We start from the raw sequence: 56,439 nt of genomic DNA, 5'->3' as shown, positions 1-56,439 counted from the left end.
GCTCACCGTGACGGGGAGTGAGTGAGGATGGGGGCGCGCTGGCCGGCCCTGGTGGGCGTGGTGGTGGCGCTCATTATTCACGTCGCCGTCGTCATGGTGCTGTTGTGGCACGAACCCGAGACCGGTGCCCAAGCGCCCGGCACTGGAGGTATTAAGGTCGGCCTGGGACAGACCGGCGGGACGCCGCCGGGCGCGGAGGCCGTGGAGCCCGAGAATGCCGAGGCGGATTCGGCGCGTGAGCCAGTGGAGTCCGTCGAGCCGGCCGTCACGAAGCCAGAAGACGCCCGGACTGAAGCCGTCAAAGCGGAGCCGGTCGCGCCGGTGGCCGCGGACGCCGACGACCCGCAGATCGCCGTGGCGGTGGACGAGCGCACAGGCGCAGAACCGGTGAAGCCAGCTTCGGCCGAGACAGCACCCACTGAAACAACCGAAACAGCTACCACAGCACCGGCCGAAACTGCTTCCGACGAGGCTCCCGAGGAAGTAGTCAGCGATCAGGTCGGGGAGTCGGGCAGTGGTGACCAATCCGGCCAGCAGGTTGGCGAGGGCACGGATCGAGAAGACGACAGCGGTGCCGGCGGCGATCCGGGAGCAAAGGCCGATTACACGGACCGCATCCAGGCCCACCTCGCGCGCCACAAGGAATATCCCCGCCGCGCTCGACAACAGCGTCACGAGGGCACGACTCAGGTGACCTTTACGTTCAACCGTGCCGGCGAGATCCTGGATTACCGGATCGGTGCCAACTCCGATCATCCGATCCTCGACCGCGCGACCCGGCGGATGATGGAGCGCGCCAACCCGCTCCCGGCGATGCCGGATGCCGTCCCCGGCGAGCAGATGACGCTTACCGTGCCGGTGGCCTACCGCCTGCGTTAAGCGGCTACTCCCGCTCCTCCAGCCCCATCGCCCAGAAGTCGATCTCGAGCCGAGTGGCGTCACGAAAGACGGTGACGAGCTCGTCGAACCGCTCCGGTGTGGCCCCGGCCAGCCGGGCGTCGATCCACTCCCGTTCGGCCGTCATGGCGGCCCGGAATTCCTCGCTCTCGTACATGCCAATCCAGGCGTCAAAGGGGTTGGCCTCGCCGCGCACGGTGGTCGGGCGCTGGTTGATCCAGTCGGCAACCTCGCCATAGCCGATCACGCACGGTGCCAGCGCCACATGCAGGTCGAGCAGGTCACCGCGATGGCCGGTGTCGAGCACGTAGCGGGTATAGGCGAGGGTAGCTCGCGCCTCTGGCAGTGCCTCGAGTTCGGTCTCGCTGATACCCCACTCCCGGCAATAATCCACGTGCAGGCCCAGCTCGAGATCGACAATGGCCTTCAATCCCTCGTGGGCCTGGCGCAGATCCGCGAGCGACCGGCTCTTGTAGGCGGCCAGCGCATACGCCCGGGCGAAGTGAATCAGGAACAGGTAGTCCTGTTTCAGGTTCAACCGTCACCTTCCGCACGATAGCCTGAATCTTCCAGCATCGATCAGTGTCTTTATTGCAATGAATCTGCGCACCAAGTCCCGTACGACATCGGCTCTTCTCACCGTGGCATTCGGTCCCCTCGGGCTTTTCTACTCGAGCGCGGGTGGGGCGCTACTACTGATAGTGATCGCACTGAGCACGGTGGGAACCGGGATTATTCCGTTTATCTGCTGGGGTGCGTCCATTTACTGGGGTGATCACACCGTTCGGCGCCATAACGAATCCGTCGCCGCCCTGCTGGGACGGCCTCCCGACGAGGACTAGAGAGATGCTGAATAGGAAATTCAATCAGTTACTGTTCATTTATGTGCTGATGGTTCCGGTGTGGCTCAGTTTCTATCCGCGCGACGGGAATCCATGGAGCACTTGGGTCGGCGAGGTGCTGGTTGTCAACCTTACGGCTTTGCTGGTCGGACTGGTGGTCGGGCACGTCCCTGGGGGGATCCATCGCCTTTCCTTTGGGGAGTGGCCGGACTGGCAGATCTGGATGTGCGCCCCGTTCACGTTCTTTTTCATCCTGCTGTATTACATCGGCTATCTCGTGGAATAGGCGAAGGTCAGGCGGCCAAACGGAATCGCTTGGCCATCGGCACCGGGTTTCCTACAGTGCAGGACATCTACCCATCAGGAGTCGCCGGCCCGTGAAACCGATTGTCCGATCCGTCTTCCACCCGCCCAGCCATACCTTTTCGTACGTGGTGTGGGATCCGGTCAGTCGCCGGGCGGCGATTATCGATCCGGCCCTCGACTTCGATCCGCAGTCGGGCCGCAGCGGGACGGAAACGGCGCAGCAATTGGTGGAAATCGTCCGGGCCGAGGGGCTCACCGTCGACTGGCTGCTCGAGACCCATGCCCACGCCGATCACATCACGGCAATGCCGTTCCTCCAGGGAGTGTTCAACGCGCCCACCGCCATTGGCGAGCGGATCACCGAGGTGCAGACGCGCTTTGCGTGGCTCTTCAACCTCGGTGACGACTTCCGTGTCGATGGCAGCCAGTTCGACCAGCGCTTTGCGGACGGGCAGACCTTCACTATTGGTGAGCTGCCGGTGCAGGTCTTCCACACGCCGGGGCACACCAGCGACCACATCACCTATGTCATCGGTGATGCGGTGTTTGTCGGTGACACGCTGTTCATGCCCGATGCCGGTACCGCCCGCTGTGACTTCCCGGCGGGTTCCGCGCGTGAGCTCTACCGCTCGATCCACCGGCTGTTCGATGCCCTACCGGACAGCCACCGACTGTTCGTCCTGCATGATTACGGCACCGACGAGCGCGGCCCCGAGTGCCTGACGACGATCGGTGAGCAGCGGGCCGGCAATATCCACTTGGGCAATGGCGTCAGCGAGGATGATTACGTCGCCATGCGCGAGGCCCGCGACGCCACGCTGCCGATGCCCGTGCTCATCCTGCCCGCCGTGCAGGTGAATATCCGCGCCGGTCACTTCCCGCCGGCGGAGGCCAACGGACTGCGCTATCTGAAGATTCCGGTGGATGAGTTCGGGGCGCACTGGAGCCCGCCGTCAGCGTAACTGACTGTCCTTGCTGCCGCGGCGGTTATAGGCCGATTGCGGGCCCTGTGCCTGGTCCTGGATCTCCTGGCACTGCACGCAGAGCCGAACCCCGGGCAGGGCGTTACGACGCCCTTCGGGGATCACGGCGTCGCATTCCTCGCAGCGCGTCCGGCTGACGCCGTGGGGCAGGGCGTCCTGCGCGCGCCGGACCGCATCACCGACGGCGCCCTCGATCTCGTCCTGCGCGGCATCTTCGCTGCCAAATCCTTTCGCCATGTAGATCTTTTTAGACTATTGTCTCCCGCGATGGCAAGCGCTCACGGGATCGTTACGGTGATGGTGTTCATGTTGGTAGGGGCTTTATTGCTCGCCTCACCGGCGGCTGCATTGGACTGCCGGGTCAATGAAAGCGGACTGGTCGAGGTGGCGGAATCAGCGCAGCGATTCGACACGCTGCGAACCCTCCATGTCGCGATCGAGGGGGAATCCGTCATCGCCCGGGGCTACCGCGGCGTGTCGCCCGATGCCGCGACCAATGTCAAATCCGCGTCCAAAACGCTGATCGCCGCCGTGGTCGGAGCGGCGATCGAGCGGGGTGTGCTCTCGGGCGTCGACGCCCGGGTTGCCGATCTGTTGCCCGATGCTTTGCCACCGCAACCGGACCCGCGCCTCGACGACCTGAGCGTTGCCCATCTGCTGGCCATGCAGGCGGGGCTCGAGCGTACCTCCGGCGAGAACTACGGCGCCTGGGTCGCCAGCAATAACTGGGTGGAATCGGTGCTCGATCAACCCATGTCGGGCCGCCCGGGCGGCGAGATGCGTTACTCGACCGGCAATACCCATCTGCTCTCGGCCATTCTCGAGCGCCGCACCGGCGACGCGAGCTATACGCTGGCCAACCGCTGGCTGGCGCCGGCCGGTGTCGAGGTCGTGGACTGGATCACCGATCCGCAGGGCATTGCCTTTGGCGGTAACCAGGTGGCCATGCGACCGGTGGCGCTGCTGGCACTGGGTGAGCTCTATCGACGCGACGGCGTGACGGCGTCGGGCCAGCGCCTCCTTCCCGGGGGCTGGGTCGATGCGAGCTGGCAGATCCGGGGGCGCTCACGATGGACCAACGATGGCTATGGCTATGGCTGGTTTATCCGCGATTTCGCCGGCCATGAGGGCTACTACGGCTGGGGTTACGGGGGGCAGATGCTCTACGTGATCCCCAGTCTCTCGATGACCGTGGTCATGACCTCCGACCCCGACCATCCGTCGGGCCGGACGGGCTACCGGGATCAGTTACATGCGCTGACCGATCGGCTGGCACGCACGGCGTGTCGTGGGAATTGATGGGTTTGTTCAAGTTCGGCGAAAAGGATCGCGACGGCCGGCAAAAGCGCATCGAGCACACCGGGCGCTACCTGCGGGCGAGCCGCACCGGAGGCGTGGCGCTGCGGGCGCATGTCAAGGCCGCGGGCATCAACCTGACCGGCAACACGAGCCAGGGAGTGCGGGTATCCACCCGGCTGGCGAAGAACACGCAGATCGCCATGCAGAATGGCCGCTTCGTCCTCCGCGGGCGGTATGGCTCGGATGCCGCACGTTTCAACCTGTCGAAAAGCGGTGTCAGCGTCTCCTCGAAAACCGGGATCGGTACGGTCAACTGGATCCGTCCCGGTCGTTCATCGGCCAAGTTTGCCGGTGTGCAACTGCGCGGGCAGAAGGCGGCCGCCATCAACGGGGTCTACCTGGTGCTTGCCGGGATCGGCTGGAGCGCGAAGCTCCTGGGGCGGGGGGTTGCCGTGGTGGTGCAGTGGGGCGTGGGTCGCTGGCAGCAGGCGCAGCAGGCCCGGGAGCGTATTGCGTTCGAGATGACGGAGATCGCGCCGGCGGGTGAGCGGGTCCTTGCCGCACAGGACGTCGACCCGACGCGCGAACCGCTCCGCGATCTCTTCGCGGCACTCATTGCGCTGACCGCCGTGATGGGGCGGGGTGAATCGACCCTCGACCCGGCGATGGCCTCAGCCACCGTCCCGGATGACCCGTTCACACCATCGCTGCTGGCAGACGTGAATGTCGCCGCCCGGTCACTGCAGGACTGGCTGGGGGACAGCCGGGACAGTGACGATCCGGCGCCGATTCTGGGCGTTCTCCATCAGATCGCCCGCGCCTTTGCCGATCGGGTGGATGACACGATGCGGACCGAGGCGGTGTTCGCCATTGACGACGCCTGCCTTGCGCTGGGCGAGCGGACGATCCTGCAGGATGCGATGCTCGATGTGCTGGTCGAGTCGCTGGGAGTGGAGCTGACGGTGGCGGGGGAGTCATGACGACGACGAATCAGCCGGGGGGCCTGGTGGCCGCCGTGGCCCTCCATGAGCAAGTGCTGCGCCGGCCCGATCCCGATGCGTCCGCCGCGCGACTGCATCCCGGCCGGCTGGCGGCGCCGACGCGATGGATGCCCGATCTGCTGCCGATCAGGCCCTATCAATCGGTCGATCCCGTCCGGCTTGGCCTGGGTGGTTACGACGACTTCCACGCCATTCCCGACGCCGCCCTCGATACCGCCATCGAGCAGGTGGTCGATGCCGAGGGGCCGGTGCATTTCGACGTGCTCGCGGATCGGCTGCTTGATGCCGCGGGCGTCGGCCGCCTCGGCTCGCGGATTCGGGCGCGCATCGAGGAACGCCTCGAAGCGCTCTCGGCGACGCCGTCGCTGCAGTGGCAGGCAGGCCGCGTGGCGCGGCCGGAGCAGGCCCTGAAACCGTCGTACCGGGACTGGCGGGCCGCGCCGGAGAAAACGCGCCAACTGGAGTACGTGAGCGATGACGAGCTGATGCTGGCACTATTCCGCGTCGTACTCGATGGCGATGCCGATGATCGCGAGACGGCGATGAACGCGGGCATTCATGCCATCGGGTTTACCCGGCTCACCGGCAACGCCCGCGAGCGGCTGCAGCCCCGGGTACAGGCCCTGCTCGACACCGGCTGGCTGGTGGCGCAGGGCGAGGGGTTGCAGGTCGGGGCCGTCCCCTAGGAGGGCGAACCGACTTCGGTGTCCAGCATCTCCCGCAGTGCGGCGATATGCGCCGGGCCGATCTCGCAGCAGCCGCCGACGAGCGTCGCGCCGGCGTTGATCCAGTCCCGGACATGGACCGCGTAGGCCGTGGGGGTGAGCTCCTCGCGTGCGGTCAGGGCGTCCACGGTGCCCCCGGGCTGGAGGTTGGCGGCCGCGGTAAACCCGTTGGCATAACCGCCAAACGGCACGCCGAGACCGCTTAGATCCGACATGGCCTTCGTCACGGCCTCGGGGAAAGAGCAGTTGGCCATTACCGCCTCGGCGCCCGCGTCGATCACGGCCCGGGCGGCATCGATCAGGGGTTCGCCGGAGCGCAGTTGATGGCCATTCTCGTCATCCACCGTGAAGGCCACCCAGACCGGCAGGCCACTCTCCCTCGCCGCCCGGGTGGCCGCGACGGCCTCGCGGGTCAGCGACATGGTCTCGACGATGAAAAGATCAATCCCGCTCGCCTGCACGGATACGATCCGCCGGTAGTCATCGAGGCATGTCGCATCATCCGGCGCGACATCCGCGTGATAGCTCGCGACCAGCGGCGGCAGGCAGCCGGCGACGCGCGCCGACCGGCCGGCTTCGTCCCGGGCCCGGTGGGCCGCGTCCAGTGCCGCGGCATGGAGTGATTCGAACCAGTCGGGCTGCCCGTCGCGCTCCAGGCGCGGCGGCGTGGCGGCGTAGGTGTTGGCGGTAATGACCTCGGCCCCCGCGTCAATGAAATCGCGATGCGCCGCGGTCACGAGCTCGGGCTCATCGAGCATGACCTGCGTCGACCAGAGCGGCGAGGCGGGCTTCTGGCTGCGCCGGCGGAGTTCCTGGCCCATGCCGCCATCGAGGAGGGTGATTGTGGTGTTCTTCAACGGCCTGTTTCCCTATCCGGAAGTTTTAATTTCGACGGTAGTGTGTGGGTGCGGAAGTGGGAGAGCAATACCGGTGCCGGTGGCCTATAATTGCCGGCAAACGGGAGGTGATAGTGAACAGTAGTAGTAACAGGAACATGACTCGGGCAGGGATCGGTGGCGCACTGGTTGTCGTGATCGCCATCGGCGGTTATGCGGCGCTCTCCGCGGCCGCACAGTCCAGTGCCGAGGCGGCGTTCGGCAACTTCCAGTCGAGTATCGAGGCGGTGAATGCCGGCGTTGATGTCTCCGCGGCCGCCATCGACGGCCAGCCCCTCTCGCAGAGCGCCGTTTTAAGCGATGTCGCGATCAGCAACGATCGGACCGATTCCCGGCTCTCGATCGGTTCCCTCACCCTCACGCCCGGCGAGGAGCGGGTGAAGTCGCTCCGGGCGCGGGATATCACCATCGCCTCCGCCGCGCTGGACCAGGACGTGACCATCGATCGGTTCGAGGTGAACGATCTCTCGTACGCGGATGCCGAGTTCCTCGTCACGCTTGCCTCTGGCAAGGCTGAACGGACGGCGATCGAGGAGCGGATTACCGGACTCACCACCGGGCCGATGAAGCTCACCGGAATGACGATCGACGAGGATGACGCACGGCTCGAGGTCGGCACGCTGTCGCTCGAGTCGATTGATGCGGGAATCGTCTATGCGCTTCGCGCCACGGACGGCGAGCTTCGCATCAAGGGCCCTGGCGGCGGCGACTTCGAGGGGCAGAGCGTCGCGCTGGACTCAGCCGAGATGGGAGCGGTCAGCCTCCCGGCGATTGCCGGCATTACGGCCGAACTCCCCGACGATATCGACATGTCGGCCGCGGCTGACTGGTCGGTCGAGGGGCTGACCTATACCAATGGCGAGGTGATTGCGGGCCTGGCCCGGGCCGGTGTCGACGACCTGGAAGTCGAAGGTCGCCGGATCACGCGCATGGCCGTGAGCATGGAGGACCTCCACCTGCTGAAACCCGACAACCGGCCGCTGAACGAGCTCGGTCCCGGCTACGCCGCGATTTTCCGGGCATTCGACTCGAATCGCGTCAGCCTGGACTCGAGCCTGTCCGCTGAAAGCGATTTCGAGGCCGGTGATCTCGAAATGCTCATGGCGCTCGAGATGGGGGATGCCGGCGGGATCGAGATCGATGCAGCGCTGACGGGGGTTCCCTTCGAGACGCTCGAGGACATGGAGGCCGCCGATAACCAGGCAATGACGCGGATGCTCGGGACGTTGCAGCGAAGCGTTGGCATCCGTCACTTCTCGCTCCAGTACACCGATGACGGGGCGCTCGACATGATCGCCGATCGGATGGGCGGTCGGGAGGTCCTGTCCATGCAGGCCCAGGGTGCGCTCAATGTGGCGGGCGGGTTCATGAACCGTTCCGATGCGCGATTGATTCGTGACGAGGTTGCCGATTTCCTCGATGGCGGCGAGCGGCTCTACGTCGGGTTCTCACCCGAACAGCCGGTGGGGGTAACGGAGCTGCAGCGCGTCCCCTTCGTCAACGCGCCGCTCACCGAGACGCTCGGCATGAAGATCGAGGGCGAGTGACGCGGATGTACTGCGTTATGCCAGTGCCCAGCACAGGCTGGGTGGTAGCTGCGCCCGCAGCATCTCGATAATCGCCTCGCGCTGCAGCGGCTTGAGGTGGGTAATCCAGACCCGCTCCGGCTGAACGTCGAGCGCCCCGAGCAATCGGGTCAACCGGTCGGGGGTCAAATGGCGGGCCTGCTCGGCGAGCCGGTCATGCGCGTTGCTGAGCCCGCACTCGATGTAGAGATCCGTCAGCGGCGCGAGCCGATTCAGTGCATCGATACTGACGTCACTCAGCCCGGTATCGCCGCAGATGGCGGTCCGGGTGTCGGTGTCGTCGATGCAAAAGCCGCAGGTGGGGACGGTGTGGGCCACCGGAAAGGGGGTAACCGTCAGTCTTGAATCACCCTCGCCAGCGAGGCTGAGCGGCTGCCACGGCGTGAGGGGGTGAAAGCGCAGAACGCCGGCACGGGCGCTGGGCAGGCGACTGAAATCGGGCCAGATGTCGTTATTGAAGACATGGGCCCTGAGGGACTGGATGGTCTCGGGCAACGCGTGGACATTCAGCGCACGGCCGGTCGTGGTCAGCGTATCGAACAGTGCGTCGATCAGCAGGGGCAGGCCGGCGATGTGGTCGGCATGCGCATGCGTGAGCAGGACATCGCTCAGCGAGTCGAGCTGTGCCCGCTCGAGCCGCTGGCTGCCCGTTCCGGCGTCGATCAGGGTGGCGGGGGCGATGTGGAAGGCCGTGGTCCCGTTGCCGGATTCGAGACCCCCGCTGCTCCCCAGTGTCTGTATGTGCATGGCTTTATGAGTTGGGGAAAGTCGGCCCGGAATGCGGGGCGTCATTCCTCTGTTCCTGCTGCCCGAGTGTGTTGAATAGCAGATCAATCATCTCGTCGCTACGGGTCTTGAGCGACTGCCAGGTCTCGGCATCCGGTACGGTGCCGGCGGTAACAAGCAGCTCGGCTTCGGCGAACAGCGACTGGTGAATCGACCTGATGCGGTTCAGTGCGGTGCGGCGCTGACGGTTGGTGACAGTCAGTGCCGCCTCGGAGATCGGAATGATACTGGCCGCCAGCCATTGGCCGAGACGGCGCTCATCCGGCTCAAGCGTGGGTGGCGGACCCTGATGATAAACGGCCTGTTCGAGTTCGTGGATCCACTGGCGGTGATCGACCATCGCGAACAGGGCCGGGAGATCGTCGCGGTCGACGGGCTGACTGGATTGCCATTGTGCCGGCGGTGCCCAGGAATCGATCCATGACGGCAGGGCCTCGGGGGGCATGGGGCGGGCAATGCCGTACCCCTGGGCGAACTGGCAGCCAAGCGCCAGGAGCATCGTGCCGTGTTCCAGCGTCTCGACACCCTCCGCGATCATATGCCGCGAGAAGGCGCTGGCAAGACCCTGGACGGCGTTGAGAATCGCCAGATCGTTGGCATCGTCGAGCATGTTGCGCACAAAGCTCTGATCGATTTTCAACACCGGTGCCGGGAGGCGCTTGAGATAATTGAGTGTCGAATAGCCGGTCCCGAAGTCATCCAGTTCGAACCCGATCCCGAGCTCCCCGCAGGCAACGATGACCGCACGGACACGATCGATATCATCGAGTGCGCTGCTCTCGAGCACTTCCAGTTCGAGATCGTTCGGCTCCATCTCCGGATGGCGATGCAGGCAGTCCTCGAGTTTGGTGACGAAGTCGGGCTGAGCGATCTGGTGACCATCGACATTGATACTGACCGGGACCTCATACCCCTGCCGGCGCCAGGCGACGATCTGGCTGGCCACGGTTTCCAGCACCCAGTCGCCCACCTCCACCGCCGCCGCGGTCCGCTCGAGCGCGGGCAGGAAATCGCCGGGTGTCAGAAGCCCTCGCACCGGATGCTGCCAGCGGAGCAGTGCCTCGGCACCGATCACCCGACCCGAGCGCATGTCGACCTTGGGCTGGTAGTGGAGTAGCAGCTGCCCGGCGGCCAGCGCCTGCCGGACCGCATCAATCGTCTCGTGCTGACCGCGAATGGCATGGTCATGATCCGGGTCGAACGTGACGTAGCGATTCTTTCCCGAGCGCTTGGCAACATACATGGCCTGATCGGCCTGGCGGACCAGCTGCTCGGACTCCAGGCGCTCTGTCTGCGGGTAGAACGTCACGCCGATGCTGGCGGTCATCGCCAGCCGATATCCCCTCGATTCGGTGTATCGAGTCACGGTCTCGTGGAGATTGTTGATGACCCTGTCACCGTCCGCACGATTCCTGAGTCCATCAAGAACGACGACGAATTCATCGCCCCCCACCCGGGCGAGGATGTCGCTCTCGCGCAGGTTCTGGCGCAGACGCCTTGCAATACCGGTCAGCGCCCAGTCCCCGCGAGTGTAGCCATGCCGGTCGTTGATCGTCTTGAACCCGTCCAGATCGATATAGGCGACCGCGATCAGGTGCGACGAACGATTGAGTCGCATCATGGCCTGCTCCAGCCGGTCATTGAGCAGGAAGCGATTGGGTAGGCCGGTCAGCGTATCGAAGTAGGCCATGCGCTCGAGCCGCTCGGCCCCACGGATCCGCTCGGTAATGTCCTGGTAGCGCCAGAGATGGCCGGGGGGCTCGCCGGTCCCGCGCGGGATGGGTACGTAGTCGCGTTGCAGTATGCGGCCGTCCATTGTCTCCAGTCTTTCCGCGAGCGCCGGCACACAGTGGGCGACGTCTTCCTCGATGGTTGTGGCAAAGCCCTCGGGGTCGGTGAACAGAGGTTTTATCGCCTGCGCCGCATCCCGGCAGTCGCTGCCCACGATCGCATCAGGCCGCTCGGGGATCCGTAGCAGATCGATAAGCGCCTGGTTCGCAAGCCGCACCCGTCGGTTGCTGTCCTCGAAAAGAACGCCATCGGGCATGTTTTCAATGAGTGAGCGTAACTCGCCCTCGGTCTGTCGCAGGGCGCGGTCGGTGGCCTTGCGCTCGGAGATGTCGGTCACGGTGGTGACCTTGTAGCGACGACCATCGGCCATGACGACGCGGCCGGCGGTTACCATGATGTCGCGCACGGCCCCGTCCTTGCGGACGACCTGCCACTCACCGGCGCTCTCGTCGCCACCGGCGAGGAACTCGTCGTGCATGCGCCCGGCGGTCTCGCGCAGACCCTCCGGCAGGACGGTAGTGAAGGGCCGCCCGATCAGCTCCTCGCGTGTATACCCGTAGGTGGTGCAATAGGCGTCATTGACCCGCACGAAGCATCGATTTTCATCGGTCACGCAGATTCCGATGTCGGCCGATTCGTAGATCGCCTCGAAAAAGGCGTTTGTGGTCGCGGTGTCCATGCGCGCCCCTTGGATCAGAGTCGCCGTGTCAATTCATTGTCGCAAGGCTCATTGCCGGCGACGGCCGCCACATTCGCCAGTGTGACCTCGGCAATCTGCGTCATGGCCTCCTCGGTGAAGAAGCCCTGGTGGCCGGTAATGAGCACGTTCGGGAAGGTGAGCAGCCGCGAGAGCATGTCGTCCGCCAGGATCTCGTCGGAGAGATCGCGAAAGAAGATATCGCTTTCCTGTTCATAGACATCGAGCGCCAGGTGACCGACCTTGCGGGATTTCAGCGCCTCGATGACCGCCTCGGTGTCGATCAGCCCGCCACGGCTGGTATTCACCAGCATCACCCCGTCTTTCATGCGCGCAATCGATGTGGCGTTGATCATGTAGTGATTGGCGTCGGTGAGCGGGCAGTGCAGGCTGATGATGTCGGACTGGGCGTAGAGGTCGTCGAGCTCGACGTAACGACCGCCCAGCGCCTCGAAGGCCGGATTCTCGTAGACGTCGAACCCCAGCAGCTGCACGCCCAGTCCCGATAGGACCCTTGCGGTGGCGACACCGATGCGACCGGTCCCGACCAGCCCGACGGTGCGGCCGTTGAGATTGAACCCGAGCAGCCCCTTGAGGTTGAAATCACCCTCGCGAACGCGGGCGTAGGCACGATGCGTATTACGGTTGAGGGTCAGGATCAGTGCCAGGGTGTGCTCGGCAACCGCCTCGGGGGAGTAAGCCGGTACGGTGACCACCGACAACCCCAGGCGCTTGGCCTCGGGGACATCGACATTGTTGAAACCGGCGCAGCGCATCGCGACTATCCGGACTCCCGCGTCCGCCAGCGCCTGCAGGCAGGGTGCGTCGAGCGTGTCGTTGACGAAGGCGCAGATAACCTCGGCGCCGTTGGCCAGCCGGGCGGTATCGGCGTTGAGTGGCGATTCCGTGAATGCCAGCTCGAATCCGTGGTTCTCGTTCCCCCGCTCCATGAATTCACGGTCGTATTTCTGTGCGCTGAAAAAGTAGATGCGCATATTCGATTTCGTTCCCCGCTGGGTGCAATTCGTAGTGCAGTATAAAGAATGTAGAGGACGGTTAAAGCATGGTTACGACCGGTTGACCGCCAGCCTTGTCGCGGTCAACCGGTTTCTGTTTGGCTGAAGTAGCACAACATCAAAGGGCGACAGACCATGGCGGCCGCGGATGAGCGCTGGGATTTCTGGATTGACCGTGGCGGTACCTTTACCGATGTGATCGGCCGTGCCCCGGATGGCGTGCTGCACCCACTCAAGCTGCTGTCGGAGAACGCCGAGGCCTACGACGATGCCGCCATCGAGGGCATCCGGCAGCTGCTCGACGCCGATGCCGCCACGCCCGACCCCGACCGGATCGGCACCGTTCGCATGGGGACGACGGTGGCGACTAACGGTCTGCTGGAGCGCAAGGGCGATCGTACTGCGCTGCTGACCACGTCCGGCTTCCGTGATGCGCTTCGCCTCGCCTACCAGGCGCGGCCGGATATCTTCGCCAAGGAAATCATCCTGCCCGAGATGCTCTATGAACGCGTCATCGGGGTCGAGGAACGTCTCTTTGCCGATGGCACGGTAGCGACGCCGCTCGATACCGCGAGCCTCGATGCCGATCTCGAGGCGTTGCGGGAGGACGGGATTGATGCCGTCGCGATCGTCCTGATGCATGCCTGGTGCAACCCCGAGCACGAGGCGATGCTGGCCGATCACGTTCGCGCGCGGGGGTTTGGCCAGGTATCGGTAAGTCACGAGGTCTCGCCGCTGATCAAGCTGGTGGGACGGGGTGACACCACGGTCGTCGATGCCTATCTCTCCCCCATCCTGCGCCGGTACGTGGCGCGGGTGAAAGATGCCCTCGGTGCGACGGCGGCCGGTGAACCCGGTCCGACGCTACAGTTCATGATGTCGTCGGGCGGGCTGACGGCGGCCGAGCGATTCCAGGGCAGGGACGCGATCCTCTCGGGTCCGGCGGGCGGCGTGGTCGGCATGGCACGCAGTGCCGAGGTGGCGGGTTTCGAGGAGGTCATCGGCTTCGATATGGGCGGTACCTCGACCGATGTCGCGCATTTCGCCGGCGATTACGAACGCGCGCTCGACACCGAGGTGGCGGGTGTTCGAATGCGGGCGCCGATGATGCGCGTGCACACGGTCGCGGCCGGGGGAGGCTCGATACTGCATGCCGAGCCGGGGCGTTTTCGTGTCGGCCCCGACAGCGCCGGTGCCGATCCCGGCCCGGCCTGTTACCGCCGCGGCGGCCCGCTGACCGTGACCGATGCCAATGTCATGCTCGGCACGCTCAATCCCGAACTCTTCCCGGCGATCTTCGGCCCCGATCAGGACCGGCCTCTCGACCGCGACACCGTGGTTGAGGCGTTCCGGGCAATCGCCGCCGAGACCGGCGAGGGTCGCTCGCCGGAGGCGGTCGCCGAGGGGTTCATCCACATCGCGATCGAGAATATGGCCGGTGCCATCAAGAAGATCAGTGTGCAGCGCGGCTATGACGTGACGCGCTACCTGCTCAATTCCTTCGGGGGCGCGGGCGGGCAGCACGCCTGTCGAGTGGCGGACGCGCTCGGCATGCAATCGATCCTCGTCCACCCGCTCTCCGGGCTGCTGTCGGCCTACGGGATCGGGCTCAGCCAGGTCTTCACGACACGCCAGCGAGCGCTCGAGATCCCGCTGGAGGAGGGCAGCCGTGCCGGGATCGATACGGCGATGGAGCGCCTCGGCCGCGAGGTTCGGGACGAGATGCGCGCCCAGGGGGTTGCCGATGACGCGATCGCAACGCGCGCCACTCTGCACCTGAAATACGAGGGCACGGATACGGCCCTGCCCGTCGCCTTTGACGGTCACAATCTTGCAGCCGCCCGGGTCGACTTCGAGGCCGCGCACGAGGCGCAGTTCGGGTTTGTGAGCCCCGAAAAGCGCCTGATGATCGAGGCGGTTGAAATGGAGGCGGGCGAGGCCGATGGCGGCGCCGTCCCGGAGATACCCTGGGCCGTGAGTCGCGTGCAGGCGGAGAGCGATCGCCGTGTATCGGTCTTCTCCGGTGGTGACTGGCGGGAGGCGGACGTGTTCCACCGTGAGCGCCTCGCGCCGGGCCACCGGGTGCGCGGTCCGGCCCTGATCATCGAGCCCAATCAGACCATTGTCGTGGAACCGGGCTGGGAGGCGGCCATTACCTCCCACGACCATGTGCTGCTAACCCGTCACGCGGCAATGCGTCGCGATCGGGCGATCGGGGCGCAGAAGGCCGATCCGGTGTTGCTGGAGGTGTTCAACAATCTGTTCATGAACATCGCCGAACAGATGGGCGTCGCCCTGCAGAACACCGCGCAATCGGTGAACATCAAGGAACGGCTGGATTTCTCCTGCGCGGTCTTCAATGCCTCGGGGGCGCTGGTCGCCAATGCACCGCACATGCCGGTGCACCTCGGGTCGATGGAAAAATCCGTGGAGACCGTGATTCGGTCAAATGCGGGCGATGTGAACCCCGGCGATGTGTTCGCGCTGAACGCGCCCTATAACGGCGGGACGCACCTGCCCGACATCACCGTAGTAACGCCGGTCTTTGACGCGGCCGGCGAGGCGATCCTTTTCTGGGTCGCCTCGCGCGGGCATCACGCCGATGTCGGTGGCACCGCGCCGGGCTCGATGACGCCACTGGCGACGAGCGTCGACGAAGAGGGCGTGCTGATCGATAACGTCCGTGTCGTGGCGCGTGGCCAATTTCGTGAAGACGCGCTACGCACGCTGCTCACCGATCACCCCTACCCTTGCCGCAACCCGGATCAGAACATCGCCGATCTGAGGGCGCAGGTAGCCGCCAATGCACGCGGTATCGCCGAGTTGCGCCACATGGTCGCGGAATACGGGCTCGATGCGGTGCAGGCATACATGGTGCATGTCCAGGAGAACGCCGCCGAGTCGGTCCGCCGCCTGATCGGCGGGTTGAGCGATTGCGAATACGAATACCCGACCGATACCGGCCAGACAATCCGTGTCAGGATCAGCGTCGATCACGACGCCCGCGAGGCGCTGATCGATTTCACCGGCACCAGCGATGCGCGCGCCAACAACTTCAACGCGCCCGAGCCCGTCACCCGGGCCGCGGTGCTCTACGTGTTCCGCGTGATGGTTGAGGCGCCGATCCCGATGAACGCGGGCTGTCTCGAACCGCTGCGAATCCACATCCCCGAGGGCTGCATGCTCGCACCGGCCTACCCGCGCGCCGTGGTGGCGGGCAATGTCGAGACCTCGCAGCATGTCACCAGCGCGCTGTTCGGGGCGCTCGGGGCGATGGCCAACTCGCAGGGCACGATGAACAACCTGACCTTCGGCAACGACACCTACCAGTATTACGAGACGATCTGCTCGGGCTCACCCGCGGGCCGGATGAATTCGGGACGCGGGTTTAACGGCACGGACGGCGTGCACGTGCACATGACCAATTCCCGCCTGACCGATCCCGAGGTGCTGGAGCTTCGCTTTCCGGTGTTGCTGGAGGACTTCTCGCTGGTTGCCGGCTCGGGCGGCCGCGGAGCCTTTCATGCCGGCGACGGCACGCATCGCCGGCTGCGATTCCTCGAGGCCATGGACTGCGCCATCCTCTCCTCGCACCGCGACCGGCCGCCGCTGGGTATCGCCGGGGGTAGCGCCGGGCGTTCGGGTCGGACACTCGTCCGCCGCAACGACGGCCGCGACGAGGTGCTGGCGGCCTGCGCCCAGACCCGCATCGAAGCGGGCGAGGCGATTACCGTCATCACACCCACGGCGGGTGGCTATGGCGAAGCGAACGGTTCTACCCGAGGCTGACGTCCAGGAAGAGCATCAGCACCAGTCCGACGGACAGGCCCAGTGTTGCCTTGTCCTGATGGCCACGGCGATGCGTCTCGGGAATGATCTCGTGGCTGATGACATAGAGCATGGCGCCGGCGGCAAACGCCAGCCCCCACGGGAGCAGCGGTTCCGACACGGTAATAATGCCGGCACCCAGCATGCCTCCGACGGGTTCGACCATGCCGGTCAGTGCGGCAATCGTCCAGGAGCGGCGGCGTGAATAGCCCTCGCCGAGCAGTGAGACGGCAACCGCCAGTCCCTCCGGCATATTCTGCAGTCCGATGCCGATGGCAAGCGGCAGACCGCCATTGATGCCGCCTGAGCCGAACCCGACGCCGACTGCAAGACCTTCCGGGAAGTTGTGGATGGTGATCGCGATGATGAACAGCCATACCCGGCGCAGTGACACCGACTCGGGGCCTTCGCGACCGGTGCGGAAATGCTCGTGGGGCAGGCGGTTATTGAGCAGCGCAACGGCACCCATTCCGAGGAGGATCGCGATACACACGATCCCGGCGGGTGTCACGGCGTTTCCGTAACGGATCTCGGCGGCATCAAGCGCCGGGACAATCAGCGAGAAAAACGAGGCCGAGAGCATGACGCCGGCGGCGAAACCCAGGGACAGATCACGGATGGCTCGGGACGGCACGCGCCCGAACAGGACAGGTGTCGCGCCGACCGCGGTCATTGAACCGGCAATCAGGCTGCCGATCAGGCCCAGCATGATGGGGGAGGAGACAGTCATCGCAATTCCGTCAGCAGTATTGCGTATGGACGATACCACGAGTCGCCGGGTTGCAGATGTCAATCACACGGTTTGACTGGATCGACCGACAAGCGCAGCGTTGATGGGATTAAACTGGAACTCATTCGGAACAGAGAACGACAGCCATGACCAACACCAAAGCCTACGCCGCCACCGCACCCGACTCCGGTCTCGCGCCGCACGGTATCGACCGCCGCGAACTGAGGGCGGATGACGTCGCCATCGAGATCGATTATTGCGGCGTCTGCCATACCGACATCCACTTCGCGCACAACGACTGGGGAGTCACCCAGTATCCGCTGGTGCCGGGCCACGAGATCGTGGGCCGCGTGACAGCCGTCGGCGATCAGGTCGGTAACTACCAGGCGGGTGACCGTGTCGGCGTCGGTTGCATGGTCGATGCCTGCCGCGAATGCGAGGCCTGCCAGGACGGGCTGGAGCAGTACTGCCTCAACGGGATGACAGCCACTTATAACGGCCAGGACCGCCACGACGGGTCCATCACAATGGGTGGTTATTCCGAGAAGGTCGTAGTCAGCGAACGCTTCGTGGTGCGTATCCCCGAGAAACTGGAAATGGCCGCCGCCGCGCCGCTGCTCTGCGCCGGCATCACCACCTACTCACCGCTGCGTCACTACGGCGTAAAGGCCGGCCATAAGGTCGGTGTGATCGGCATGGGTGGCCTCGGGCACATGGGCGTTAAGTTCGCGCGGGCCATGGGGGCGGAAGTCACCATCTTTACCCGGTCCGAAAACAAGGTCGCCGAGGCGAAAAATCAGGGCGCCCATCACGTGATTATCTCTACCGATGATCAGCAGATGGCGGACGCGGCCGAGACGTTCGATTTCATGCTCGATACCGTGCCGGTGCAGCACGACCTGAACCCCTACCTTGCCTGCCTCAAGTATGACGGCACCCATATCCTCGTGGGTCTGCTGGAGCCCGTGGATCCGACCCTGAACGCGGGCAACCTGGTGCTGAAGCGCCGCGTGCTGGCGGGCTCACTGATCGGTGGCATGCCCGAAACCCAGGAGGTGCTGGACTTCTGCGCCGAACACGACGTGCGTTGCGACATCGAGATGCTGGACATCAACAACATCAACGATGCCTACGAGAAGGTGCAGAAGAGCCAGGTGAAGTACCGCTACGTGATCGACATGGCGACCCTGAAAAACGCCGCCTGAATTTAGACTCAACCCAGCAGCCGGCGCTGGAGATTCACGAGAATCCGGTCCGCCAGCAGATGGGCACGATCCGTCATCGGACCGGAAAAAAGCTCATCCAGCGTCTGGTGGAAATGCTCGCTCCAGCGCTCGAAATGCTCCGGCCTGAGCGGACCTTTTGCGTGGACCGCTTCGTGTTTCGCCACCATGTTGCGGGTATAGCACCCCTTCTCGCCGAGGAGCATCTTGCGCCAGTACGCCTCGATCGTCGGCAAGTGGTCCTCGATCCGGATCCCTGCGGTCTCCATGAAGACCGGGCGCATCAGTGGGTCGTTGAGCAGGCGCTCGTAGAAGCCCTCCACCAGGGCGTGGATGGCCTCCGGGCTGTCCAGGTCAGGCTTTGAGGTCATGCTGTGGGCTTTGTCCTCGAGTCTCTCTTGTTTTCCCGTTGGCGAGCCCCCAAATCAATCGATAGCGGCGGTAGCAGCCGCCCGCTTCCATACGCGGATTCTCTCAAGGGAGTAATTGATGACCCCACGGATTCTGATTGTTTTGACCTCGCACGATCAACTTGGAGACACCGGTCGCCAGACCGGCTTCTGGCTTGAAGAGCTTGCGGCCCCTTATTACACGCTCAAGGACGAAGGCGCGACTCTGACGCTGGCCTCTCCGCAAGGCGGACAGCCGCCGGTTGATCCGGCGAGTGATGCGGAGGAGAGCCACACGGACGCGACGCGGCGCTTCGAGATCGATACGGACGCGCAGGCCGCGCTGGCCACGACGCATCGACTCAGCGATATGAGCGCTGACGACTTTGATGCCGTGTTCTATCCCGGTGGCCATGGCCCGCTCTGGGACCTCGCCGAAGATGCCGACTCGATCCGTCTGATCGAGACCTTTATCGCGCAGGGCAAACCGGTGGCGACCGTCTGCCACGCGCCGATTGTGCTGGTGGGCGTGAAGACCGATGACAATGAGCCGCTGGTCAAGGGACGCGAGGTGACGGGCTTCACCAATGGCGAAGAGGACGCGGTCGGGCTGACCGATGTGGTGCCTCATCGTGTGGAGGACGCGCTCCAGGCCTGCGGCGGCATCTACTCGAAGGCTGATGACTTCACGTCCTACGTGCGTGTCGACGGCCAGCTGATCACCGGCCAGAACCCGCCATCCTCGGCAGCCACCGCCGACGCTCTCCTGGAGTGGCTCAGGAAGCATTAAGTCGGGCTTTTCCTGAACATCAGTCAAAGGATAACCCGATGGCCGTCCGACGCGCCGTCAGCCCTCAGCGGCATCAAGGCCGATGCCAAGACCCGCGGCATCGATGCCGGCCAGGACACAGGCCTGGTCGTTGCCGGGGCTATCGCCGCTGGCACCCACGGCACCGATGATTTCCCGCTTCCCGTCGAGGACCAGGACACCGCCGGGAACGGGGACGAATCGACCTTCGGAGGCAGCGGCGACGCCAGTCACGAAAGCGTCTCGGCCTTGAGTGCGTTCCCCGACCGTAGAGCTCGAGACGCCGAATCCCAGGGCAGCACCGGCTTTGCCCTGGGCGATCTGGAGCCTCAGTACGCCGGAGCCATCCTCGCTATCGGCGGAAACGAGATGCCCGCCGTCATCGAGCACCACCACCGTCAGGGGCTCAAGTTCTTGCCGTCTCGCCTCCGCCAGGGCGGCGCTAATGATCTGGCGTGCTTGCTTGAGCGGCAGATGGGTCGTGCGTCGAAATACCTCGGTGGCCATGCTTTTTCTCCAGGTTTTCAGGATTGATCGATCTCGCAAAAAACGGAAGCCGAATATAACTCAACTTTTTCTTTGAGTGCGCATTTGCGATTGTAAATCCAGTGACAAGTTAACTGCCCACATGTGTGCACACACGTGAGTCATGTCGAATTCTCAATGTCACGATCTTGATGCCATGAGAGTTGCTCGTCGCCCTTGGGCGTACACCGGGGTGCTCCAGGCCGACCTCCGCGGCCAGCCGCCGGCTCCGACCAGGCGAGGGCATCGCTCGGCTGGACGTCGTCAACCTCCATCATTGAAGCCTAATCAAAGGATAACCCGATGGCCGTGATCCTGTTCCTGTCATCGATCGCCCGAACAATCAAAACCACCGAGCCCAGGCGGACCCGGTCCCCTGGCTCGGGACGCTTTAGTCGGGACTGTAGATACGCCCCCACCGAGGTGGTCTCCACTTTGGTTGCGGTTGGCGGCAGTTTGACCCCGTAGACATCGATGAGCGCCTTCATCGGGGCGTCGGTGGCGATGGCGAAGTCGCCGAAAAACTTCCGCGCCGATACCTCCTGCCGGGGACTGCCGGCGAACAGGTGATCCAGCGCCGCGGCGTACTGGGGCGACATGAATATGTAGATGTAGTCATCGGGCTGCAAATAGCCGGCCTTGCGAAAATGCATGGATCGGCCGTCTCTGAGCACCAGCGCCGGACGGGCCCAGCGCGGCAGGCGCGCCCCGCCAACAATGGGGCTCTCGGGCATTACGTGATAGACAACCAGTTCATGATGCGCGGTGCCGGGCAGTTCCAGTTCGATTTTCTCCACCGGCCCCAGGCGTCTGGGCACGATCAACCCCAGTCGCTGCGCTACGGGCTTGATGGTCCACCCCTGCACCAGCAGCGAGGTGAGCACCATGATGAAGGCGACGTTGAAAAACCGCTGGGCATTCTCGATCCCTCCGAGAAAGGGCAGGATCGCCAGCAGAATGGACACCGCCCCGCGCAACCCCACCCAGCCAATGAACGCCGTCTCTTTGGGCGAGAAACGAAAGGGCAGCAGGCAGATCCCCACGGCAATCGGCCGTGCGACGAACATCAGGAAAAGCGCAAGGCCCATTGCGGGCAGTATCACCGCGGGAAAGTCCGAGGGTGTGGCGAGCAGGCCCAGCACCAGAAACATCAGGATCTGGGCAAGCCAGGTGGTGCCATCCTGAAAGCGCCGGAGTGCCGTTCGATGGGGGACAGCGTGGTTACCCGCCACCAGGCCGGCGACGTATACCGCCACGAAGCCACTGCCGCCGAACTGGCTCGCCGCGCCGAACAGCAGCAGTGCGGCTGCGAGCACAAGAATGGGATAGAGCGCGGCCTCGAGGTCGATGGTGTTCATCAGCCGCACCAGTAACCATCCGCCGACGAGGCCGACGCCGATCCCGCCTCCCATCTGCAACCCGAAGCCCGTCAACACCTCAAAGGTGAGCTCTCCCAGGGCGGATTGTGCGCGGATCAACTCCACCAGCGCGGTCACCAGGAAAATCGCGATCGGGTCGTTGGAGCCCGACTCCACGCTCAGTGTCGCCCGCACGCGCTCTCTCAGCGTAATCCCGCCCACGCGCAGCAGGTAGAACACCGCCGCGGCGTCAGTGGAGCTGACAATCGCCCCCAGTAACAGGGCATGGGTCCAGGGCAGACCAAACAGGACGTGTGCAGCAACGCCGACAAAGCCGGTGGTGATCAGGACCCCGAGGGTGGCCAGGGTCAGCGCCGGCGCCGCCGCCTTTTTGAAGTAGCGGAGTTTGGTCCCGAAGCCTGCGTCAAACAGGATGATGGCAAGCGCCATGCTGCCAATCAGGTAGGCCCCGGACCAGTCGTTATAGACGACCCCCAGTCCGTCCTCACCGGCGATCAGGCCAATCGCCAGGAAAAACAGCAAGAGCGGCGCGCCAATACGAAAGGCCAGCACACTGGTCAGCACCGACACGAGCACAAGGCTCGAACCGATCAGAACCAGGGGAGGTAGCCATTCAAGCATGGTGATTTCGTCCAGTCATAATGAAAACTCGATGATAACCTCAACGACGAACGACTGGACGGATGGAGCGTGTTTATGCACCAGATGATCGCCATTGCAACCTACACGCTGGCCTTACCCCTCTGGGCTGGTACCTGGTGGTGGATCGGTGGCTTCCGAATGCAGCGGCAGGATCCGATGCTGTGGCTCCCCAACGGCCTCTGCCTGCTGTTCCTGCTGATCAATCTCGCGCTGGTGACCGTTTTCGGTGAAGTGGGTGCGGTGGCTTACGAAGAAGGCCGGATCGCCTTTATCCAGGACCGCGCCATGATCGTGGTTCAGGCCACGGCGAGCGTGCTGATCGTCGCGGTGCTGGTCTACGGCCTGACGATACGCAAAGTCCCCGTGGAGTTTATCCGCTATCTCCTCTATGCCTTCATCTTTCTACTGGGCGTAATGGCGCCGATTATCTGGATCCCCATCGAAAAGCCCGGGTTTTTCTTTGTGTTACGCCATGTTCAGACCGTCGCGTTGATTTTCAGTCTGTTCCTCTGCGTTGCCGGTATCATCGTTTTGCTGCGCGACATCATGGCGGCCGGCGGCGTGGACATTGATCTGTCGCGTGATAAAAATCGGATGATGTAGTGCGCTCTCCAAGGGCTTTCCACCTCTTTGGCAAACGCGCAGCTTAGGCACGGATGACAGCTCTCTAGCGAGCGATTGAAACTGAGCACCACTCAATTTTCCCCTTTGCGCGCATTTGCGGTTGTAAATACAGTGACAAGCTAACCGCCCACATGTGTGCACATAGGTGGGTCACGTCGGTTTCTCAATGTCACGCGCTCGAGGCCATGAGAGTTGTTCGTCGCATTCGGGCGCTAATCAGGGCACTGCAGGCCGGCGGTTACTCGGGCTTCCGAGCGCTCTGCGAGACGGGCTGCGCTCAGGAAGCCGGTTGCTAGGCGCACTTGCGACGCAAGCACGAAGATCGACAACAACGCCGCCTATCGGGCGCTACGTACCGTGCCGCAGGGACGCAGGAACTACCTCTTCGCCGGCTCCGACCGGGGCGGGGAAAGCGTGGCGTTTATCTGCAGCCTCATCGGTACCGCCCGGCTGAACGGCGTCTCGTGGGCCGTGGCGGCGATACCTACCCCCTCAGCAAGTGCGGGGCTTTGGTTCGATGCTCGGCGCTCTAGCGCGGCTACCTGTTCCTGGTCATGTTCCTGATCGTCGTCGCCATGGTTCACCTCCAGTCTGCAAGTTACCGAGGTTTCCACTGGGGATGGGAAAGATCACATCCACGGCAAACGGATATTGACATAGCGCCTGGTCACCTGAGAATCTGCTTATCTTTACATACGCATATACATATATACGGGTAACGCTGACATTTGAGACGTGCTTTTGAGCGCTTTCAGACATAACCCGACCCAACAGCCTGTTGTTGCTGGAGCAGGAGGGGCGTCGGGGTGAGTGGCACCCGGGACACGCTCCGGGCCGTGCTGGCTTCCCGGGACCTGGGCGGGCTTACCGAGAAATTGATGGAGGTTAAGCGTGAGCAAGACTGATAATTCCCCGGATATCAAGGAGGGCATGGGCCTCTTTGAGCGCTACCTGTCGGTGTGGGTGGCGCTGGCGATCGTGACCGGCATTGCCGTGGGCCAGTTCGCGCCCGTGGTGCCCGAGCTGCTGTCGCGTTTCGAGTACGCACAGGTGTCAATCCCGGTCGCGATCCTGATCTGGGCCATGATCTTCCCGATGATGGTGCAGGTGGATTTCGATTCCATCGCGGGCGTACGTCGCCAGCCCAAGGGGTTGATTATCACCACGACGGTGAACTGGTTGATCAAGCCTTTCACGATGTTCGCCATTGCGTGGTTCTTCCTGGTCGTGCTCTTCGAACCACTGATCGAGGCGGGCCTGGCCCGTGAGTACCTGGCCGGCGCGATTCTGCTAGGGGCAGCCCCTTGTACCGCCATGGTCTTCGTCTGGAGCTACCTCACGCGGGGGGACGCCGCCTACACCCTGGTGCAGGTATCACTCAACGATCTCATCATGCTGTTCGCGTTCGCGCCGATCGTGATGTTCCTGCTGGGGCTCTCGGATATGACCGTTCCCTGGGAGACGATCGGGCTGTCGGTCTTTCTCTACATCGTGATTCCGCTGACCGCCGGCTACGCCACGCGCCGCTACGTAATCGCCAGCAAGGGCATCGATTACTTCGACAACGTCTTCATGAAGCGGTTGGGCCCGGTGACACCCGTTGGCCTGATCCTGACGCTGGTGCTGCTGTTCGCATTCCAGGGCGAGGTCATCCTGCAAAACCCGCTGCACATCGTCCTGATCGCGGTGCCGCTGATTGTTCAGACCTTCCTGATCTTTGCGATCGCCTACGGCTGGGCCAAGGCCTGGAGCGTGCCCCACAGCGTGGCGGCCCCGGGCGCGATGGTCGGCGCCAGCAACTTCTTCGAGCTGGCCGTGGCGGCAGCGATCTCGCTATTCGGGATGCAGTCCGGGGCGGCGCTGGCCACCGTGGTCGGCGTCCTGGTCGAGGTGCCATTAATGCTGGGGCTGGTCTGGATCGCCAATCAGACGCGCGGGTATTTCCCGGAAGCGCAGGCGAGTAGCTAAGGAGAGAGTGATGTTTAAGCACGCACTGATCGGAATCGATTTTTCACCGGCCTGGCCCTGTGTTCGCCGGCGGGTCGAGGCATTACGGGATTCGGGGCTGGAACGCGCAACACTGGTGTATGTACTGAGCAGCCGCTATCCAGCAGTGCCCGAGGAAAGCCACCGGGCCTGGTACGAGCAGCGCCTGACGGAGGAGGCCGAACAGCTCGGGGCATCGGGTCTGGATGTGGACTGGCAGATCCGAACCGGCGAGCCCGGGGGGGAGCTGGTCGCGGCCGCTGATGATACCGGCGCTGATCTGCTGCTGATCGGCAGCCGGGGCCAGAGCCGCTTCCATGAGTTTTTCCTCGGCAGTATCGCGCTTGACACCGCTCGACTGGCAGGACTGCCGCTATGGCTGGAGCCCGTGGGCGAGGAATGCCTGGCAAGCGATCGAACCGTTCTCCTGGCGACGGATGGTTCAACAGCCGCGAAGTCCGCGGAGGCGGTTTTCGCCGATCTGGCCGGGCAGGCGCAGAGGGCGCTGGCCGTCACGGTGCTCGATGACGCCGGGAGCGAGAGCAGTGCCGTCGCCGAGGCGAAGTCTCATCTGGCGGAGCTCTCCGAAGGCATTGCATCGCTTGAGACCCGTGTCGCGGAGGGTGATCCGCGTCGCGCGCTGACCGAGATAGCCAATGCGGAAAACGTGGACCTCCTCGTGCTTGGCAAGCGGGGGCGCAATCCTTTGCAGCAGCTGCTTCTGGGGAGTGTGGCCGAGGCGGCCTGCCGCGGGCTGGATGTGCCCGTTTTGCTGGTGCCTGAAGAGGGCAATTGATTAAAACCGACGCGAAGAATAGAGGATATGGAAATGACGACAGTCACCGTTTATGACCCACCCATGTGTTGCTCAACCGGCGTTTGTGGCGCCGACGTCGACCAACAGGTAATAACGTTTGCCGCCGACCTGGACTGGCTGCAGAGCCAGGGCGTGACCGTGCGGCGGATCAACCTGAGCCAGGAGCCCGCAGAGTTCACGATCAATGAGCAAGTGAACGCGTTAATACAGGCCTCCGGAAGCGATGGTCTACCGGCGATCCTGGTGGATGGTGAGATGGTTTCCAGGGCGCGCTTTCCCTCACGCGAGGAGCTGGCTGCCTGGAGCAGTCTGGCATTTGAGGATCAGGATAGCGCCGCATCAGCCTCGCCGTGCTGCTCATCAAACACGAAAAGCTCCTGCTGCTAAGGATGACGGAAATGTTCGATAATCTACCTAAGTTCGTATTCTTCACCGGCAAAGGGGGCGTTGGTAAAACCTCACTGGCCTGCGCTACGTCCGTTAACCTTGCGGACGCGGGGCAGAAAGTGTTGCTGGTGAGTACCGATCCGGCATCCAATGTCGGCCAGGTGTTCGATACCCGCATTGGTAATCACATCAAGCCGATTCCCGATGTTGCTGGGCTTGAAGCACTGGAAATCGATCCTGAAGCGGCGGCGGAAGAGTATCGTGAACGGATCCTCGGTCCCGTACGGGAACGTCTGCCAGAGGAGGCTGTTGCCAGCATCCAGGAACAGCTCTCGGGGGCCTGCACCACCGAGATCGCCGCGTTTGACAAGTTCACTGCCATGCTCACGGACGAGGCACTGATCGGGCGCTACGACCATATTGTTTTCGACACCGCGCCCACCGGCCATACCATACGGCTGCTGAAGTTACCTGGTGCCTGGACCGGGTTCCTGGAAACCGGGGGTGACGCCTCCTGCCTCGGGCCCCTGGCTGGGCTGGAGCAGCAACGCGAGCGCTACGCGGCCGCCGTCGACAGCCTTTCTGACGAGTACCTGACCCGTCTCATCCTGGTGGCCCGCCCCCGGACAAGTTCAATGGCGGAAGCCGCGCGAACCCACCGGGAGCTGGCCGATATCGGCATACGCAATCAGCATCTCGCCATTAACGGCATGATGCCGGCTGAGGGTTCAGACGATGCTCTGGCCGCCAGTATGATTGAGCGTGAGCGCACCGCCGTGGAAGAAGTCGATTCAGATCTCGCGGGTTTACCGCAAAGCCACTTCTACCTGCGCCCTGAAAACCTGGTGGGGCTGGATGCCCTGCGGCGAATGAATCAGCCGGTTGAAACCATGCGCTCCGGGACACCCCGGCGTGCTCTGGATAATTTGCCCCCCCTTTCCCGCCTGGTTGATGACATTGAGGCCGATGGTAAGGGCCTGGTGATGACCATGGGCAAAGGCGGGGTTGGCAAGACCACGATCGCAGTAGCCGCTGCCGTAGAGCTGGCCGCCCGTGGCCACGAGGTATTGCTGACCACAACCGACCCGGCTGCTCACCTGACTGAAACCCTTGCGGGCGATGTCGACAACCTGACCGTCAGTCGCATTGATCCCGAGGTGGAAACCCAGACTTATCGCGATCACATCATGGCGACCCGTGGTGCCAGCCTCGATGCGGAGGGCCGCAAGATGCTGGAGGAAGATCTGCGCTCACCCTGCACCGAGGAAATCGCGGTGTTCCAGGCTTTCTCCAGAACCATCCGCGAAGCCGGGCATAAATTCGTGATCATGGATACGGCCCCGACCGGTCATACACTGTTGCTGCTGGATGCAACCGGCTCGTACCACCGGGACATCATGCGTCATGCCGGAGAGACGAGCGCAAACATGGTGACACCGATGATGCGTCTGCAGGATCCGAAGCAGACCAAAGTGCTGATCGTGACCCTGCCGGAAACCACACCGGTGCTGGAAGCCGCGCGCCTACAGGACGATCTGAAAAGAGCGGAAATCACGCCTTACGCCTGGGTGGTCAACGCCAGCCTGGCAGCCACCGAGACCAGCCATCCACTGCTGGTTGCACGGGCTGCAACAGAGGCATCGGAAATAACCCGGGTCGAAACAACCCTGAGTTCCCGATACGCGGTTGTTCCGATGCTCGCTGAAGACCCGATCGGAGCCGCAAAGTTGCGTGCGCTTGTCGGGCATCAGGAGGAATTGGTGTGAGGACTGCAACGGCGGACATGCCCGAAACGCCCCTTGTCAGTGGCGACTGGTTGGCCGCACGACTGGACGCGCCGGGGCTGGTGATCGTCGATGCCCGTAAGGGCGACGGTTATGCCGAGGCGCACATCCCCGGCGCGCGGCAACTCATGCTTACTCCGCTGTTGCACCAATCCGGTCGGGTGATAGACCCCGAGGATTTCGCAGCGGAAATGGCCCGGCTTGGTGTCGGGCCGGACACGCTGGTGGTGGCTTATGACGACGGTAACAACCTGTTCGGTGCGCGGCTGTGGTGGGTTCTACGCTACTACGGCCACGACAACGCGGTTGTTCTGGATGGCGGTTGGGACAACTGGATATCGACAGGGCTGCCCAGGACCGACGAAGCCCCGCCGGCTCCGGAACCGGGGGCGTTCAAAGCATATCCAAACCCGGAATACCTTGCCGAAACGGCGGATGTGCGCGCCGCGATAGACGACCCGGATCGGCAGATTGTCGACGTGCGCGGGGATGCGGAGTGGCTGCGTGCCACACCAACCGAAGCCTCTATGGCCGGGCACATTCCTGGCGCCCTGCATATGGTCTGGACCGACTGCCTTGATCCCGCCACCCGCCGCTTCCGGTCTGCAGATGAGTTGCGCGCGCACTTCACGCTGCTCGGGTTACGGCCGGAGGCTGAAATCATTACCTATTGCCAGGGTGGCATTCGCGCCGCGCATACCGTTCTGGCACTAACGATCGCGGGCTTTGTACACGTGCAAAACTACGAGGGATCGTGGGCCGAATGGAGCCGGGTGCAGATGCCTGCAACCGTCGAACGCGCAAGCCCGGTGCACCCCGCCGGGCAGAATCCCGGCGGCGTCGATCAGTCTGTTTGAGACCAGCGGCAACGGCGGTAGTGATGAGCACAGAAAAATCCAGTGTCGCTTTTTTTGACCCCGACAAAAAGACGCATCAGTTCGCGGCGGATTTACTGGCAAAAGCTGATATAAAGATTGGTGGGTCTCGACCGTGGGATATTCGTTTCAATGCACACGGCGTACCCGAGGCAGCCATGGCTCAGGGTAACCTTGGTTTCGGTGAGGCCTACATGAATGGCGCCTGGGAAGTAGATGAGCTGGACGAATTCTTTTATAAACTGCTCAGCGGCAAAATTCCCGACCAGATCAAGCCGACTAAAATCCTCCCCCATATCCTCAAAACCAAGTATCTGAATCGGCAAACTGAAAAACGTGCCTGGGAGGTTGGCAAGAGCCATTACGATCTGGGAAACAGATTCTACGGCGCCATGCTCGACTCCCGCATGACCTACACCTGCGGATACTGGAAAGATGCAAGTAATCTGGAGGAGGCGCAGCTCGCCAAGCTGGATCTGATCTGCCGCAAGCTGCAGTTGCAGCCTGGCATGCGCCTGCTGGACATCGGATGCGGCTGGGGCAGCCTTATGGCTTATGCGGCCGAGCATTACGGGGTAGAGGCGGTAGGCATGACCATTTCAAAAGAACAGGTGGAGTGGGCCACAGCGAAGTACCCTCATCTCAAGCTGGATTTTCGCCTGACGGATTACCGGGAAATAGATGAAAAATTTGATCGTATCGTCAGCGTTGGCATGTTCGAGCATGTTGGATCGAAAAACCATCGTACCTTTATGGAGGTCGCCCACCGTTGCCTGAACCCGGGTGGGCTTTTCTTACTGCATACCATTGGCAGGAATCTGCGCAATTCCTACCCTGACCCGTGGATTGACAAGTATATTTTCCCGAACGGTGAATTGCCCTCGCTTGGCCAGATTGGTGATGCGGTGGACGAGCTGTTCGTGGTGGAAGATTTGCATAACTTCGGTGCCGACTATGATAAAACGCTATTGGCGTGGTGCCGGAACTTTGAAGCGGCCTGGCCTGAATTTCAGGCTGAGCTTGGCGAGCGCTTCTACCGAATGTGGCGTTATTATCTACTTTCCTGTGCCGGCGCTTTTCGTGCTCGTAATATTCAACTCTGGCAGTGGGTGTTGGCAAAAGATGGTGTGAAAGGGGGGTATACAAGAGTGACCTGAACCAGCCTTAGTGTCGGATGCCACGGCAAAACGCACGTCAGTACCCCACATCCAGGCCCTGTCTCCTCAGTCAGCTCGTCCATTGCCTCCTGGCTAACGCGTTCGCGTTCTGCCTTGTAGGCCAGCAGGTTTTGGTCAAAGCAGCGTATGGACCCATTGGGTCTTCAACCCTTTGGCAAATCCGCCCAATGCCGCTATACTTTCGCCCCTGACGACAGGCGCGTAGCTCAGTAGGTTAGAGCACCACCTTGACATGGTGGGGGTCGGTGGTTCGAATCCACTCGCGCCTACCACATCCTGTCCCCTGATCAATGCAAGTGGCCTCTGGTATGGGTCACCACTGTGGAGCCTTGAATGCCCCTTATCACCCTTCCCGATGGCAGTCAGCGCGACTACGCCACTCCGTTATCCGTTCTCGAAGTCGCACAGGATATTGGCGCCGGCCTTGCAAAGGCGACGGTCGCCGGCCGCGTTAATGGCACGCTGGTCGATGCCTGTGATCCGATCGATACCGACGCCGATCTGCAGATCATTACGCCAAAAGATCCGGAAGGTCTCGAAATTATCCGCCACTCGTGCTGCCACCTGCTCGGTCAGGCGGTCAAGCAGCTCTATCCAGAGGCACAGATGGCGATCGGCCCGGTGGTGGAGGGCGGTTTCTATTACGACATCCGCTACGACGCCGGCTTCCACCCGGAAGATCTGGAGCAAATCGAGCAGCGCATGGCGGCGCTGATCGACCAGGAATACGATGTGGTCAAGCGCGTGACACCGCGCTACGAGGCGCTTCAGCTGTTCCGCGAGCGCGGCGAGAACTACAAGGTCGAGCTGGTCGAGAACCTGACCGACGTCGATTCGATGGCGCTCTACCATCACCAGGAATACGTGGATATGTGCCTCGGCCCGCATGTGCCCAACACGCGGTTCCTGAAGGCGTTCAAGCTCACCAAGCTGGCGGGGGCCTACTGGCGCGCCGACGCCAACAACGAGATGCTGCAGCGTATCTACGGGACGGCATTCGGCGATCGCAAGGCCCTGAAGGCGCATCTCAAACTCCTCGAGGAGGCGCAGAAGCGCGATCACCGTCGTATCGCACGCAGCCAGGACCTCTTCCACATCCAGGAAGAATCCCCGGGCATGGTGTTCTGGCATCCCAACGGCTGGCGTATCTACACGACGCTGCAGGACTATCTGCGTGGGCGCCTGTCGGCGCATGGCTACCAGGAGATCCGGACGCCCGAGCTGGTGGACCGCAGCCTATGGGAGCGTTCCGGTCACTGGGAGAAGTTCCGCGAGGACATGTTCACGACGCACTCGGAGCACCGCGACTACGCGGTCAAGCCCATGAACTGCCCCTGCCATGTCCAGGTATACAACCAGGGGCTGAAGAGCTATCGCGATCTGCCACTTCGCCTGTCGGAGTTCGGCAACTGTCATCGCAACGAGCCGTCCGGCACGCTTCACGGGCTGATGCGCGTGCGCAATTTCACGCAGGACGATGCCCATATCTTCTGTACCGAGGACCAGCTCCAGGACGAGGTGTCGGCTTTTCTGGATCTGGCATTCAGCGTCTATCACGACTTCGGTTTCGACGAGGTCCAGGTCGCACTGTCTACACGGCCGGAGAAGCGCGTCGGCGAGGACGCCCTCTGGGATCGGGCCGAATCGGCGCTCGAACACGCGCTCCAGGCGAAAGATATGGCGTTCACCGTCAACCCGGGGGAGGGCGCCTTCTACGGGCCCAAGATCGAGCTCGCCATGCGCGACTGCCTCAACCGGGTCTGGCAGTGCGGGACCATGCAGGTGGACTTCTCCATGCCGGGCCGGCTCGATGCGGAATACGTCGCTGAAAGCGGCGATCGGGAAGTGCCGGTGATGCTCCACCGCGCGATCTTCGGATCGTTCGAGCGGTTCATCGGCGTCCTCACCGAGCACTACGGGGGCGACTGGCCGGTCTGGCTCGTGCCGACCCAGGTCGAGGTCGTCAACATCACCGATCGCCACGCGGATTACGCCCGATCGATTCAGAAGTCCCTGACTGAAAGGGGATTCCGGGCGGAGTGTGACTTGAGGAACGAGAAGATCGGCTTTAAGATCCGTGAGCATACGATTCGTCGAGTGCCGTATATGGCAGTCGTCGGTGACAAGGAGCGGGAATCGGGACAGGTTGCGGTCCGTACACGGATCGGTGAGGATCTCGGTTCCATGCCGCTGGAGACGTTCATGGAGCGTCTCAATCAGGATGTTGCCCGTCTGGGCCGAACGCTTGTGGAGGATTAAGCATCGCTATACGCAGAAAGCCGGGGGCGCGTCGCCAGCAGCCCGGCGCCGGTGAGAACCGGCGGATCAACGAGGATATTCAGGTCCCCCGTGTCCGGATGATCGACGAAAACGGCGAACAGGTCGGTATCGTCGGTACCGACGAGGCTGTCAGTCGGGCGCAGGGCGTGAGTCTGGACCTGGTCGAACTGGACCCGAACGCCGACCCGCCCGTCTGCCGGGTGATGGACTTCGGCAAGTGGAAGTTCGAGCAGTCCAAGAAACAACAGGCTGCCAAGAAGAAGCAGAAGCAGATCGAGGTCAAGGAAGTAAAATTCCGGCCCGGGACGGACGTGGGCGATTACGACGTCAAGCTGCGTAATCTCAAGCGATTCCTCGAGGAAGGCGACAAGGTAAAGGTTACACTGCGCTTCCGGGGCCGGGAGATGGCTCACCAGGAGCTGGGTCTCGAGCTGTTGCAGCGGGTCGAGAAAGATCTGGAAGACGATGCCACCGTTGATCAGCGGCCCAAGATGGAAGGCCGGTTGATGGTGATGACGATGTCTCCCCGCAAGGGGAAATAGCGGAGGTTTCGGCCTCCGTCGGGTGAGCGCCCGGTTCGCCGGGTGTTCTTTTTTGTGGCAACGGAGAAGCGGTTCATGCCGAAGATGAAGACGAACCGTGGCGCCGCCAAGCGCTTCCGCAAGACCGCGAGCGGTCGTTACAAGCGGGCGCATGCCTTCCACAACCACATCCTGACCAAAAAGGATGCGAAGCGGAAGGTGGAGTTGCGAGCGACCACACTGGTTGCAAAGCGGGATACGCCGATGATTCGGCGGCTACTTCCCTACAGCTGATTTAAACTGAACAGAGAGGATTCTGAAGATGGCCAGAGTAAAGCGTGGCGTCACTGCACGCCGCCGCCACAAGAAGGTCCTCGGCAAGGCGAAGGGTTACTACGGCGCACGTCACAAGACGTTCAAGGTAGCTAACCAGGCGGTCATTAAGGCCGGCCAGTACGCCTACCGGGATCGCCGGGTTCGCAAGCGCGAGTTCCGCGCGTTGTGGATCCAGCGCATCAACGCCGCGGCCCGTATCAACGGGCTGTCCTACAGCCGGCTCATGAACGGTCTCAAGCAGGCCGAGATTGAGGTGGACCGCAAGATGCTCGCCGATATGGCGGTGCATGATGCCGCCGGCTTCAGCGCGATTGCCGAGCGCGCGAAGGCGGCGCTGGCGTAAACGTCCCGGCAAGGGACGGCCAGCAGGGGAAGGCCGTTGTCTTCCCCTTTTTTTTGTCTGCAACGGGAATAACCATGAGTGACGCGCTCCAGTCATTGACCGAGCGGGCCGAGCAGGCCGTCGACGACGCCAGTAGCGTCGCCGAGCTGGATGCGGTCCGCGTTGCCTACCTGGGCAAGAAAGGCCAGATTACCGAACAGCTGAAGTCGCTGGGTCGACTGCCCGCGTCGGAGCGCCCGGCGGCCGGGCAGGCGATCAACGCCGCCAAGCAGCGGGTCGCCGAGCGGATCGAGGCGCGCCGTACCGAGCTGGAGGCGGCGGAGCTTGACGCCTCCCTGGAGGCGGATCGTGTGGATGTGACACTGCCCGGTCGCGGCGAGCCGCCGGGCGGGCTGCATCCCATCACCCGGACGCTCGAGCGCATCGAATCGATGTTCCGCGGCGTTGGCTTCGCGGTAGCGGAAGGCCCCGAAGTGGAGGACGATTACCACAACTTCGAGGCCCTCAACATCCCCGCCGATCACCCGGCGCGGGCGATGCATGACACCTTCTACTTCGATGCCCGGCACCTCCTGCGCACCCATACCTCGCCGGTCCAGATCCGCGTCATGGAGGCGGAGGGTGCGCCGGTGCGAGTGATCGCCCCGGGCCGTGTCTATCGCTGCGATTCGGATCTGACCCACACGCCGATGTTCCACCAGGTCGAGGGTCTGCTGGTGGACGAGGGCGTCACCTTCGGCGACCTCAAGGCGGTGCTCGAGGATTTCGTGCGGCGCTTTTTCGAGGCCGATCTGGCGCTGCGCTTCCGGCCCTCCTACTTCCCGTTCACCGAGCCCTCGGCCGAGGTGGATGTCGAGTGCATGTTCTGCCACGGCGAGGGTTGTCGGGTCTGCAGCGGCAGCGGTTGGCTCGAGATCCTGGGTTGCGGCATGGTCCACCCGGCGGTCTTCGAATCGGCGGGCATCGATGCCGAGCGCTACACCGGCTACGCCTTCGGCATGGGCGTCGAGCGGCTGGCGATGCTGCGCTACGGCGTCAACGACCTGAGAATCTTTTTCGAGAACGATCTGCGCTTTTTGCGCCAGTTTCGCTAGGAGCGCTGCATGAGAATCAGCGAACGTTGGTTGCGTGAATGGGTGGCCCTGCCGGCGTCGACCCGCGAGTTGGCGGAACGCCTGACCATGGCCGGTCTCGAGGTGGATTCGGTGGAAACCGCCGCGCCCGCCTTCAGCGACGTAGTGGTCGGTGAGGTAACGCTCTGCGAGCCCCACCCGGACGCCGAGCGCCTCAAGGTCTGCACGGTGGAAGATGGCAGTGGCGAACCGAAGGCCGTCGTCTGCGGTGCGCCCAATGCCGTAACGGGGCTGAAGGCGCCCTTCGCCCGTGTCGGTGCGCGCCTGCCTGGCGACATGAAAATCAAGGCGACGAAACTGCGGGGCGTCAAGTCCTGGGGCATGCTCTGCTCGGCGAAGGAGCTGGGGTTCTCCGAGGAGAGCGCCGGACTGATGCCGCTGCCGGCGGATGCGCCCGTGGGCGAGGACCTGCGCGAGTGGCTGGATCTGGATGATGCGGTGATCGAGGTCGAGCTCACGCCCAATCGCAGTGACTGCCTGAGCATGGCCGGCGTCGCCCGGGAGGTGGGCGTACTGACGGGGCATCCGGTAACGGCGCCGGACGCCGATCCGGTGGATGCGGTGCATGATGTCACCCGGCCGGTCCGTCTCGAGCAGCCGACCGACTGCCCGCGCTACTGTGGGCGCGTCATTCGCGGGATCGACCCCGATGCTGCGACGCCGGTCTGGCTGGCAGAGCGCCTGCGGCGAGCCGGTATCCGTCCGCTGAGCCTGACGGTGGATATCACCAATTACCTGATGCTCGAACTCGGTCAGCCCATGCACGCCTTCGATCTCGAGGCCCTCGACGGCGGTATCCGGGTGCGTCACGCGCGTCAGGGGGAGTCGATCACGCTGTTGAACGGCGAGTCCGTGACCCTGGCGGCGGGGACCCTGGTCATTGCCGACGATGATCGGCCCGTCGCCATCGCCGGCGTCATGGGCGGACAGGACACGGCCGTCAGCGCGGGCACCACCGATCTGTTTCTCGAGGCGGCGTTCTTCGCCCCGTCCGCCATCGCCGGTCGTGCCCGCGAGTACGGACTGCATACCGATTCCTCGCACCGCTTCGAGCGCGGGGTCGACCCGCAGCGCTGTCGCGATGCCATCGAGCGCGCGACCGCACTGATCCTCGCCCATGCCGGCGGTGAGCCGGGGCCCGTCATCGAGGCGGTGGACCCCGATCACCTGCCCGCGACCCGCGCCGTCAGCGTCCGCCCGGCGCGCGCGAACGCACTGCTCGGAACGGCGATTGAGCCGTCCGCGATGGAGGAGACGCTGACCCGCCTTGGCATGCCGCCGAGGGCCGACGGTGATACCTGGTGGGTCGAGGCGCCGAGCTGGCGTTTCGACATCGCCCGCGAGGTCGATCTGATCGAGGAGATCGCGCGGATCCATGGCTATGATCGACTCCCCTCAACGCGTACGGCCCTGCCGGCGTCGATCCCTGCACAGTCCGAATCGAGTGTAGCGCTGGGCCGGTTGCGATCGCTGCTGGTGGACCGGGGCTACCACGAGGCGATTACCTACAGCTTCGTACCCGCGGATCTGCAGGCAAGGCTCGACCCCGAACACCCGCCACTGGCCCTCGCCAATCCGCTCTCGAGCGATATGGACGTGATGCGAAGCTCCCTCTGGCCGGGTCTGATCCGGGCGGTGGTGCACAATCGCAACCGCCAGATGCCGCGTGTCCGGTTGTTCGAGGCGGGTCTGCGCTTCCGCGGCGCCCTCGGGGCGCTCGAGCAGACGCCGGTCATTGCCGGTGTGTTGACCGGTCCGGCAACGCCCAAACACTGGGATCATTCCGATCGCCCGGTGGATTTTTTCGATATCAAAGGCGATGTCGAAGGGTTGCTTGCGCTGACGGGGCCGGCGCACGCCTGCCGGTTCGAGTCGGCGGCGCATCCGGCCCTCCATCCGGGGCAGTCGGCGCGTATCGTCAGTGGCGAGCGTACCATTGGCTGGGTGGGTGCATTGCATCCGGAGCAGGCCCGGGCGATGGATCTGGACGGGGCCGTCTATCTGTTCGAACTCGAGCAATCGGTCTTCCATCACCGCTCGCTACCCGCGTTCAAACCCCTTTCCCGGTATCCGTCCATCCGGCGTGATCTCGCCATTGTCGTCGCGGAGTCGGTCTCCGCGGATGCGGTGCGCGACTGCATTACCGCTGCCGCGGGGCGGGTGCTCGATTCCGTTGCCCTGTTTGACGTCTACCGGGGCAAAGGTGTCAGCGACGGGTGTAAAAGCCTCGCTATGGGATTGATATTGCAGGATAATTCCCGCACGCTAACAGATGATGAGATCGATGCGGTGCAGCAGGCCGTCGTCCGTTCGCTGCACGAGACACTGAACGCGGAATTGAGGGAGTAGGGCAGGCATGGCGCTGACCAAGGCCGACATGGCCGAGCGGCTTTTCGAGGAGGTAGGCTTGAACAAGCGCGAGGCCAAAGAACTGGTCGAGAGCTTTTTCGAGGAGATTCGCCAGGCCCTCGAGGCAGGCACGCCGGTGAAGCTCTCGGGGTTCGGCAACTTCGATCTGCGTGACAAGAGCGAGCGTCCCGGTCGAAACCCGAAGACGGGCGAGGAGATCCCGATCTCTGCGCGTCGCGTCGTCACATTCCGGCCGGGGCAGAAGCTCAAGGCCCGGGTAGAGGCCTATGCCGGACACGAGCAGTAGCGAGGCGCTGCCGCCGATCCCGGCGAAGCGCTATTTCACGATCGGTGAGGTCAGCGAGCTCTGTGCGGTCAAGCCGCATGTGCTGCGTTACTGGGAGCAGGAGTTCAGTCAGCTCAGTCCGGTTAAACGACGCGGCAATCGTCGCTACTATCAGCGCCAGGACGTCATCCTGATCCGCCAGATCCGCGGCCTGCTGTACCTGCAGGGGTTTACCATCGGCGGCGCCCGGCAACAGCTCTCGGGCGAGTCGGCCCGCGATGACAGCAATCAGCGCCAACAGGTGGTTCGGCAGATCCGCACCGAGCTCGAGACACTGCTGAGTGAACTCAAGCGCTGAGGCCACTGGGCGGTGGTGGCTGGCCCGCAGGCGGAAGCTGTTGTATCATTTCAATCAGTCGGGGCGTAGCGCAGCCTGGTAGCGCATCTGCATGGGGTGCAGAGGGTCGCAGGTTCAAATCCTGCCGTCCCGACCATCATCAAGATATCCAGTGACTCCGCTACTTTCCCGCTCCTGCCGATCGTCCGATTTCCCTGAAATCAATGAAGCACTGATCGTCCGTGTTATACACTCATCGGAAATTAGTGCTGATATCCGCAATGCGGATGAGGGAAGGATGTCGCGATGACGAATGATGTGGTGGTGGATCGGCTCAACGAGGGGCCGTTGATTTGTGCCGAAGGCTTTCTGTTCGAGCTCGAACGACGCGGTTACCTTTCCGCTGGCGAGTTCGTTCCCGAAGTGGCGCTGCTTCGACCGGATGCGCTCGAGACGTTGCACCGCGACTTCCAGCATGCCGGCTCGGATATCGTCCAGGCATTCACCTATAACGGTCATCGCGAGAAAATGCGCGTGATCGGCAAAGAGGACAAGCTCGAGCCGCTCAACCGCTCCGCACTCCAGATCGCCCGCCGCGTTGCGAACGAGCAGCCGGGTAACCTGATGGCCGGTAACATCTCCAACAGCAATATCTGGGATCCGGACGATCCGCAGGTGCAGGACGAAGTCCGCACCATGTTCGATGAGATGGTGCGCTGGTCGGTCGAAGAGGGCGCCGATCTGATTATCGCCGAGACCTATTATTACGCCGGCGAGGCGCGTGCGGCCCTCGACGTGATCCGTGACCACGGGCTGCCAGCGGTGATCACGCTCGCGCCCATGGCCGAAAACCGGATGATGGACGGCCCCGGGATCGTCGAGACCTGCCTCGACCTCGAGCAGGCCGGTGCCAGCGTGGTGGGCATGAACTGCTTCCGCGGTCCGGATACGATGCTGCCCTGGATCAAGGCGATCCGCGAGGCGGTGAGCTGCCATGTGGCGGCGTTGCCCGTGACCTACCGCACCACCGAGGAAGAGCCCACCTTCTTCAGTCTGACCGAGTCGTCGTCCTGCAGCTGTCCTTCTCCCCATGGCCGGCCTTTCCCGACCGCACTCGATCCGTTCTACTGCAACCGCTATGAAATGGGTGCCTTCGCCCATGCCGCCCACGAGATGGGCGTGAATTACCTCGGCGTGTGTTGCGGTGCCTCACCCATGCATATCCGCGAGGTGGCCATGGCGGTGGGACGGACGCCGGTGGCGGCGCGATTCGCCGAGCGGATGGAAAACCATTTCATGTACGGCGCCCACGACCGGCTCCCCGAGCACATACGAGCGCTGGGCGATAAGGCCTAGTGTCGGGCACCCTGTCCCTCGCGCCGGTCGTGGCCAGCGCGGCCAGCGGTGTGGTGATGCTCGGCGGTATGGCAATGCTCTACCGCGATCACGTCCGACGGGGGCTGCTGGGCGCGACGCGTCGGCAGCTCGTTCTGGGCGGTATCCTGGGCGTTGCCGTCCTCCTGGTTTTGCATCAGCCGCTGGAGGCGGCTCCCGGTCTACTGCTCAATGCAGCGATCCTGTTCACGGGTCTGGCCGGGCTGCTTGCCGGTGGATGGGGCGCTATCGCCGCCCTCGCCATTGTGTTACCCGCACGGCTGCTGACGGATGTCGAGTCACTCGTCCCCGGTGCGACGACAATGGCTTTTATTGCCGCGCCTGGCGCGGGCCTGCTTGCGGGCTGGATCCGGCCCCGTGTAGCACTGACCTCGCCCTGGAGCGAGGTCCTGTCCGGTGTTCTCCTGTCTCTACCTTTGCTTGCAGTGGTGGGCTTCGGGGCGACGCCCCGGGAGGTTGCGCTCGCCGAGACCGTACCGCTCATCTTTGCGATCAATATGGCGGGCGCAGTCTTCGTCGGCTGGCTGGGAATGGATGTCGAGGAGACGACCCGCGCCCTCGAGGAACACCGTCACAACCTGGCGCTGGATCCACTGACCGGGCTCAAGAACCGGGACGCACTGGAGGCGGATATCGATGCCGAGGTTGGTGCGGCTCCGGCGGTCAGGCCCGCCTTTGCGCTGGTCTGCCTCGATATCGACAACCTCAAATACATCAACAACGCACTCGGGTTTGCGGTGGGGGACGCGGTGCTTTGCTCCATCGCGCAGCGTCTCTCGATGCAGTGCCGTACCGGCGAGACGCTGTACCGGTTAACCGGTGACAAATTCGCCGTGCTCGTGGCCTCCGGGTCGACAGAGCATCTGATGCAGCGCGGCGAGGCGTTTCTCGACGCACTTCGCCGGGTCCATCCGATTGATGACTACGATCTGTTGGTGACAGCCAGCGTCGGCATCGTCGTTGCGCCATCCCATGGTCGAACCCGGGCGGCACTGCTGGAGAACGCGGACATCGGCGTCGACCAGGCTAAAGCAGAGGGCCGCAACCGTGTCATGTGCTTCAGCCGGGAGATGCGTGCCGCGCTTGAGCGAAAGCTCACTTTGACCCAGGCGTTGCAGCACGCGCTGGTCGATGGTGATGAGCTCCGAATTGTGTTCCAGCCCAGATTGAGCGCTCGCGATGGCTGCGTCTGCGGCGCCGAGGTCCTGCTGCGCTGGCGACACCCGTCGCTCGGTGATATCAGCCCCGCGGAATTTATCCCGCTCGCCGAGCGTGCGGGTCTTGTCTGTACGCTCGATCGCCTGGTGTTTGATCGCGCTGGTCGCCAGCTGGCCGAGTGGCAGCGGCGCGGTTGCCGCCTCGATCTCTCCATCAATGTCTCGGCGCTTAGCCTGATTGCCGGACACGCCGCCCAGGACATGCTCGAGCGACTGGATCGGCACGGTGTCGACAAGCGCAGTGTCGAAATCGAGGTGACCGAGACCGAAAACATCGGCGATTCAAAGACCGTCCACGCCAATCTCCGGCAGTTCCGGGCAGCGGGGATCAGAGTGGCGCTGGATGATTTCGGGACGGGGCACTCATCACTGCGCTACGTGCAGGCGCTTCCGCTGTCCACGCTCAAGATCGATCGCTGTTTTGTCGCCGATATCGACAACGCGGATGGCAAAGCGGTGTCGATCCTCGCGTCATCCATTGCACTCGCCCGGGCACTGGACCTGGTGATCGTGGCGGAGGGTGTCGAAACGGAGCGCCAGCGAGAGTGGCTGATTGAATACAACTGCGATCAGCTCCAGGGCTTTCTGCTTGGTCGACCGATCGAGGCGGATGGATTTGAGCGTCACTATCTACCGGACAGGGGCCGTCAAGCCTGATGGTGGTGCGCCAGCGTCCTTTGCTCTTTCTGCCACTGGCTTTGTTGCTGCTGTGCGTCGGCCCTATCCCGGCCGCCCATGCAGCGGATACTGCCCTGACGCTGGGGGTGCTTGAATATCGCGACGAAGCGACTGTCCGACAGCAATGGTCGTCGGTCATTGATCGACTGAACGACTCCCTGCCAGAGCGGTTCCGGCTTCGGCTGCTGGTGCTTCCTCCTGATCGAGGGCCGGAGGCGATTCGGCGAGAGGAGGTGGATCTGGTCCTCGCGAACCCCGCCCATTACGCAACGCTCCATGAGACATCGGTGCTCGGCTCTCCGATCGCGACACTGGTGCGCGGCATCGATCGTCACGGCGCAGCGCGCGCGGGTGGCGTGCTGATTCGCCGGGCCGAGTCCTCCGACCTGCGTACCCGGGAATCCCTCCGCGATCGGCGCGTCGCCATTATGGGTGGCGATCATTCGGGCGGGTATCTACCCAACGCCTGGGCACTCCAGCAGCGGGGAATCGACCTCGACGCCATCGATTTCGTCCGTACGCCGCAGAGCCAGGGAGAAGTCGTGGATGCAGTCCTCGACGGCCGCGCCGATGCGGGGTTTATCCGGACAGGGGTCCTCGAATCGCTGGTGGATGCGGGACGGATAGACCCGGGGCAGATACGGGTCATCGAACCCGTTGTCTATCCGATGTTTCCCCACGTGGCCTCAACCCGGCTGCTCCCCGAGTGGCCTGTCGCGGCGCGCCGAGGGCTCTCGCAGGCGGCGCGGAAGGCGGTGGCGGCCGCGCTCTACTCGCTGGATCCCGCTGATCCGGATGCCGGTATCCAGGGATTTGCGCTGCCGGCGGATTACGGCGTTGTCCGCACGCTCATGCAGGATCTGCGCATACCGCCGTTCGATGAGAAACCGGCCTTTAACCTCGGCGATGTATGGGACCGCTACTGGTTAAGCGTGGTGATTATTACAGGGCTTGCGGGTCTGGTGCTGGTTCTGCTCGGGCTGATCGGTCTTTTCTATTATCGTCAGCGTCGTCTGAACCGACGCTTGAACTGGCTCTTTAGCCGGCTGCAGGGAGTCGTTGCTGGCACACGGGCAGGGACCTGGGAGTGGCATGTCCCCTCCGGTCGCACCCATTTCAATGAGCGCTGGGCGGAAATGCTCGGGCACTCCCTGGCGGAACTCGAGCCCACCAGCATTGATACCTGGAACGAGCGGGTCCACCCCGACGACCTTGTACTGGCGCGGCACCAGATGCAGCGGCATTTCGCGGGTGAAATCGATTTCTTCGAGGTCGTGATCCGCATGTGGCATCGCGACGGGCACTGGATCTGGGTCTACGATCGCGGTCAGGTCCGAACATGGACTGCCGATGGCGAGCCCGAGTGGGTTAGCGGTACGCATATCGATGATACGGCCCGGCATCGGCTGACCGAGGCGGAACGCGAGCTCTACGAGCAGTTTCGCGAGTTCACTCCCAATGTCCCCGGCGTACTCTTCCAGTTCCGTATCGACGAGAACGGCCAGTACGTCTTCCCGTTTGTTTCGGAGCGGGTTGACGAGGTCGTGGGTTGCTCCGCCGAAGAGGCGATAGCCAATCCCGCCAGCATACTCGACAAATCCGGATCGGCTTATGGCGGAGAACTGGACCGGGCGATCCAGCGCTCTGCCAACGAGCTATCGCAGTTCGACTTTACCTATCCCATCGATCATCCGGTCAAGGGTGAGCGCTGGCTCCATGCACGCTCGACGCCGGCGCGGGACGCCAATGGCGGAGTGACCTGGCATGGCTATCTCGAGGATGTGACGGAGGTGCGAGAGGCCAATGGCCGCCTGGAACAGGCCGCCGAGGTGTTCAACGCCACCGAGGACGGGATTATCATCACCGATGAAGAGCATCGCATCGTCGAGGTGAATCGTGCCTCAAACGTCATGCTGGGCTACTCGAGCACCGAATTGGAGGGACAGCTGGCTGGCAACCTGTTCCCGCCGACCGAGCGTGACGCAGTGTTTCCGCTCATTATCGAAACCCTCGACCATGGTGGGGGCGTGTGGCGGGGCGATGTTCGCCTCCGCTCGCGGGAAGGCGACGATCTGGATGTCGAGGTATACGCAACCACGCTTAATAACAAATCATTTCAGACAGTGCGGCATGTCGCTGTATTACATGACATTAGCGAACGGATTCTCTACGAACAGCGACTCAAGCGTCTCGCCAATTTCGACCTGCTCACCGGGTTGCCGAACCGACGCCTCCTGAGCGATCGGCTGGGCCAGGCCTCCGCGCAGGCACAACGCTCGGGCGAAACCTTCGCGGTCTGCATGCTCGATCTGGATCGTTTCAAACCGGTGAATGATACCTACGGACATCAGGCGGGCGACCAGGTACTGGCTCGTCTCGGTGAACGCCTTGAAGAAACACTCCGGGACGAGGACACCGTCGCCCGCTTCGGCGGCGACGAGTTCCTGATCCTGGTGCGCGACTACAAGGCCGACCACCGCGTCTTCGAGCGTATACTGGAGGCAGTCAGCCGAGCAATCTATGTTGAGGCGGCCGACATCACGGTCGAGGTAGGGGGCAGCCTGGGGGTTGCCGTGTTTGATGCGACGGCCCCGGTGGACGGGGACCAGCTCATACGACGGGCCGATCAGGCGGTCTACCGCGCCAAATCCCTGGGAGGGCAGCGCACGGTCATGTACAGCGATCTGGAGGAAAACAGTGGATCACTTGCATAACCCGACCCTGGCCGATCCGGATACGGCACTCCCCGATGACGCGTCTCTGACGTCATGGATTATCGGGCGTTTGTATGACTCGGTGCTCATAACGACGACGGACCTCGACCCGCCGGGTCCGCTGATTGTCTATGCCAACGAGGCCTTCTGCCGAAAAACGGGCTATTCGTGCGCGGAGCTGATCGGTCAGAGTCCGCGGATTCTGCAGGGACCGGCAACAAATCGGGCCGTCATTGATCGGCTGAGAGAGAACCTTAAGGCCGGTGAGACGTTCGAGGGGGAAACGGTTAATTACCGTAAAAACGGCGAGCCGTATTTCGTCCGCTGGAATATCCGGCCTTTCTACAGTGACCGGACCAATCGGCATTACTATGTCTCGATCCAGCGTGAGACGACCCGTGAGGTTGAAGCCAACCAGATCAACGACCGCATCGTCGAGAGCGTCGCCGAGGGCATCATCGCCATCGATGCCAACGGCTATATCCGTTTGCTGAATCCGGCCGCGCGCAGACTCCTCGACCTGTCGGCGGAACGGAACTGGCTGAGTGTTCACTGGCGGGAACTGTTCGCGTCGAGACAGGATTCGACCGAGTCGGCATTCGCGCGACCGATCGAGCGGGTTATCCAGAGCGGCGAGCCGTTGTCGAGTCACCGCGGCCGGTGGCCACGCAGCGATGGCGGAACGATCGATATCGAGATATCGGCAACACCGATGACCGTTGCCGAGGGTAGCGATCATGGCTGTGTCGTCATCGTTCGTGACAATACGGTGCAACGCCGTTTCGAGCGGCGTCTGTGGAATGCGGCGAATCGGGATATGCTCACCGATGCCTACAACCGTCGATTCGGTGAGGAGATACTGACCCGCGAAATCGGGCTTGCCGAACAGGAGGGCGTGCCGCTCTCGCTCATCTACTTCGATATCGATCACTTCAAGCCGATCAATGATCGATACGGCCACGGCGTGGGCGACAGGATCCTCAAGGCGCTCGCCGACTGCGTCGTCCAGCGGCTGCGCCAGAGCGACTATTTCGTTCGCTGGGGGGGCGAGGAGTTCCTTATCATCCTGCCCGGAACGGAGCAGCGGAGCGCCGGAAAGGTGGCTGAAGCGCTACGCGAGCGCATCGCCGGCATGGATTTCGAACATGGGCCCGGCGGGATCACCGTATCGGCGGGCGTCGGTCAGTACAAACCGCATGAAGACCTGAGAGTCTGGATCAACCGTGTCGACGAGGCCCTCTACGCGGCCAAGGGGGCTGGCCGCAACCGTGTGCACACAGCCGAATGACCCTGGCGGCTGTCCACCACCCCGACTACAGCTTCGATCTCCCGGCCAACCATCCCTTTCCCATGGCGAAGTTCCGGGTGCTGCGTCGCCAGCTTGCAGCGTTTGATCATCGGATCCGCTGGCATCAGCCCGGCATGGCTAATCGATCCGCTCTGGAGAGCGTCCACACCGGCGCATACCTGGACGCGTTGCTAGCCGGGGAACTCGATCATGCAGCACAGCGCCGCAGCGGGTTCCCCTGGTCGCAGGCGCTGATCCGGCGAATCCGGCTCGAGACCGGTGGCACACTGCTCGCCGCGAGGCTGGCCCTGGCCGAGGGTATTGCCCTCAATGCCGCCGGCGGGACGCATCACGCCCATGCGGACTACGCGAGCGGCTACTGCCTGCTCAATGATCTGGCGGTCACCGCGAAAATCCTGTTGTCCGAGCGGCGCGTCCGGCGCGTACTCATCATCGATCTCGACGTCCACCAGGGCGATGGAACGGTGCGGCTTCTGGCGGATGAGCCGGATGCGGTGACGTTGTCCATCCATGCGGCGCGTAATTTCCCGGCGCGCAAGGCGGCCGGCGACGAAGATATCGAACTCGAGAGCGGCCTGACCGATGCGGCCTATCTCGAGGTGCTGTCGAGCCGTCTGCCGCCCGTCATCGATCGCGTGCAACCCGACCTGGTGATCTATGACGCGGGGGTGGATGTCCATACGGCGGATCGCCTTGGTCATCTCGATCTCACGGATGACGGGCTGTACCGGCGTGATCGTTATGTCATCGATACGGTCCGCGCTCGGGGGATTCCGCTGGCCGGTGTGATCGGGGGCGGCTATGACCGCGATCTGGAGGCGCTTTGCCGTCGCCATGGCCAGTTGTTTGTCGCCGCACTCGATGCTGTCGGAAAATAACCGGATGACTTCGCTATTCACCTATCCCCGCGCCATCATGCTGCTCGTTGCCATCGTGGCCCTTGCCACGGGCATGGCACCGCCGGCCTGGCTCCCCGCTGGTACCGCATGGACCACCGCGCTCGCCTTCGTCACCATCGGCCTGTACGCCACCGGGTTGATCGCCGAGGCCATTACCTCGCTGGTCTTTTTCCTCGGGGCGATGCTCCTCGCGGTCGCCCCGGCCGATGTGGTTTTCTCCGGGTTCTCCTCGACCGCCTTCTGGATCATCTTCGGTGGGTTGATCCTCGGCATGTCGATCCGGCACACCGGGCTGGGCCAGGCCATCGCGGATCGGCTGCTGATGCGCCTGCCGGGCCGCTACAGCGGACTGATCGCCGCGACCGTGGGCGCCGGCCTGCTGCTCGCCTTTCTGATGCCCGGCGCCATGGGCCGAATGGTGCTGATCGTGCCGATCGCGGTCGCCGTGGCGGATCGGGCCGGTTTCGACGAGGGATCCAACGGTCGCATCGCCGTGGTGCTGGCGGCGATCTTCGGGACGCACCTGGGGTCGTTCGCCATCCTCCCGTCCAACACGCCCAACGTGGTCTGGTCCGGGGCGATGGAGTCGATGCACGGAATCGATATCGGTTACATCGACTACCTGTGGTGGCATTTCCCGGTGCTGGGCCTGGTGCGCTCGGCGCTGCTGGTCGTGGTGCTCGTCTATGCCTTCCCGGATCGTCCGGGCATCCGCTCCGAGGCGCGGGACGCGCCCGCGCCACTCGACCGGGATCAACGCCAGACCGCGCTGGTGCTCCTGGTGGCGCTCGGATTCTGGGCAACCGACGCCCTGCACGGGATCGGGCCCGCCTGGGTCGCCCTGGGCGCGGCGCTCTACTGTCTTTTCAACGCCTCCCGCCTCGTGCCGGCAAAGCCCTTCGCGGCGCTGGATATGGGGCCTTTGCTGTTGCTCGCGGGCATCCTCGGCGTCGGATCGGTGATCGCCCACGCCGGCATCGGCGAGGCCGCGTTTACCCAGCTCCTGCCGATACTTCCGCTCGAGCCCGCCGCGAACGCGATCAACTATGCGGTCATCAGTATCGGCGGTACCGCTCTGGCGGTTTTAACGGCGATGCCGGGGGTGCCGGCCATTGGCGTGCCGCTGGGTGAGACCCTCGCGAATGCAACCGGCTGGTCGGTACAGTCGGTATTGACCATCCTCGCCGCGTCGTATTCCACCTATCTTCTGCCCTACCAGGCACCGCCCATTCTGATTGGTGCGCAGCTCGGCCAGGTCCCCTGGGGCGCGCTGACCCGTTTTACGCTGGGGTTCGCGGTACTCAGCATTGTGCTGGTCTTCCCGCTGCACTACCTCTGGTTGCAATGGATCGGTGTGCTGACCGGTTAATGCCTGAAAAGATCGGGTATCGTGCCCATTATTCGCTTGTTGTTGGGAATGCTGCGGCGCGACAATTGTCACTTAATCAGGCATTTTCGGTATATCGCGGAGTATTTGGTGGAGCAGCAGTTTTTCTTGATTGCCGACGAGCTCGGCTGGACCCTTGGTCGGCAGATTGAGGAGCTCGACGAGTTCGTGCGCGCCTATGGCGCCGGGGGACGAATGAACGCCGAGCTGGCCGAGATCGGGCTGTCGCTGCAACAGCCCCTGCACCGTGAGTCACTCCGCGACGCCATGCTCCGCTTTATTGAACGGCTCGGCGCACAGGGCGCCTTCTCGCACTACCTCTACGGCCGGCTGCGCGAGGGCCGTGAGGCCCGTCGGGCGGCCCTTGCGGCGGAGCGCGAGCGGGTAGCAGCGGAAACCGCCGTGGTTACCGATAGCGGCGATGCGAATCCGCTGACACGGATGCTGCGCCGCGTGCTGCCGCGCCGCGCGAGCCCGACGACGAAGACGAAGGCTTCATCGAGTGATGAGTAGCGCAGCGGGTACGATCCGCGTCGGAGTGCTCCTCTGCGACGACCTCCACGAGGAGCTCGCCACCGACTGGGCATCCTATTTCTCGCTCTTCGAGAATCTGCTGACGGATGATCGGCAGGACATCGAGGCCGTCGGGTTTCGGGTCCACGCCGGTGAGTGGCCGGAGACACCCGCGTCGGCGGATGCCTGGGTGGTCACCGGCAGTCGGGCGAGTGTCCACGAGGCGCCGGAGTGGGTGGCACCGCTGAAGGCCTTCGTGCGATCGATTGACGAACGCGAACAGCCGCTGATCGGTGTCTGCTTCGGCCATCAGCTGATCCAGGCCGCACTGGGTGGCGAGACCCGTCGGTCGTCGATGGGCTGGCATCTCGGGACCTATGCGGTCGAGTGCGAGGTGGCGTTTGCGGGGCGGGAGGCAGGTGACCCGCTCGCTCTCCTCGCCGTCCACCAGGACCAGGTCGTCGCGCCGGCCCCCGGCTTCGAGCGCCTGGCAACCAGTGCGCAGTGCCCGTGGTATGCCATGCGCCGGGGCCGGACATTGACGATCCAGGGGCATCCCGAGTTCGATCAGGCGTTTTTCGCGGCGATCATGGAGCGCGTCCGCCCCCGGGCGGGCGACGCCGAGGTCGATGCGGCACTCGAGACGCTGCCAGCGCAGGATGACACGCCGGCGGTCCGGGCCTACATGCGCGAGTGGGTCAGATAGACCGACAGGCCGTAGAGTGCCGGTGCCGGATGGGTCATCGCATGCACCGGGATCGATTCGAGGTAGTCGCGAAATCGTCCCTTGGCGGTAAAGCGCCGGCAGAACAGCCCCCAGTCGAAGGCGTCACTGAGTAACGGAATCAGGCCTCCGCCCAGGTAAAGGCCACCCCGCGCCCCGGTCGCGAGCGCCAGATCGCCGGCGGCACTGCCAAGCGCCGCGGTCATCATCTCGATGACCTCACCACACACCGAATCGCCCTCCAGCGCCGCCTGCGCAATCGCCTCGGCACCGGTACGACGCGGCGTGGTGCCGTCGATGTCATGGAGCGCCGCATAGACCGTTTCGATGCCGATGCCGGAGGCCAGCCGCTCGGCGCTGCAATGACCGAATCGTGCCTGTATCCGCTCGACGAGAGCCCACTCCCGGGCCGTGCGCGGGGCGAAGCTGATATGCCCGCCCTCGGTGGCGAAGACCTGCCAATCCGTCGATCCGGGGGTGACCAGCGCACTGCCCAGTCCCGTACCCGGTCCCAGCGCCAGTCGGGGCGCCATCGGATCCGGCCGGCCGGGGTGGATGGTCTGCAGGTGGTCATCGCCGATCTGCGTGGTTGCCCACCCCTGTGCGACCCAGTCATTCACGAACTCGACGCGGTCGAGGCCGAGGGCATCGGCGGTGCCGGCGCGCGAGAATCGCCAACCGGCATTGGTGAGCTCGATCGGATCGCGGTCGACCGGGCTGGCGACGGCACACAGGGCGGACCGCGGGCGATGGCCGCCACCCAGTTCCTCGAGGGCGCTGGCCAGGAACTCGGCGAGTCCGTCGAAATCACGCGTCCGGCGCTTGAACACGGGGTCCGGCGCGCTGCCGGGGCGGGTCACGATCGCGGCCCGGGCGTTGGTGCCGCCGATATCGGCGACGAGGACCGGCGCGGCGTCAGGGCGCGTAGAAGACATTCACCGCCACCTGGCGCTGATTGAGCAACGCATAGACCGGCGAGGCCTGCGCGTCCTGGCGCTCGATTGCGGTCTCCAGCGCCGCCCACTTCGCGCTGCCGTTGATCAGCAACGCGACCCAGCGACTCGACAGCAGGGTTGCCAGCGTCAGTGACAGGCGCTCGTACGGCGGGTCGGCGGCCCGCGTGAGGACGCAGGGCGCCTCGGTGGCAGGGTCGAGCCCGCGCGCCAGCGCCGCATCACCGGGGAAGAGCGAAGCGATATGGCCGTCATCGCCCATCCCGACGACCACGGCATCGAACGGGCGGGGGAGGAGCCCGAGTGCCGCCCCGCAGGCGGCCTCGACGGCCCGATCCCCGACCGCGTCGTGATAGAGCAGGGGGAAATGCGCGGCAGCGGCCCGGTCCCGAAGCAGGTGCTCGCGGATCAGTCGGGCATTGCTCTGGCGGTCCTCCGGCGGCACCCGACGTTCGTCGGTCAGACCGACATACACCTGTTGCCAGGGCACATCGAGTCCGCACAGGGCGTCGAACAGCGGGATCGGCGTACGCCCGCCGGGCACGAGCAGGCTGGCCCGGCCGCGGGCGCGAGCACCGTAGGTGATGATCTCGCTGATTCGTGTCGCGAGCGCCGAGGCGGCCCGGTCGGCCCTGGTGAATCGCTGGGCGTTGTCAAGCGCGCGGGCGGCGGGTTCAGGTCTCTTCATGCCAGTTGGCATCCTCGCGGGCGAGCAGGGCGCTCGAGGCCGCAGGCCCCCAGGTCCCGGCGGTGTAGGCTTTGGGGGCATCGCCGGCCTCGTTCCAGGCGTCGAGGATCGGCTCGATCCACGACCAGGCGGCATACAGCTCGTCGCGGCGCATGAACAACGTCAGACGTCCGCGCAGGACATCCATCAGCAGCCGCTCGTAGGCGTCCGGCGGACGCTGCCGAAAGGCCTCGGCGAAGTCGAGGTTGAGCGACACGGGGCGCAGCTGCATCCGGTCGCCGGGGGACTTCGCCATCATGTGCATGCGCACGCCCTCGTCCGGCTGCAGCTTGATAACCAGCCGATTGGGCTGTCCGGCCCCGTAGGTCACGCCGAAGATCGAGTGGGGGACGTCGCGGAAGTTGACGACGATCTCGGCAGCGCGCTCCTGCAGGCGTTTGCCGGTGCGGAGATAGAACGGCACACCGGCCCAGCGCCAGTTGGCCACTTCGGTGCGCAGCGCGACGAAGGTCTCGGTGCGGCTATCCGGGGGGACGCCCTCCTCGTCGAGATAGCCGGATACCGGCTGCCCGGCGATGGCGCCGGCGCGGTACTGACCGCGAACGGTGTTGCGCAGTGCGTCCTGGCCCTCGAGGCGCTTGAGCGCACGAAGGACCTTGAGCTTTTCGTCGCGGACGGCATCGGCGCCGATATCGGTCGGCGGCTCCATGGCGATAATGCACAACAGCTGCAGGAGATGGTTCTGGACCATGTCCCGAAGCGCGCCGGTGCGGTCGTAGAACCCGGCACGGCCGCTGACGCCGAGCTGTTCGCTGACACTGATCTGCACATCCCGCACCCAGTCACGTCGCCACAACGGCTCGAAGAGCATGTTGCCGAAGCGCAGGGCGATCAGGTTCTGGACCGTCTCCTTGCCGAGGTAGTGGTCGATTCGATAGATCGCATCCTCCGAGAAGATCGCGCCGATCTGCTCGCTGATCGACCGCGCGGAGGCGAGGTCGTGGCCGAGGGGTTTCTCCAGCACGACGCGGGCGCGGTCCGTGACCAGTCCGTGGGCGTGGAGGTGCTCGCAGATCTCCACGAAGTAGTTGGGTGCGACGGCGAGGTAGAAGACCCGGGTGTGATCCTCGCGCCCGCTTACCAGCCGCGCCAGATCCTCGAAGCCGCCCGAGGTATCGGCGTCGATGGAGACAAAGTCGAGCCGCTCGACGAAGCGCTGCCAGTCGTCGTTGGTGCGCTCGTCCGCCTCGAGGTATTCGTCGAACGCCGCCGTGACGCGGGCAATGAAGGCATCGCGGTCGAGCCGGGTGCGGGCCGTGGCGATAATCCGCCCGTCGGCAGGCAGCTGCCCGGCGCGGTCGCGGCGATACAGCGCCGGCAGCAGTTTACTCATCGCCAGATCGCCGGTCGCCCCGAACAGGACAAGGTCAAAGGGCTTGGTCGATTTCACCGCGCCTCCTGCTGTGAACGCAAAATCATGATTCGAGGATACCGTCTCGGGGCGGCTGAGCATAAGCAGATGTCACGCGCGCCGCGCGGTTGCGATAAAATCCTCCCGCATCAATCCAACACGGAGGCGATATGCCAGCACTCAATGCCGCGGTCGCCGCGGTGACCCGGCGCATCGAGGCCCGCAGCGAGGCGGATCGCGCGGCCTACCTCGATCGGCTGCAGGCGGCGGCGGATGCCGGTCCGGTCCGCACCAGCCTGTCCTGTACCAACCTCGCCCACGCATTCGCCGCTGCGCCGGACAGCGACAAGGCCCGGCTCAAGGGACTGCAGCAGAGCAATGTCGGCATCGTGTCGGCGTATAACGACATGCTCTCCGCCCATCAGCCGCTGGAGCGCTTTCCCGGACTGCTCAAGCAGGCGGTGCGCGAGGCTGGGGGCACCGCCCAGTTCGCCGGCGGCGTCCCGGCGATGTGTGACGGTGTGACGCAGGGCCAGCCAGGCATGGAGCTCTCGCTTTTCAGCCGCGACGTGATCGCGATGGCAACGGGCGTTGCCCTGTCCCACAACACCTTCGATGCCGGCCTCTGCCTGGGGGTGTGCGACAAGATCGTTCCGGGGCTGCTGATCGGCGCCCTGCATTTCGGCCACCTGCCGTTCATCTTCGTCCCCGCCGGCCCGATGACCTCGGGCATGCCCAATGACGAGAAGGCGAAGATCCGCGCGCTCTACGCCGAGGGCAAGGTGGGGCGCGACGCACTGCTCGAGTCCGAGACCCAGTCCTATCACGGCCCCGGCACCTGCACGTTCTACGGCACCGCCAATTCCAACCAGATGCTCATGGAGGTCATGGGCCTGCACCTGCCCGGGGCGGCCTTCGTCAATCCCAACACGCCGCTACGGGATGCGCTGACGATCGCCGCCGGGCATCGCATCAACCGCATTACGGCGCGCGGTGACGAATACACGCCGGTGGGACGGGTGATCGACGCGCGGGCGATCGTCAACGGTATTGTCGGGCTGCTGGCAACCGGCGGGTCCACCAACCACACCATCCACCTGGTGGCGATTGCCCGTGCCGCCGGCCTGCACGTCGACTGGAGCGATTTCGATACGCTCTCGCGGGTGGTGCCGCTGCTCACGCGGATCTATCCCAACGGCCAGGCCGACATCAACCACTTCCACGCTGCCGGAGGCATGGGCTTTCTGGTGCGCGAACTCCTCGATGCCGGCCTGCTCCACGAGGACGTCACGACCGTCGCCGGTGAGGGCCTGCGCGCCTATGCCCGCGAGCCGATGCTCGCCGAGGGCGGCGTGGGCTGGCAGGACGCGCCCCGGGAGTCCGGCGATCAGAGCGTGGTCCGGCCGGTGGCCGAGCCGTTTGCCGCCGATGGTGGCCTGCGGGTGCTCGACGGCAATCTCGGTCGGGCGGTGATCAAGACCTCCGCGGTGCGGGCTGAACACCGACGGATCGAGGCGCCGGCGCGGGTGTTCGACGATCAACAGGCCGTACTCGCCGCGTTTCGGGCCGATGAGCTCGAGGGCGATTTCGTCTGCGTGGTCCGCGGCCAGGGCCCGCGCGCCAACGGCATGCCCGAGCTCCACAAGCTCACGCCTGAACTGGGCGTGCTGCTCTCGCGCGGTCAGCGCGTCGCGCTGGTGACCGACGGGCGCATGTCGGGGGCCTCCGGCAAGGTCCCGGCCGCCATCCATCTGCATCCGGAGTGGGTGTGTGGCGGCGCGATCGGCCGGATACGGGATGGCGACTGGATCTGCCTGGACGCCGATGCCGGGACGCTCTCGGTGCAGGTGCCCGAGGCGGAATGGGCGGCGCGTCGGGCCGAACCCGCCGAGACCGGCGTGCAACACGGGATGGGGCGGGAGATGTTCGCCGCCTTTCGGGCCACGGCGAGCAGTGCCGAGACCGGCGCGATCACCTTCAACCCCGCGACGGCGGGGTCGTGATCCTGTCCATGCAGGCACTGCTGGCGCGCTCGCCGGTGATCCCCGTCGTGGCCATCGAGGATGCGGCGGCGGCGCCGGCACTGGCTCGGGCGCTGCTGGCCGGCGGTCTGTCGGTGATCGAGGTGACGCTGCGCACCGATGACGCGCTGGCGGCCGTGGCCGCCATCGCCCGGGACGTCCCCGACATAACGGTGGGGGCGGGGACGCTCACGACCGCCGGACAGGTTGATGCGGCACGGGATGCCGGGGCGCGCTTCCTGGTCAGCCCCGGCTATTCGGACGCGATTGTCGAGGCCGCGGAGCACGCCGGCCTGTCGCTGTTGCCGGGCGTCTCGACGGCGACCGAGCTGATGCGGGCACAGGCCGACGGCTTCGACCACGTGAAGTTCTTCCCGGCCGTCCCCAGTGGCGGTATCGGCGCACTCAACGCCTTTTCGGGACCATTCCCGGCCATGCGGTTCTGCCCGACCGGTGGCGTACATTCCGGTAACTACCTGGATTTCCTGCAGTTGCCGAACGTGCCCTGCGTGGGGGGCAGCTGGCTGACGCCGGCGGATGCCGTGGCTGCCGGGGACTGGTCGCACATCGAGACGCTGGCAGCCAGCGCCGCCGAAGGCCGTCGGTAGATTTTTCAGTTTAAAATGTACCAAAAGAGTCCTGTTTCGGTTACACTCCGTAACCATGATCAAGCTGAACCGCGAAACGGATTATGGCGTCGGCATCCTCGCGCTGATGGCGAGGGACGCCGAGGCGCGCTATAGCGCCGCAGCCCTGGCGGAGATCCGCGGGCTGCCGCAGCCGATCGTCAGCAAAATCCTAAAGCACCTCGCGCGTAGCGACCTGGTGGTCTCCTACCGGGGGGCCAAGGGTGGCTACGGGCTGGCCCGTCAGCCCGATGAAATCTCCGTGGCGGAAATTATCACCGTGCTGGAGGGTCCCATTGCATTGACGGACTGCATCGAGGACGGGCGCGAGGCCTGTCAGTACGGCAGTCAATGCAACATCAGTGGTGTCTGGAGTCGTATCAACGACGTTGTGCTCCGGGCGCTGTCTGAGATCACGCTGGCCGACGCGTCATCCGCCGATGGCGATGATGCGCAAGGCCCTATTCACACGCTTGAATTTACCGGAGTGCGTCATGTCCGCGAGCACTGAGACGATTGAACGGTTTACCCAGAAGGGTTACGAGGCTGGCTTCGTTACCGATGTCGAAGAGGATCGGGTAGAACCCGGGCTCAATGAAGACACCATCCGCTTCATCTCGGCCAAGAAAAACGAGCCGGAGTGGTTGCTGGAATGGCGGCTGACGGCGTATCGCAACTGGCTCACCATGCGCGAGCCGGACTGGCAGTACGTCAAGTACGATCCGATCGATTTCCAGGCGATCTCCTACTACGCCGCGCCGAAGCGTGACGAGGACCGGCCGGAGAGCCTGGACGACATCGATCCCGAGATCCGCGAGACCTACAACAAGCTCGGCATCCCGCTGCACGAGCAGGAGCAGCTCGCCGGCGTCAAGAATAATGTCGCCGTCGATGCGGTGTTCGACTCGGTCTCGGTGGCGACGTCCTACAAGGACAAGCTGGCCGAGGAAGGCATTATCTTCTGCTCGATGTCGGAGGCGGTGCATAACCATCCCGAGCTGGTGCAGAAGTATCTCGGTACGGTCATCCCGTATAACGACAACTACTTCGCCGGGCTCAACTCGGCGGTGTTCACCGACGGATCGTTCGTCTACATCCCCAAGGGCGTGCGCTGCCCGATGGAGCTGTCGACCTACTTCCGGATCAACGCCGCGAACACCGGCCAGTTCGAGCGCACGCTGATCATCGCCGAGGACAGCAGCTACGTGTCCTATCTCGAGGGCTGCACGGCGCCGATGCGTGACGAGAATCAGCTCCACGCGGCGGTGGTCGAGCTGGTCGCCCTGGATAGTGCCGAGATCAAGTACTCGACGGTCCAGAACTGGTACCCGGGCGATCGCAACGGCAAGGGCGGCGTCTACAACTTCGTGACCAAGCGCGGTCTCTGCGCCGGTGACAATTCCAAGATCTCCTGGACCCAGGTCGAGACCGGGTCGGCGATCACCTGGAAGTACCCGAGCGTGGTCATGCGGGGCGACAACTCGGTCGGCGAGTTCTACAGCGTCGCGGTGACACGCCTGGCGCAGCAGGCCGATACGGGCAGCAAGATGACCCATATCGGCAAGAACACGAAGAGCACGATCGTCTCCAAGGGGATCTCGGCGCAGGAAGGCCAGCAGGTCTATCGCGGCCTGGTGCGGATGACGCCGACCGCGCAGAACGCGCGCAACTACTCGCAGTGTGACTCGATGCTGATGGGACCGGACTGCGCCGCGCATACGTTCCCGTATCTTGACGTCAACAACTCGACGGCACAGCTCGAGCACGAGGCGACGACGTCGAAGATCGGCGAGGACCAGATCCTCTACTGCACGTCGCGGGGAATCTCCGCCGAGGACGCCGTCTCGCTGATCGTCAACGGCTTCTGCAAGGAAGTCTTCCGCGAGCTGCCCATGGAGTTCGCCGTCGAGGCGCAGAAGCTGCTCGAGATTACGCTGGAGGATTCGGTCGGCTGATTGCCGACCCATCCCCTGTCAACGCAACCAACGAATCTGTTTCAGGAGTCAGACATGGCATTGCTGGAAATTCGCAACCTCCACGTCAACGTGGAGGGGACCGAAATCCTCAAGGGGCTCGATCTCACGATGGACACCGGTGAGGTCCACGCGATCATGGGGCCCAACGGTGGTGGCAAGAGCACGCTCGCCAAGGCGCTCGTGGGCGACGAGGCCTACGAGATTACCGAGGGCGAAGTCCTCTACAACGGCAAGGATCTGCTGGAGATGGACCCGGAAGTGCGGGCCCGTGAAGGGGTATTCCTGGGCTTCCAGTACCCGGTCGAGATCCCCGGCGTGTCGAACACCTACTTCCTCAAGGCCG

Annotated in this window: 53 protein-coding genes, 2 tRNA genes and 1 pseudogene (2 of these 56 running past the window's edge); 43 read left to right on the top strand and 13 right to left on the bottom strand. The window is 63.9% G+C overall.

Going from position 1 to position 56,439, the window contains the following annotated elements; genetic code table 11:
• Together EV698_RS04805 and EV698_RS04800 are read left to right on the top strand one after the other, a co-directional pair.
• Positions 1-25: the final stretch of an ExbD/TolR family protein gene (locus EV698_RS04805; RefSeq protein WP_130502991.1), read on the top strand. Its footprint begins 395 nt before the window's first position; the window shows 25 of its 420 coding nt (coding positions 396-420); the start codon falls outside the window, past its left edge; the stop codon is at positions 23-25.
• 2 nt (positions 26-27) lie between these two features.
• Positions 28-879 (top strand): energy transducer TonB, encoded by an 852-nt coding sequence (locus EV698_RS04800; protein ID WP_130502990.1) that lies wholly within the window; start codon positions 28-30, stop codon positions 877-879.
• Positions 880-883: 4 nt separating this feature from the next.
• Here EV698_RS04800 and EV698_RS04795 read toward each other — a convergent pair whose 3' ends face one another.
• Positions 884-1,435 carry a TenA family protein gene (locus EV698_RS04795; RefSeq protein ID WP_130502989.1) on the bottom strand — a complete coding sequence of 184 codons (552 nt, stop codon included), beginning with the start codon at positions 1,433-1,435 and terminating at the stop codon, positions 884-886.
• 58 nt (positions 1,436-1,493) lie between these two features.
• Between EV698_RS04795 and EV698_RS04790 the strand changes: the two genes are divergently transcribed.
• The 3 genes from EV698_RS04790 to EV698_RS04780 all read left to right on the top strand — a co-directional run bounded on the left by EV698_RS04790 (position 1,494) and on the right by EV698_RS04780 (position 3,007).
• A complete protein-coding gene (locus EV698_RS04790) occupies positions 1,494-1,739 on the top strand; it encodes a hypothetical protein (protein WP_130502988.1) in 246 nt (81 codons plus the stop codon).
• A 4-nt stretch (positions 1,740-1,743) separates the two neighbouring features.
• The gene (locus EV698_RS04785; RefSeq protein ID WP_130502987.1) at positions 1,744-2,025 is read left to right on the top strand and encodes a hypothetical protein; all 282 of its coding nucleotides are present in this window, start codon (positions 1,744-1,746) and stop codon (positions 2,023-2,025) included.
• Between the two features lie 91 nt (positions 2,026-2,116).
• Complete coding sequence (locus EV698_RS04780; RefSeq protein ID WP_130502986.1) at positions 2,117-3,007, top strand: MBL fold metallo-hydrolase; 891 nt, start codon at positions 2,117-2,119, stop codon at positions 3,005-3,007.
• Here EV698_RS04780 and EV698_RS04775 read toward each other — a convergent pair.
• Positions 2,999-3,265: a DksA/TraR family C4-type zinc finger protein gene (locus EV698_RS04775; protein ID WP_130502985.1), complete on the bottom strand. Its 267-nt coding sequence runs from the start codon at positions 3,263-3,265 to the stop codon at positions 2,999-3,001. The two genes, EV698_RS04780 and EV698_RS04775, sit on opposite strands and share 9 nt — an antisense overlap.
• 30 nt (positions 3,266-3,295) lie before the next feature.
• Here EV698_RS04775 and EV698_RS04770 point away from each other — a divergent pair, with 30 nt between their 5' ends.
• From EV698_RS04770 to EV698_RS04760, 3 genes are read left to right on the top strand one after another with little or no spacing between them, the layout of a single operon-like run.
• The gene (locus EV698_RS04770) at positions 3,296-4,327 is read left to right on the top strand and encodes a serine hydrolase domain-containing protein (RefSeq protein WP_130502984.1); all 1,032 of its coding nucleotides are present in this window, start codon (positions 3,296-3,298) and stop codon (positions 4,325-4,327) included.
• The gene (locus EV698_RS04765; protein WP_130502983.1) at positions 4,327-5,307 is read left to right on the top strand and encodes a hypothetical protein; all 981 of its coding nucleotides are present in this window, start codon (positions 4,327-4,329) and stop codon (positions 5,305-5,307) included. The genes EV698_RS04770 and EV698_RS04765 overlap by 1 nt, the downstream gene beginning before the upstream one ends.
• Positions 5,304-6,014 carry a DUF3320 domain-containing protein gene (locus EV698_RS04760; RefSeq protein WP_130502982.1) on the top strand — a complete coding sequence of 237 codons (711 nt, stop codon included), beginning with the start codon at positions 5,304-5,306 and terminating at the stop codon, positions 6,012-6,014. The genes EV698_RS04765 and EV698_RS04760 overlap by 4 nt, the downstream gene beginning before the upstream one ends.
• On the opposite strand, the gene EV698_RS04755 is transcribed toward EV698_RS04760, so the two are convergent.
• Positions 6,011-6,910: a homocysteine S-methyltransferase family protein gene (locus tag EV698_RS04755; RefSeq protein WP_239016206.1), complete on the bottom strand. Its 900-nt coding sequence runs from the start codon at positions 6,908-6,910 to the stop codon at positions 6,011-6,013. The two genes, EV698_RS04760 and EV698_RS04755, sit on opposite strands and share 4 nt — an antisense overlap.
• 113 nt (positions 6,911-7,023) lie before the next feature.
• Between EV698_RS04755 and EV698_RS04750 the strand changes: the two genes are divergently transcribed.
• A complete protein-coding gene (locus EV698_RS04750; RefSeq protein WP_130502981.1) occupies positions 7,024-8,496 on the top strand; it encodes a hypothetical protein in 1,473 nt (490 codons plus the stop codon).
• 15 nt (positions 8,497-8,511) lie between these two features.
• Here the strand turns inward: EV698_RS04750 and EV698_RS04745 are convergent, their stop codons facing one another.
• Genes EV698_RS04745 through EV698_RS04735 form a run of 3 tightly spaced genes read right to left on the bottom strand, consistent with a single transcriptional unit; the run spans position 8,512 to position 12,804 of the window.
• A complete protein-coding gene (locus EV698_RS04745; protein ID WP_165385724.1) occupies positions 8,512-9,282 on the bottom strand; it encodes a 3',5'-cyclic-nucleotide phosphodiesterase in 771 nt (256 codons plus the stop codon).
• A gap of 4 nt (positions 9,283-9,286) precedes the next feature.
• A complete protein-coding gene (locus tag EV698_RS04740) occupies positions 9,287-11,791 on the bottom strand; it encodes a sensor domain-containing protein (RefSeq protein WP_130502979.1) in 2,505 nt (834 codons plus the stop codon).
• A gap of 14 nt (positions 11,792-11,805) precedes the next feature.
• Complete coding sequence (locus tag EV698_RS04735; RefSeq protein WP_130502978.1) at positions 11,806-12,804, bottom strand: 2-hydroxyacid dehydrogenase; 999 nt, start codon at positions 12,802-12,804, stop codon at positions 11,806-11,808.
• 156 nt (positions 12,805-12,960) lie between these two features.
• Between EV698_RS04735 and EV698_RS04730 the strand changes: the two genes are divergently transcribed.
• Complete coding sequence (locus tag EV698_RS04730) at positions 12,961-16,614, top strand: hydantoinase B/oxoprolinase family protein (protein WP_130502977.1); 3,654 nt, start codon at positions 12,961-12,963, stop codon at positions 16,612-16,614.
• On the opposite strand, the gene EV698_RS04725 is transcribed toward EV698_RS04730, so the two are convergent.
• Complete coding sequence (locus EV698_RS04725) at positions 16,601-17,383, bottom strand: ZIP family metal transporter (RefSeq protein WP_130502976.1); 783 nt, start codon at positions 17,381-17,383, stop codon at positions 16,601-16,603. The two genes, EV698_RS04730 and EV698_RS04725, sit on opposite strands and share 14 nt — an antisense overlap.
• A 146-nt stretch (positions 17,384-17,529) precedes the next feature.
• Between EV698_RS04725 and EV698_RS04720 the strand changes: the two genes are divergently transcribed.
• Positions 17,530-18,588, top strand: a complete 1,059-nt coding sequence (locus tag EV698_RS04720; RefSeq protein WP_130502975.1) for an NAD(P)-dependent alcohol dehydrogenase — start codon at positions 17,530-17,532, stop codon at positions 18,586-18,588.
• A gap of 8 nt (positions 18,589-18,596) precedes the next feature.
• Here EV698_RS04720 and EV698_RS04715 read toward each other — a convergent pair whose 3' ends face one another.
• Positions 18,597-18,977, bottom strand: a complete 381-nt coding sequence (locus EV698_RS04715) for a group III truncated hemoglobin (RefSeq protein WP_130502974.1) — start codon at positions 18,975-18,977, stop codon at positions 18,597-18,599.
• 118 nt (positions 18,978-19,095) lie between these two features.
• Between EV698_RS04715 and EV698_RS04710 the strand changes: the two genes are divergently transcribed.
• Positions 19,096-19,785: a type 1 glutamine amidotransferase domain-containing protein gene (locus EV698_RS04710; protein ID WP_130502973.1), complete on the top strand. Its 690-nt coding sequence runs from the start codon at positions 19,096-19,098 to the stop codon at positions 19,783-19,785.
• A 57-nt stretch (positions 19,786-19,842) separates the two neighbouring features.
• Here the strand turns inward: EV698_RS04710 and EV698_RS04705 are convergent, their stop codons facing one another.
• Positions 19,843-20,310, bottom strand: a complete 468-nt coding sequence (locus tag EV698_RS04705; RefSeq protein ID WP_130502972.1) for a GlcG/HbpS family heme-binding protein — start codon at positions 20,308-20,310, stop codon at positions 19,843-19,845.
• A gap of 302 nt (positions 20,311-20,612) precedes the next feature.
• Entirely contained in the window at positions 20,613-22,328 is a 1,716-nt protein-coding gene (locus EV698_RS04700; RefSeq protein ID WP_130502971.1) for a potassium/proton antiporter, read from the bottom strand.
• Between the two features lie 75 nt (positions 22,329-22,403).
• On the opposite strand from EV698_RS04700, the gene EV698_RS04695 reads away from it, so the two are divergent.
• The 26 genes and pseudogenes from EV698_RS04695 (at position 22,404) to EV698_RS04570 (ending at position 48,403) form a co-directional block, all read left to right on the top strand.
• On the top strand, positions 22,404-22,952 hold the full coding sequence (locus EV698_RS04695) for a hypothetical protein (protein WP_130502970.1): 549 nt from the start codon (positions 22,404-22,406) through the stop codon (positions 22,950-22,952).
• Positions 22,953-23,279: 327 nt separating this feature from the next.
• Positions 23,280-23,435, top strand: a pseudogene (locus EV698_RS10390) (IS66 family transposase); the annotation flags it as partial.
• Between the two features lie 468 nt (positions 23,436-23,903).
• Complete coding sequence (gene arsB, locus EV698_RS04685) at positions 23,904-24,941, top strand: ACR3 family arsenite efflux transporter (protein WP_130504018.1); 1,038 nt, start codon at positions 23,904-23,906, stop codon at positions 24,939-24,941.
• 10 nt (positions 24,942-24,951) lie between these two features.
• Positions 24,952-25,755 carry a universal stress protein gene (locus EV698_RS04680; RefSeq protein ID WP_130502969.1) on the top strand — a complete coding sequence of 268 codons (804 nt, stop codon included), beginning with the start codon at positions 24,952-24,954 and terminating at the stop codon, positions 25,753-25,755.
• A 33-nt stretch (positions 25,756-25,788) separates the two neighbouring features.
• Entirely contained in the window at positions 25,789-26,163 is a 375-nt protein-coding gene (arsD, locus tag EV698_RS04675) for an arsenite efflux transporter metallochaperone ArsD (RefSeq protein ID WP_130502968.1), read from the top strand.
• An 11-nt stretch (positions 26,164-26,174) separates the two neighbouring features.
• On the top strand, positions 26,175-27,929 hold the full coding sequence (gene arsA / locus EV698_RS04670; protein ID WP_130502967.1) for an arsenical pump-driving ATPase: 1,755 nt from the start codon (positions 26,175-26,177) through the stop codon (positions 27,927-27,929).
• 17 nt (positions 27,930-27,946) lie between these two features.
• Positions 27,947-28,804, top strand: a complete 858-nt coding sequence (locus EV698_RS04665; protein WP_130502966.1) for a sulfurtransferase — start codon at positions 27,947-27,949, stop codon at positions 28,802-28,804.
• Positions 28,805-28,827: 23 nt separating this feature from the next.
• Positions 28,828-29,979: a cyclopropane fatty acyl phospholipid synthase gene (cfa, locus tag EV698_RS04660; protein WP_130502965.1), complete on the top strand. Its 1,152-nt coding sequence runs from the start codon at positions 28,828-28,830 to the stop codon at positions 29,977-29,979.
• A 216-nt stretch (positions 29,980-30,195) separates the two neighbouring features.
• Positions 30,196-30,272 (top strand) — tRNA-Val (locus EV698_RS04655).
• A gap of 61 nt (positions 30,273-30,333) precedes the next feature.
• Positions 30,334-32,259, top strand: coding sequence for a threonine--tRNA ligase (gene thrS / locus EV698_RS04650; protein WP_130502964.1), 1,926 nt, complete (start codon positions 30,334-30,336; stop codon positions 32,257-32,259).
• Between the two features lie 2 nt (positions 32,260-32,261).
• The gene (gene infC / locus EV698_RS04645; RefSeq protein ID WP_476749583.1) at positions 32,262-32,822 is read left to right on the top strand and encodes a translation initiation factor IF-3; all 561 of its coding nucleotides are present in this window, start codon (positions 32,262-32,264) and stop codon (positions 32,820-32,822) included.
• Positions 32,823-32,897: 75 nt separating this feature from the next.
• Complete coding sequence (gene rpmI / locus EV698_RS04640) at positions 32,898-33,095, top strand: 50S ribosomal protein L35 (protein WP_130502962.1); 198 nt, start codon at positions 32,898-32,900, stop codon at positions 33,093-33,095.
• A 28-nt stretch (positions 33,096-33,123) separates the two neighbouring features.
• Positions 33,124-33,480, top strand: a complete 357-nt coding sequence (gene rplT, locus EV698_RS04635; protein WP_023366214.1) for a 50S ribosomal protein L20 — start codon at positions 33,124-33,126, stop codon at positions 33,478-33,480.
• 74 nt (positions 33,481-33,554) lie between these two features.
• Positions 33,555-34,574 (top strand): phenylalanine--tRNA ligase subunit alpha, encoded by a 1,020-nt coding sequence (pheS, locus tag EV698_RS04630; protein WP_130502961.1) that lies wholly within the window; start codon positions 33,555-33,557, stop codon positions 34,572-34,574.
• A gap of 9 nt (positions 34,575-34,583) precedes the next feature.
• A complete protein-coding gene (gene pheT, locus EV698_RS04625) occupies positions 34,584-36,962 on the top strand; it encodes a phenylalanine--tRNA ligase subunit beta (RefSeq protein WP_130502960.1) in 2,379 nt (792 codons plus the stop codon).
• Positions 36,963-36,969: 7 nt separating this feature from the next.
• Positions 36,970-37,269: an integration host factor subunit alpha gene (gene ihfA / locus EV698_RS04620; RefSeq protein WP_023366220.1), complete on the top strand. Its 300-nt coding sequence runs from the start codon at positions 36,970-36,972 to the stop codon at positions 37,267-37,269.
• The gene (locus tag EV698_RS04615; RefSeq protein ID WP_130502959.1) at positions 37,250-37,606 is read left to right on the top strand and encodes a MerR family transcriptional regulator; all 357 of its coding nucleotides are present in this window, start codon (positions 37,250-37,252) and stop codon (positions 37,604-37,606) included. The genes ihfA and EV698_RS04615 overlap by 20 nt, the downstream gene beginning before the upstream one ends.
• A gap of 59 nt (positions 37,607-37,665) precedes the next feature.
• A tRNA-Pro gene (locus EV698_RS04610) sits at positions 37,666-37,742 on the top strand.
• Positions 37,743-37,891: 149 nt separating this feature from the next.
• On the top strand, positions 37,892-38,941 hold the full coding sequence (locus EV698_RS04605; RefSeq protein ID WP_130502958.1) for a homocysteine S-methyltransferase family protein: 1,050 nt from the start codon (positions 37,892-37,894) through the stop codon (positions 38,939-38,941).
• The gene (locus EV698_RS04600; protein ID WP_130502957.1) at positions 38,941-40,854 is read left to right on the top strand and encodes a putative bifunctional diguanylate cyclase/phosphodiesterase; all 1,914 of its coding nucleotides are present in this window, start codon (positions 38,941-38,943) and stop codon (positions 40,852-40,854) included. The genes EV698_RS04605 and EV698_RS04600 overlap by 1 nt, the downstream gene beginning before the upstream one ends.
• Entirely contained in the window at positions 40,854-43,589 is a 2,736-nt protein-coding gene (locus tag EV698_RS04595; RefSeq protein WP_130502956.1) for a diguanylate cyclase domain-containing protein, read from the top strand. The genes EV698_RS04600 and EV698_RS04595 overlap by 1 nt, the downstream gene beginning before the upstream one ends.
• Positions 43,573-44,877, top strand: coding sequence for a sensor domain-containing diguanylate cyclase (locus tag EV698_RS04590; RefSeq protein ID WP_165385723.1), 1,305 nt, complete (start codon positions 43,573-43,575; stop codon positions 44,875-44,877). Before EV698_RS04595 ends, EV698_RS04590 begins: the two co-directional genes overlap by 17 nt.
• Complete coding sequence (locus EV698_RS04585; RefSeq protein WP_130502954.1) at positions 44,874-45,776, top strand: histone deacetylase family protein; 903 nt, start codon at positions 44,874-44,876, stop codon at positions 45,774-45,776. Before EV698_RS04590 ends, EV698_RS04585 begins: the two co-directional genes overlap by 4 nt.
• A 4-nt stretch (positions 45,777-45,780) precedes the next feature.
• Positions 45,781-47,166: an SLC13 family permease gene (locus EV698_RS04580; protein ID WP_165385722.1), complete on the top strand. Its 1,386-nt coding sequence runs from the start codon at positions 45,781-45,783 to the stop codon at positions 47,164-47,166.
• A gap of 108 nt (positions 47,167-47,274) precedes the next feature.
• Positions 47,275-47,697, top strand: a complete 423-nt coding sequence (locus EV698_RS04575; RefSeq protein WP_130502952.1) for a hypothetical protein — start codon at positions 47,275-47,277, stop codon at positions 47,695-47,697.
• Complete coding sequence (locus tag EV698_RS04570; RefSeq protein WP_130502951.1) at positions 47,690-48,403, top strand: type 1 glutamine amidotransferase; 714 nt, start codon at positions 47,690-47,692, stop codon at positions 48,401-48,403. Before EV698_RS04575 ends, EV698_RS04570 begins: the two co-directional genes overlap by 8 nt.
• On the opposite strand, the gene glk is transcribed toward EV698_RS04570, so the two are convergent.
• From glk to zwf, 3 genes are read right to left on the bottom strand one after another with little or no spacing between them, the layout of a single operon-like run.
• Positions 48,379-49,356, bottom strand: coding sequence for a glucokinase (glk, locus tag EV698_RS04565; RefSeq protein WP_130502950.1), 978 nt, complete (start codon positions 49,354-49,356; stop codon positions 48,379-48,381). The genes EV698_RS04570 and glk overlap by 25 nt on opposite strands.
• Positions 49,337-50,062: a 6-phosphogluconolactonase gene (gene pgl / locus EV698_RS04560; RefSeq protein ID WP_165385721.1), complete on the bottom strand. Its 726-nt coding sequence runs from the start codon at positions 50,060-50,062 to the stop codon at positions 49,337-49,339. Before pgl ends, glk begins: the two co-directional genes overlap by 20 nt.
• Positions 50,049-51,512, bottom strand: a complete 1,464-nt coding sequence (gene zwf, locus EV698_RS04555) for a glucose-6-phosphate dehydrogenase (protein ID WP_130502948.1) — start codon at positions 51,510-51,512, stop codon at positions 50,049-50,051. The genes pgl and zwf overlap by 14 nt, the downstream gene beginning before the upstream one ends.
• A 131-nt stretch (positions 51,513-51,643) precedes the next feature.
• Here zwf and edd point away from each other — a divergent pair, with 131 nt between their 5' ends.
• The 5 genes in view from edd to sufC are tightly spaced (at most 55 nt apart) and all read left to right on the top strand, a layout consistent with a single transcriptional unit that may run on beyond the window.
• On the top strand, positions 51,644-53,476 hold the full coding sequence (edd, locus tag EV698_RS04550) for a phosphogluconate dehydratase (RefSeq protein WP_130502947.1): 1,833 nt from the start codon (positions 51,644-51,646) through the stop codon (positions 53,474-53,476).
• An 8-nt stretch (positions 53,477-53,484) separates the two neighbouring features.
• Positions 53,485-54,102, top strand: coding sequence for a bifunctional 4-hydroxy-2-oxoglutarate aldolase/2-dehydro-3-deoxy-phosphogluconate aldolase (gene eda, locus EV698_RS04545; RefSeq protein WP_130502946.1), 618 nt, complete (start codon positions 53,485-53,487; stop codon positions 54,100-54,102).
• A 55-nt stretch (positions 54,103-54,157) separates the two neighbouring features.
• Positions 54,158-54,631, top strand: coding sequence for an SUF system Fe-S cluster assembly regulator (locus EV698_RS04540; protein ID WP_130502945.1), 474 nt, complete (start codon positions 54,158-54,160; stop codon positions 54,629-54,631).
• On the top strand, positions 54,615-56,075 hold the full coding sequence (sufB, locus tag EV698_RS04535; protein WP_130502944.1) for a Fe-S cluster assembly protein SufB: 1,461 nt from the start codon (positions 54,615-54,617) through the stop codon (positions 56,073-56,075). Before EV698_RS04540 ends, sufB begins: the two co-directional genes overlap by 17 nt.
• A gap of 54 nt (positions 56,076-56,129) precedes the next feature.
• Positions 56,130-56,439, top strand: the 5' portion of a protein-coding gene (sufC, locus tag EV698_RS04530; RefSeq protein ID WP_130502943.1) for a Fe-S cluster assembly ATPase SufC. Its footprint extends 446 nt past the window's final position; only the first 310 of its 756 coding nucleotides appear in the window; its start codon is at positions 56,130-56,132; the stop codon falls past the right edge of the window.

Origin of the sequence: Spiribacter vilamensis (genome assembly GCF_004217415.1) — a bacterium.
GTDB lineage: Bacteria > Pseudomonadota > Gammaproteobacteria > Nitrococcales > Nitrococcaceae > Spiribacter > Spiribacter vilamensis.
This window is presented reverse-complemented; position numbering and strand designations above follow the sequence as displayed.

Coding starts and splice junctions, on each gene's coding strand:
- ihfA (WP_023366220.1), top strand. CDS start 36,970: ATGGCGCTGACCAAGGCCGACATGGCCGAGCGGCTTTTCGAGGAGGTA.
- EV698_RS04745 (WP_165385724.1), bottom strand. CDS start 9,282: ATGCACATACAGACACTGGGGAGCAGCGGGGGTCTCGAATCCGGCAAC.
- EV698_RS04730 (WP_130502977.1), top strand. CDS start 12,961: ATGGCGGCCGCGGATGAGCGCTGGGATTTCTGGATTGACCGTGGCGGT.
- EV698_RS04665 (WP_130502966.1), top strand. CDS start 27,947: ATGCCCGAAACGCCCCTTGTCAGTGGCGACTGGTTGGCCGCACGACTG.
- arsD (WP_130502968.1), top strand. CDS start 25,789: ATGACGACAGTCACCGTTTATGACCCACCCATGTGTTGCTCAACCGGC.
- EV698_RS04715 (WP_130502974.1), bottom strand. CDS start 18,977: ATGACCTCAAAGCCTGACCTGGACAGCCCGGAGGCCATCCACGCCCTG.
- EV698_RS04540 (WP_130502945.1), top strand. CDS start 54,158: ATGATCAAGCTGAACCGCGAAACGGATTATGGCGTCGGCATCCTCGCG.
- EV698_RS04605 (WP_130502958.1), top strand. CDS start 37,892: ATGACGAATGATGTGGTGGTGGATCGGCTCAACGAGGGGCCGTTGATT.
- rpmI (WP_130502962.1), top strand. CDS start 32,898: ATGCCGAAGATGAAGACGAACCGTGGCGCCGCCAAGCGCTTCCGCAAG.
- EV698_RS04785 (WP_130502987.1), top strand. CDS start 1,744: ATGCTGAATAGGAAATTCAATCAGTTACTGTTCATTTATGTGCTGATG.
- EV698_RS04695 (WP_130502970.1), top strand. CDS start 22,404: ATGCACCAGATGATCGCCATTGCAACCTACACGCTGGCCTTACCCCTC.
- pgl (WP_165385721.1), bottom strand. CDS start 50,062: ATGAAGAGACCTGAACCCGCCGCCCGCGCGCTTGACAACGCCCAGCGA.
- EV698_RS04570 (WP_130502951.1), top strand. CDS start 47,690: ATGAGTAGCGCAGCGGGTACGATCCGCGTCGGAGTGCTCCTCTGCGAC.
- EV698_RS04735 (WP_130502978.1), bottom strand. CDS start 12,804: ATGCGCATCTACTTTTTCAGCGCACAGAAATACGACCGTGAATTCATG.
- arsA (WP_130502967.1), top strand. CDS start 26,175: ATGTTCGATAATCTACCTAAGTTCGTATTCTTCACCGGCAAAGGGGGC.
- EV698_RS04680 (WP_130502969.1), top strand. CDS start 24,952: ATGTTTAAGCACGCACTGATCGGAATCGATTTTTCACCGGCCTGGCCC.
- EV698_RS04740 (WP_130502979.1), bottom strand. CDS start 11,791: ATGGACACCGCGACCACAAACGCCTTTTTCGAGGCGATCTACGAATCG.
- EV698_RS04720 (WP_130502975.1), top strand. CDS start 17,530: ATGACCAACACCAAAGCCTACGCCGCCACCGCACCCGACTCCGGTCTC.
- EV698_RS04580 (WP_165385722.1), top strand. CDS start 45,781: ATGACTTCGCTATTCACCTATCCCCGCGCCATCATGCTGCTCGTTGCC.
- sufB (WP_130502944.1), top strand. CDS start 54,615: ATGTCCGCGAGCACTGAGACGATTGAACGGTTTACCCAGAAGGGTTAC.
- eda (WP_130502946.1), top strand. CDS start 53,485: ATGCAGGCACTGCTGGCGCGCTCGCCGGTGATCCCCGTCGTGGCCATC.
- thrS (WP_130502964.1), top strand. CDS start 30,334: ATGCCCCTTATCACCCTTCCCGATGGCAGTCAGCGCGACTACGCCACT.
- EV698_RS04725 (WP_130502976.1), bottom strand. CDS start 17,383: ATGACTGTCTCCTCCCCCATCATGCTGGGCCTGATCGGCAGCCTGATT.
- edd (WP_130502947.1), top strand. CDS start 51,644: ATGCCAGCACTCAATGCCGCGGTCGCCGCGGTGACCCGGCGCATCGAG.
- pheS (WP_130502961.1), top strand. CDS start 33,555: ATGAGTGACGCGCTCCAGTCATTGACCGAGCGGGCCGAGCAGGCCGTC.
- EV698_RS04595 (WP_130502956.1), top strand. CDS start 40,854: ATGGTGGTGCGCCAGCGTCCTTTGCTCTTTCTGCCACTGGCTTTGTTG.
- EV698_RS04775 (WP_130502985.1), bottom strand. CDS start 3,265: ATGGCGAAAGGATTTGGCAGCGAAGATGCCGCGCAGGACGAGATCGAG.
- EV698_RS04800 (WP_130502990.1), top strand. CDS start 28: ATGGGGGCGCGCTGGCCGGCCCTGGTGGGCGTGGTGGTGGCGCTCATT.
- EV698_RS04765 (WP_130502983.1), top strand. CDS start 4,327: ATGGGTTTGTTCAAGTTCGGCGAAAAGGATCGCGACGGCCGGCAAAAG.
- cfa (WP_130502965.1), top strand. CDS start 28,828: ATGAGCACAGAAAAATCCAGTGTCGCTTTTTTTGACCCCGACAAAAAG.
- glk (WP_130502950.1), bottom strand. CDS start 49,356: ATGTCTTCTACGCGCCCTGACGCCGCGCCGGTCCTCGTCGCCGATATC.
- EV698_RS04770 (WP_130502984.1), top strand. CDS start 3,296: ATGGCAAGCGCTCACGGGATCGTTACGGTGATGGTGTTCATGTTGGTA.
- EV698_RS04585 (WP_130502954.1), top strand. CDS start 44,874: ATGACCCTGGCGGCTGTCCACCACCCCGACTACAGCTTCGATCTCCCG.
- EV698_RS04760 (WP_130502982.1), top strand. CDS start 5,304: ATGACGACGACGAATCAGCCGGGGGGCCTGGTGGCCGCCGTGGCCCTC.
- EV698_RS04705 (WP_130502972.1), bottom strand. CDS start 20,310: ATGGCCACCGAGGTATTTCGACGCACGACCCATCTGCCGCTCAAGCAA.
- pheT (WP_130502960.1), top strand. CDS start 34,584: ATGAGAATCAGCGAACGTTGGTTGCGTGAATGGGTGGCCCTGCCGGCG.
- arsB (WP_130504018.1), top strand. CDS start 23,904: ATGGGCCTCTTTGAGCGCTACCTGTCGGTGTGGGTGGCGCTGGCGATC.
- rplT (WP_023366214.1), top strand. CDS start 33,124: ATGGCCAGAGTAAAGCGTGGCGTCACTGCACGCCGCCGCCACAAGAAG.
- EV698_RS04710 (WP_130502973.1), top strand. CDS start 19,096: ATGACCCCACGGATTCTGATTGTTTTGACCTCGCACGATCAACTTGGA.
- EV698_RS04700 (WP_130502971.1), bottom strand. CDS start 22,328: ATGCTTGAATGGCTACCTCCCCTGGTTCTGATCGGTTCGAGCCTTGTG.
- EV698_RS04615 (WP_130502959.1), top strand. CDS start 37,250: ATGCCGGACACGAGCAGTAGCGAGGCGCTGCCGCCGATCCCGGCGAAG.
- EV698_RS04790 (WP_130502988.1), top strand. CDS start 1,494: ATGAATCTGCGCACCAAGTCCCGTACGACATCGGCTCTTCTCACCGTG.